This is a genomic window from Palleronia salina, from assembly GCF_900141995.1.
Classification (GTDB): Bacteria; Pseudomonadota; Alphaproteobacteria; order Rhodobacterales; family Rhodobacteraceae; genus Palleronia; species Palleronia salina.
Genome location: NZ_FQZA01000004.1, coordinates 112,594 through 167,677, shown reverse-complemented (window position 1 = coordinate 167,677; position 55,084 = coordinate 112,594). Strand labels below are relative to the sequence as shown.

Below are 55,084 nucleotides of genomic sequence, written 5' to 3'. Positions count from 1 at the left end.
ATCCAGCAGCCGCGCCACCGTCGGCGCGTCGAAGCGCATCCGCACCACCCGCGCCGGGTTGCCGGTGGCCACGGCATAGGCCGGGATCTCGCCCCGCACCACGCTGCCCGCGCCGATGATCGCGCCGCTGCCGATCCGCGCGCCGGGCGCAATTAGGCTGCCGTAACCGGTCCAGACATCGTGGCCCAGCACGATATCCCGGCGGTCGGGGCTGTAGCCGGTCAGCGTCGCGGGATCGAAGACCGGGAAGGGGTAGGTGCTGATCCCCCGCGTGGCGTGGTTGGCCGAGGCGGTGATGAAGCGCGTGCCCTCGGCGATCTGGCAGAATCGCCCGATCACCAGCCGGTCGGGCGCCCCGGGGTAGAGATACGGGGCGAGGGAGGCGGCCCAGTCCTCGGGCGGCGGCGTGGCCGAGGCATAGGGGTAATCCCCCACCGCGATATTCGGATGGTCGAGGACGCGCGACAGGTGCACGGTGCCCCGGTGGGCCGTGCCGTCGGGCAGGGTGATCGGATGGGTTGCGGTCGCGTCCGGAAGGGACGCGCGGGAAGGCGTGTCTTGCATGGCTCTGTCCTTGCTGAGGTCGTTTTGATCGGTCTCAGGCGGTCAGGTCCATGGCTCCCTCCATCAATTGCCAGATCAGCCTAGTCGTCCGGGCGCATCAATTCAAACGCTTCCCGCACGACGGTGTAATCACGGTAGCCCATCCGCGACAGCGGGTTGAACGACAGCACGTCGAAGCGGCCATCCTTCACGCAGTCGTCGCGCAGGTGGATGCCGGTCACCTCGCCCAGGACAAGGAAGTTGTGCGCCCCTTCAAGCTTCACGATCTGGGTCAGCTTGCATTCCAGCGCCGCCGGCGCAGCGGCGACGCGGGCGCAATCGATCGTCTCGCATTCCTCTTTCTCCAGACCCGCGTGGGCGAATTCGTCGGTGCCGGCGGGCAGGGCGCTGGACGACGCGTTCATCGCGTCGCGCAGGTCGTAAGGCACGATGTTGACGCAGAAGACACGGGTCTCGCGGATATTGGCGACGCTGTCCTTGGTGTCGCCGCGATCCTCCTTGGCCGAGGTCGAGGCGAACATCACCTGCGGCGGTGTGTAGGCGACCGCGTTGAAGAAGGAATAGGGGGCGAGGTTGTCCGTCCCGTCATCGTCCCGCGACGAGATCCAGCCGATGGGCCGTGGCGTGACGATCGCGCCGAACGGGTTGTGGGGCAATGGATGGCCATCGGCGGGGCGGTAGAACATCGGGATCCTCTCAAGCTGTTTCCCCGAACTTAGCACCGTGCTACGCGCTGCCCACGGGGAAGATGGGGCGAAACCACTGCACGGTCTGAGCGAGGAAAAACCAACGGATGTGTGGGAGGTCGAGGCGCTGTTCGACCTGAGCTTCGCGCCCGGGCGCACGGCCCTGTCGTCCTATCGGCTGCGCGACGGCGTCCCGCCGGTGGCGCCCCTGTGCCTGGTGATCCGCGACGAGGGCGGGATCCTCGGCGGCGCCATCCGCGTCTGGCCGGTCCGCGTGGGCGACGCGCATGACGCGCTGCTTCTGGGCCCCGTGGCGGTGCACCCCACCCGGCAGGGCGAGGGCCTCGGCGCGCAGCTGATCCGCGAGGTCATCGCGCGGGCCCGCGCCATGGGGGCCTCTCGCCTGATGCTGGTGGGCGACGCGCCCTATTACGGCCGGTTCGGCTTCGACCGGCTGGACGGGGTCGAGATGCCGCCCCCCACCAACCCCGACCGGGTGCTCGGCTGCGACCTGGTGCCGGGCGGCTGGGAAGGCGTCACCGGTCCGGTCACCCGCCCGGTCTGAGCCATCTTGTCGCGGGCGCGTTCTGCCCCCATCTTTCAGCGATGGACCAGACCGACCGCAAGCCGCCCGCCCAGACCGACACCCTGTCGCCCGAGACCGAGGCCGCGCTCGCCGTGCTGGCGCGCCGCTTCAAGGCGGCCGACAACGTGGGCATGCAGGTGCTGAGCCTCGTGGGCGGCCAGGCCGAGGACCTGATCGAGAAGCTGCCGCAATCGGTGCGCGGTCAGCTGGACCGGGCCACCAAGCGCGCGCTGGAAACCGCGTTCGACGCGGCCAGCGTGTCGCGCACGCGGCTATCCGACAGGCCCGACTGGCTGAATACCGCGACCACCACGGCCATGGGCGCGGCCGGGGGCGCGGGCGGGCTGCCCACCGCGCTGGCCGAACTGCCGGTGACGACCACGGTGCTGTTGCGCGCGATCCAGGGTATCGCGGCCGATCTGGGCTTCGATACCGACGATCCCACCGTGCGGGCGCATTGCCTGCAGATCTTCTCGGCCGCGGGGCCGCTGTCGCGCGACGACGGCACCGACATGGCGTTCCTCTCGGCGCGCGTGACGCTGACCGGCGCGGCGATCCACGGCATCATCGCCCGCGTCGCGCCGCGGTTGGCGCTGGTGCTGGGCCAGAAACTGGCGGCGCAGACCGTCCCGGTGATCGGCGCGGTGGCGGGCGCCGCCACGAACTATGCCTTCACCAGCTATTACCAGGACATGGCGCGGGTCTATTTCGGGCTGCGGGCGCTGGCGCGCGATGCCGATGTCCCGGTCGATGTGCTGCTGCGCGAATTCCGCCTGCTGGTCGATCCGCCGCGAATGATCGTCTGACGGCCGTCGGGCGGCCTTGCCCGGGAACCGGCTTCATCTTTCCATAAATACCTGTTGCCCGGCGTTGGCCATTTGCCCCGTCGCCACGACACATGCGCTCAGCCCTGGGCCAGCGCCTTGCTCAGCCACTCGGTCACGGCAGGGCGGACCGACTGCGCGCCGCTCTCCCGGGCGTCGTCGATCACGGCCCGCGCCTCGTTCAGGTCCACGCGGCGCAGCAGGTGCTTGACCGGTCCGATCGAGGCCGGTCGCATCGACAGCGACCGCAGGCCCATGGCCGCGAAACACAGCGCCTCGACCGGGCGGCCCGCATCCTCGCCACAGAAGCTGACGGGTGTGTCGGCCTCGGCGCAACGGTTCGCGACGGTTTCGATGAGTGTCAGGAAGCTGACATTCAGCGTGTCATAGCGGCGGCGCACGCGTTCGTTCTCGCGGTCGGCCGCGAAGAAGAACTGCTTCAGGTCGTTGCCGCCGATCGAGATGAAATCGGCCATCTCGAAGAACTGGCGCGGTGCGAAGGCCAGGCTGGGGGTTTCCAGCATGGCGCCGATCTCGAGCTGTTCGGGCAGGACGTGGCCCAGCTTCCGTTCGCGCTCGATCTCGTCGAGCAAGTGCTGTCGCGCTTCGCGGAATTCGTCGAACTGGGCGATAAATGGGAACATCACGCGTAGCGGGCGGCCGTTCGCGGCGCGGATCAGCGCCTGAAGCTGCATCCGCATGATGCCCTTCTTGTCCAGCCCCACCCGGATCGCCCGCCATCCCAGCGCCGGGTTCGGCTCTTCGGGGCGCTTCATGTAGGGCAGAACCTTGTCCGACCCGATATCGAGCGTTCGGAACGTCACCGGCTTGCCGTGCGCCGCGTCCAGCACGCGGGAATAGAGCGCGGCGAGATCGCCCCGGCGCGGCACGTTGGAGCGGGCGAGGAACTGCAACTCGGTCCGGAACAGGCCCACCCCCTCGGCGCCCGAGTTCTCGAGGCTGGGAAGGTCGGCCATCAGCCCCGCGTTCATCGTCAGGCCAATCGTGGCGCCGCACAGCGTCGTCGCGGGCTTGTCGCGCAGGTCGGCATAGCGTTCCTGCGCCTTGGCCTGCATCGCCATCTTGTCGCGGAAAGCGGCCATGATGTTGTCTTCGGGGCGCAGGTGCACGATGCCCTGCTCGCCATCCAAAAGGATCGGGTCGCCGTTCAGCGCCTCGGTCGTGATGTGATCGGCGCGGATGATCAGCGGGATCGCCAGCGCGCGGGCCACCACGGCGGCGTGGCTGCCGACCGATCCCTGCTCCAGCACGATGCCGCGCAGGCTGCGCCCGTAATCCAGAAGCTCGCCCGGGCCGATGTTCCGCGCCACAAGGATGGGCTTCGGCGGCATCTCGGCCCCGGTCTCGCGCCCCTGGCCCGTCAGGATCCGCAGCAGCCGACGCGACAGGTCGTCGAGGTCGGACATGCGTTCGCGCATGTAGGCGTCGGGCGCGTTCTGCAGCCGGGCGCGGGCGGCGGATTGTTCCTTCTCGACCGCGGCTTCGGCCGACAGGCCCAGCTTGATGTCCTCGCACATGCGCTGCATCCAGCCGCGCGAATGGGCGAACATGCGATAGGTTTCCAGCACGGCGCGCTGTTCCTTGTCGCTCATGGCGGACGCGGTCAGCATCTCGTCGACCTTGGCGCGCAGCTCTTCCACGGCGGTGGTCAGGCGCTCGGTCTCGCGGTCGGGGTCCTCGGCGATGGGGTTGGTGACGACCACGCGCGGCTCGTGCAGCCAGACGTTGCCCTCGGCCGTGCCTTCCTGCCCGACGCCGCCACGGATCATGACGGGGTGCTGGTGGCGGGCCGAAAGCGCGGCACCCTCGCCGGTGAAGGCGCCCAGCTCGGTCATCTCGGCCAGGACCATGGCCACGACTTCCAGCGCGTAGACCTCGTCGTCGGAATATTGCCGCGCCTCGCGCGACTGAACGACCAGCACGCCCAGCGTTTCGCCCAGCCGCTGGATCGGGATGCCGAGGAAGGACGAATACGCCTCTTCCCCCGTTTCGGGCATGTAGCGGAACCCCTTGGTGGCGGGGGCGTCGGCGGTGTTGATCGCCTTGGCTTGCCGCGCGACACGGCCCACTAGCCCCTCGCCCAGCCGCATCCGGGTCTGGTGAACCGCCTCGGGCTTCAGGCCCTCGGTCGCGCACAATTCCAGCGTGTCGGCATCGCGGAACAGGTAGATCGAGCAGACCTCGGTCTCCATCGAGGCGGCGATCAACTGAACGATGCGGTCAAGCCGCGCCTGGCCCGCGCTGTCCTCGGCCAGGGCATCGCGAAGGCGGCCCAGCAGCTTGCGGCTTTCGCTTTCGGTCGTTTGTGCCATCGGAGCCGCATCTCTTCTGAAATTGCCGCGTATCTATAGCGGCTCTGCCACCCCTTGGGGAGGGGGGGCTTGGTAATTCGTGCCGTGGCGGTCAATGCTGTTGCAACGGAAGGGGTGGTCCGATGATGAAACGCGCAATTGCGTTGCTGGTGCTGCTGCAACTGGCGGCCGTCTTCGGCGTACTGGGGCTGAGCTATGTCACGGGGCAGGGGATCATCCTGACCTATGCCGACCGGCTGACGCAGCGGATCGCCCGTGACACCACGGCGTTCACCACCGAGTTCCTGACCCCGGCCGCCGACGCGGCGCTGCTGACGCGCAGGCTCGCGCGCTCGCAAGTGCTGGCGACCGCGGACCGGGACCGGCTGGCGCGGTATTTCTTCGAGATCCTGCAAACGCGCAGCGACTTCTCGGGGCTTTACCTGGGGCGGCCCGATGGCAGCTTCACCTTCGTGTCACGCGACGAGGATCCCGCCACGGCGCCCTTCAGCGTGAAACAGGTCATGACACGGCCCGGCCGCGAGGTGACGCTGGTCGGCGTGGACGCGCGCTTCGTGCCCCGCAACCCCCGGACGGACCCCGACGACGACTACGATCCGCGAACACGGCCCTGGTACGTGGCAGCTGCGCGGCAGGACGGCGTGGCCTGGACCGCGCCCTATGTCTTCTTCACCTCGCGCCGGCCCGGCATCACCGTCTCGGCGCCGGTGACGGGGGGCATCAACGGCGAGTTTCGGGGCGTGGTCGGCGTGGATATCGAGATCGACGCGCTGTCGGCCTTCCTCGAGACGCTGGACATCAGCGCCCGGGGCGCGGCGGCGATCGTGGCGCAGGATGGCACGATCATCGCCCATCGCGATCCGGAACTGCTTGTCCCGGCCGAGGGCGATAGCCTGCGCCTGGCGACCCTCGCGGACGGGGATGACCCCATCCTCGCGCGGGCCGCGGACAGCATCGAGGGGGGCATCGACGACCTTTTCCCGGGCGAAATCCGCCTGGCGCGGTTCCAGGCGGGCGGCGAGACCTGGCGCGGCGCCGTTCAGCGCCTGCCGCTCGAGCGGACGCCCTGGACGGTGATGATCTATCTGCCCGAGGCCGATATCCTCGGGCCGCTTTCGGGGCTCGTGCGCCGCGCGGCCGCGCTCGGCCTGATCGCCGCCGCGCTGACGGTGTTCGTGCTGGTCGTGTTCGGGCGGCGGATGCTGCGCGGCTAGGGGCGCGTCAGCCCGCCTTTTCCAGCTCGAACGTGTCGTGCAGCGCCTGCACGGCCAGCTCCATGTATTTCCGGTCGATCAGGACGCTGATCTTGATCTCGGACGTGGTGATGACCTTGATGTTCACGTTCTCGTCGCGCAGCGACTTGAACATGCGGGCGGCGACACCGGCGTGGCTGCGCATGCCGATGCCCACCACCGAGACCTTCGCGACCTCGGTGTCGGCCACCAGGTCGTGGTAGGCGATCTCGCCCCGTTCCTTGGCCTGGGCCATGGCCTGCTCGGCCCGCTTCACCTGGTCGACGGGGCACGAGAAGGTCATGTCGGTGCGGCCTTCCTCGCTGATGTTCTGCACGATCATGTCGACGTTCACGCCGGCCTCGGCCAGCGGTCCGAAGATCGCGGCGGCGATGCCGGGGCGGTCGGCCACGCTGATCAGCGTCATCTTCGCCTCGTCGCGGGAATAGGCGACACCGGCAACCACGTTGTTTTCCATGACTTCGTCCTCTTCGCAGACCAGCGTTCCGGCGGTTTCATCGTATTCGTCGAACGAGCTCAGCACCCTGAGCTTGACCTTGTAGCGCATCGCCAGCTCGACCGAGCGGGTTTGCAGTACCTTGGCACCCAGGCTCGCCAGTTCCAGCATCTCCTCGAAGGCGATGCGGTCGAGCTTGCGGGCCTTCGACGTGATCCGCGGGTCGGTGGTATAGACCCCGTCCACGTCGGTGTAGATGTCGCAGCGCACCGCGTCGAAGGCGGCGGCGAAGGCCACGGCGGTGGTGTCCGAGCCGCCGCGCCCCAGCGTGGTGATGCGGCCCTCGGGGCTGATCCCCTGGAAGCCCGCGACCACCGCCACGCGCATGCCCTGGCCGAACTTGGCGTTCAGGTTGTCGGTCGGGATCTCCTCGATCCGGGCCGCGCCATGGGCGCCGTTGGTCTTGAGCGGCACCTGCCAGCCCTGCCAGCTGCGCGCGGGGATATCCATTTCCTGCAGGGTCAGCGCCATGAGGCCCGCGGTCACGTTCTCGCCCGAGCTGACCACGGCGTCGTATTCGCGCGCGTCGAACAGCGGCGAGGTCTCGCCGACCCAGCCCACCAGCTCGTTCGTCTTGCCCGACATGGCCGAGACGATGACGATCACGTCGTGGCCGTTCGCCACCTCGCGCCCCACGCGCTTGGCCGCGCGCTTGATCCGATCCAGCGTCGCGACCGACGTGCCGCCGAATTTCATCACCAGCACCGACATGGCGCCCCCTTCCTGACATTCCGCGCGTGTGTATGTTTTGGGCAGGGCGGGCGCAAGCGTCGGCTCGCCCCGGGGCCATCGCGCCCTAGGTGTCCTGCCAAGGGGAGAGCGACACCTCCATGGCCGACAACGACGCCGATGAAAGCAGAAGTCCCGTCCTCCGGGCGTACGGCTGGTTCGAGAGACTGGTCTCGGGCGTCATCCTGGTCGGCATGATGATGGTCGTCCTGCTGGCGGTGTATTCGTTCCTGCGCACGGTCATCGGCGTCACGCTGGCCGAGAATGCCGAGCTGGATTACGTGCAATTCCAGACCTTGTTCGACCGGGTCCTGGCCGCGGTCATCGCGGTGGAGCTCGCGCATTCGATCCGGCAGATGGTGTCGGGCGACCACGGTTTCGGGCAGCTTCGCACCGTCATCACGATCGGCATGCTGGCGGTGGTGCGAAAGCTCATCGTGCTCGAGGTCGACAACGCGACCGGCAGCTTCCTCCTGGGCATCGCGGCGGCCGTGCTGGCGCTGGCGCTGGGCCTCGTCGCGATCCGCTGGATCGAGGACCGGCGCGGCGTCACCAGCGATTCGGGCTAGGGCAAAGCGCCCCGCTTGCCCCAAGGGACGTTAGAGCACGATCGCGCAGGACCGGATTTCGCCGTGACGACCGCCCATCGCCTCGGTCAATGCCAGCATAGGGCCGTTATCCGAAGCCGTCGCCCACCAGACGAAGTTCCGCCGACGGGCGCGCGCGTGGTCGATCACATGCTGCAGCAGTCGCTGGCCCAGCCCGTGCCGCCGGGCTTCGGGTCGCACGTAGATGTCGCACAGATGGGTGCCGGGCAGGAAAGACGCCGGGTCGAACGTGTCCTGGAACAAGACGTAGCCGGTGGACCCGGGATTGATGACGGCACAGAACAGGCGCGGCGCGTCATCGCCGTGCAGCCGGTCCCGCAACGCGCCGGCGGTCAGGGCGGGGGCCGGCTCGCCCCGCTCGGCCCGCATGGCGAACGCCATCTCGACGACCAGCGGAAGCTGGTCGTCGGACGGTTCGGATATGGTCGACAAGCTGTCGGTCAAGGCCGCGTCACTTGGTGATCGTGATGATGAAAGTGGACGCGACCGTCTCGTCGACGAACTTGTGGCCGTCGGTCAGGTCCATGTTCAGCCCGAGGTCCTTCAGTTCCGCCTCGCTGTCCACGTCGACGCCCTGTTCGCGCATGGTCGACAGAATGCTGTTCATGAAAGTGATGCGGGCCGCCGGGCTTTCGGTCAGGCGGGTTCTCAATTTGTCACGTGCCGTGGGCATGGTGAGTCTCCTCTTGGGTGCTGCACAAATGTGATAATTCCTGGAAGACCGCGGCAGCTTTACGGTCGCCCAGGATTCTCTCGAGATGATCGAGAGATTCGAGAATGCTTTTGGTTTCAAAGTCGTTGAAAAAATCGTTCACCCGTTTCGCCATGTCGCGTTTCGCGAAGATGGCGTTGCAGGCACTGCACGCGCCCGGATAATCCCGAAATTGCGGGATGGCGGCATTCAATTCCGGGGCATGCTTTTCCAGAATGCCGTGAAATTCCTCGAACCCTTTGCGCTTGAGGGTCCTGATGAGGAAAGACGCCTCGATCCGGTCGCGAATGTCGCGCAGCGGTTCCTCGAAGGCGTTGCCGACGCAGATCCCCTGGGTCGCCCGGTTGAAGGTCGAGCAGCAGGGATACGTCTTGCCATCCCAGAAGACGACGATGTCGTGGTGGATGCGCCGATAGCACGTCGCGACCTTGCGCAGGTGCTCGGGCCCGTAGTCGACCTCGGCCTTCTTGCCACGACCGACCTTGGCGATGACCTTCGAAAACATCCGCACATTCGGCACGTCGCACAGTTCGGGCAGGAACGTTTCCAGCTTGCGATCCGGGTGGGCGAAGGTGCCGACCAGGTAGACCGGCACGCCATGCCGGGCCACGGCCTTGGCCCCGTTGATGATCGCCTCGCGCGGGATAAAGACGGCATGGGCGTCATCATAACTGAAGTTGATCCGCCTGAGACCTGCATCGACCATCGCGTCGGCGGTTTGCGTCGCGGCCTCGGGGTCGGCCGCCCAGTGGCCGGCCGTGGCGACGGTGAAAGGCAGACCGTGCACCTTCAGCCGCGCGATCATGGCGTCGAAATCGTCGCGAAACATCAACGGTTCGCCGCCGGTGAAGCCCACCGACGAAATCGACGGGATCCGTGCTGCCTGGTCGATCAGGTCGAGCGCGCGGTCCAGCGGCATTCGTTCCTTGCGGTTGGGATTGCAGCCGTAGCAGCAGAAATCGCAGGAGAGGGGGCAGGCCATGGTTGTATTGAGGACGAGAACATCTTGTTCTTCCACGTCCTCGACATGATCGAGGTCACGCATAATGTATCACCTTTTCGAGGCTGCCTGAAAATTGGCAACGCAGGTATCTGGTCTAAAATCGGTATCAACAGGATACACGCTTAGCGTGATTCGCGCAACTGGTGAATGTGCGTGCGGGGAATTTCGGGAAGAATTCATTTCAGGGTAGAAAAAGATAAGCCCGGGCAAACGCTTGCCCGGGCTTTTTCGTGTCGCGCCGAACGGCGGTTTACTGGATCGTCGCCTCGCGCTGGGCTTCGATCTCGGCCTCGACCTCTTCCACGGTGGCGGTCATGGCGTTGTAGACCGCTTCGCCGCCGTCCACGTTCTGCTGGAACCACTCGTAGACCGGCTGGGCGGCCTCGGCGAACATGGCCTTCTGGTCCGGGGTCGGCACGTAGAGATCACCGCCGCCATCCTGGAAGGCCTGGTAGGCTTCGATGGACTTGCGCTTGGGCGAGGCGAAGGTCGCCTGTTGCAGCTGGTAGAAGCCGTCGACGATGACGCGCTTCTGCTCGTCGGTCATGCCGTTGAACCGCTCGCCGTTCATGAACCACAGGGCGCCCATGTAGGCGTGGCCGTCCAGCGTCAGGTATTGCAGGCCGGCATCGGGGAACTTCATGCCCATGATGTCGGTGATGCCGTTCTTCGAGCCTTCGACAACGCCCGTCTGGAACGAGGTGAACAGCTCGGGCCACGGGATCGGGGTGGGCGAGGCCCCCAGCGCGCGGACCAGCTCCTGCGGCAGGTCGGCCACGACGGTCCGGATCTTCAGCCCTTCCAGGTCGGCGGGCGTCTCGACCCGGCGCTGGGTGTTGGCGAAGTTGCGCCAGCCGCCGGTGTTACCGATGGTCATCAGCTTGATCGCGCCGCCCGAGGTTTCCTCGACCATGTCCTGCATGGTGGTCACGAACTCGGTGCCGGATTCCAGCACGCCCTCGGCCACGCGGTCGTTCGCCATCAGGTAGGGCAGGTCCAGCACCTGCACGAAGGGGAAGATGCCCGAGGTGCCGCCCGACGTGGACACGTAGATGTCGATGGAGCCGTCTGCGACGCCCTGCATGCACTCCGCCCCGTTCGAGCAGAGCTGCGTGCCGATGAACATCTCGACCTCGATGGCGCCGTTGCTGGCCTGCTCGACGAAGTTCTTGAAGACGACCAGGCCGTCATAGTCCTCGTCGTTCTCGTTCGAGTTCGCGGTGGCGCGCAGGGTGATGGTGTCCTGCGCGTAGGCGGCGATGGCCGTGCCGCCCAGCAGGGCCGCGGAGATCGCGGCGGTGGTCAGGTGTTTCAACATTCTTTCTCTCCCTTGTTGAGTTCAGTTCGCGAAGCCCGTCAGGCGCGGGATCGTCATGGAAATGCCGGGGATGTAGGTGATGAGGAAAATCACCAGGATCTCGACGGCCAGGAACGGCAGGATCGCCTTGGAAATCGCCTCGACCCGTTCGCCCGAGACCGACGAGGCGACAAACAGCACCAGCCCCATGGGCGGCGTGGCGAGGCCCACGGTCAGGTTCACCGACATGATGATGGCGAAGTGGATGGGATCGACGCCCAGGTCGACGAAGATCGGTCCCAGGATCGGCCCGAGGATGATGATGGCCGGTCCGGCGTCCAGAAACATGCCCACCGCGAACAGCAGCAGGTTGATCAGGAACAGCAGCATCAGCGGGTTTTCCGACAGCGACAGGATATAGTCCGCCATGATCTCCGGCGCGTGTGACAGGGACACGACGGTCTTGAACGCCATGGCCGCGCCCACCAGCAGCAGCACCACCGCCGAGGTCGCCGCCGCGCGGCTCAGCACCTCGGGGATCTCGCTGAATTTCAGCGTCCGCAGCACGAACAGCCCGATGAACAGCGCGTAGGCCACGGCGATGGCGGCGGCCTCGGTCGGGGTGAACACGCCCGCGAGGATGCCGCCCATGATGATGACCGGCGTCATCAGCGGGAAGAACGCCTTGAGGCTGGCTTGCCCGCGCTCGCCCCAGGTCGTCTTGCGGCCCGCGACGGGGAAGTCGTACTTGTCTGCCATCACCTTGATGACCAGCATCAGCCCGATGCCCACAAGTGCGCCCGGCACGATCCCCGCCAGGAACAGCGCGGCCACGGATTCGCCCATCACGTACGCATAGATGATCATGATGCCCGAGGGTGGGATGATCGGCCCGATGACCGAGCTTGCGGCCGTGATGGCTGCGGCGAACTTGCGGGTATAGCCCTGCTTCTCCATCGCCGGGATCAGCATCGAGCCCAGTGCCGAGGTGTCGGCGACGGCCGAGCCAGACAGTCCGGCGAACAGCATCGACGACAGCACGTTCACATGCGCCAGGCCACCCCGCAGGTGGCCCATCAGCGCCTGGCTGAATTCGACCAGCCGCTCGGTGATGCCGCCCTTGTTCATCAGCTCGCCCGCCAGCATGAAGAACGGGATCGCCATCAGCGGGAAGCTGTCCATCCCGTTATAGACATTGCGGTAAAGCAGCGTGATGTCGCGTTCCTGCCCGTTGAGCCAAAGCAGGATCCCGGGCGCGGCCAGCAGCCCGAAGAAAACCGGCAGGCCGATGACCAGGAAGATCAGGAAGACGGGCAGGAACCAGATCAGCATGTCATTCCGCCATGATCTCTTCTTCGGCGGGGGCGAGATCCTTCAGGTCCCGCGCCCCCATCAGCCGCAGGATGCTGCGCAGGATCAGCTCGATATTCACGATCAGCAGCAGCACGACACCCACCAGCAGGCTTGCCATCATCCAGCTGCGCGGGATGCGGAACCAGCCGTCGGGCAGGGGCAGGTACAGCGACGCGGTGGCGAACCGGCCGCCGAAGCCCGTGACCTCGGACCAGCCGATGCGCACCGCCACCGCCAGCACGACGCCCGCGATCAGCAGCAGCACGATGGACAGAGCGGCGGCCGCCGCCCGCGGCAGCATCATCGGCAGCGTGTCGATGGCCACGAACCCGCCCCGGCGATAGGCCATGGGTGCCATCAGGCCGGTCATCCACAGCATCATGAAGCGCGCGGCCTCGTCCGGCCAGGGCAGGGCGTTGTTCAGGACGTAGCGGAAAAAGACCTGCACCAGGATCGCCACCACCATCAGGGCGATCGCAATGATGGCGACGATGCGCCCGACGGGCAGCACCAGGTCGTTCCATGTCTGGAAAGGCCACAAAAGGCCCTTCAGGACGCGCATGCGCCGATCCTCCCCTATTGGACGCCCCGGTTGATCCGGGGTCGTCCCTTGCCTCAGTCTGGCGTCAATCCAGACCTCTGAACAGCCCGAATTGGCCGCCCGCGAACACCAGCGGTGCGCCGTCGCGATAGGTCGCGCCCTCGACCCGACCGATGACGATGGCGTGGTCGCCCGCGTCGTGGATCGCGTGCATCCGGCAGTAGAAGCGTGCCAGGCAGCCCTCGATCAAGGGCGTGCCGTCCTCGGCGCGCGACCAGTCGAGACGGTCGAAGATGTTGCCCTCGGTGACGAAGGTCTTGGCCACGTCGGACTGGTCATCCCCGAGGACATGGATCGCGAAGGCATCGCACTCGGTGAACGGGGCGAAGCGGCGCGACGCCTTGGCGGGCGACCATAGCACCAGCGGCGGATCCAGCGACACCGACGAGAAGCTGTTGGCGGTGATGCCCAGCGGCCCGCTTTCGGTTTCGGTGGTGATCACGGTGACGCCCGTGGCGAACCGGCCCAGGGCCTGGCGCAAGGCGCGCGCGTCGCCCAGGTCGGCGCGCTGAAAGGGTTGCGGGGGCGCCACGGTCACGCCACCTCGCGGCCCAGGGCGCAGGTATAAAGGTCGAACCAGTCCTCGCGGCTGAGGCTCACGTCGGCGGCCTTGGCCAGCGTCTTGATGCGCTTGATGTTGTTGGTGCCCATCACCGGAAGGATGCCCGCCGGGTGCGCCATCAGCCAGGCCACGGCCACGGCCGCCATGTCGCAGCCTTCGCGCTGGGAATACTCGCTCAGCCGGGTGCGCAGCTTGGTGTGGCCGCCCTTGCCGGTCATCAGCTCGCCGCCGCCAAGGGGTGACCACGCCATGGGCGCGGCACCGAATTCCTGGATGAAGGCCAGGTCGCCATTGGTGAAGGGAGCGATCTCGGCCAGCGACATCTCGATCTGGTTGGCGACCAGCTTGGTCTTCATGGCCGATTGCAGCAGCGTCCAGTCATGGCGCCTGAAGTTCGAAACGCCCACGGCGCGGACCTTGCCCGAGGTCACCAGCTCGTCCAGAACCGCGCCGGTTTCGTGGTGGTCCATGAAGGGGTCGGGGCGGTGGATCAGCAGCAGGTCGATCTCGTCGATACCCATCAGCTTCAACGACTGTTCGACCGACGCCTCGATATGGGCGCGGCTGGTGTCATAGTGCTTCACACGCGCCTTGGCGTGGCGCCCGGCCGGGGCGACGATGTCGCACTTGGTGACGATTTCGATGCGCTTGCGCAGCTCGGGCGTCAGCGCGGCCCCCAGCGCCTCTTCCGCCATGTAGCCGCCGTAGATGTCGGCCTGGTCCATGGTGGTGATGCCCTGGTCCAGGCAGGCCTCGATCTTGTCGCGGATATGCTCCGGCGCGGTGTCGTCGTCGGTCAGCCGCCACATCCCGTACAGGATGCGGCTGAGGCTGACATCATTTCCAAGCTCGACACGTTGCATCAGCTGCGTTCTCCCGCCCCGAGAGGGGTCTGCGGCATCCCCTGCGGCACGCGGCCATAGGCCTCCGGCAGGGAACAGGTTTCCAGGTTCGGCAGGAGACGCTGGCCCGCCGACTTGCACTCGTCAAGATGCGGGTAGCCCGAGAAGATGAAAGCCCGGATTCCCATTTTTTTGTAAGCTTCGATTTCCGACAGCACCTGGTCCGTGCTGCCGACCAGCGCCGCGCCGCAGCCCGAGCGGGCCCGCCCGATGCCCGTCCACAGGTGCGGCTCGACATAGCCGAACTGGTCGGCCAGCTCGCGCGCGCGGGCCTGGTGGCTGACACCCAGCGACGTGCTGTCATGGGCGCGGTCGCGGATCAGCGTGCCGTACTCGTCGTCGAGCTGGCTGACCAGGTGTTCGGCGTATTCCTTCGCCTCGGCCTCGGTGTCGCGCACGATGACGTGGACACGCAGGCCGTAATCCAGCGTTCTGTCATATTTTTCAGCGACTTCGTTGACGGCTTTCATGCGCTCGGCGATCTGCTCCTTGGGCTCGGGCCACATGAGGTAGACATCGCAGTGCTCGCCGCACAGGTCCAGCGCTGGGGGCGAGTAGCCGCCGAAATAAAGCAGCGGTCCGCCGGTCTGGTAGGGCTTGGCGGGATCTGATGAAATGCTCTTGAAGTCATAGACTTCGCCGCTGAAGTTGATTTCGTCCCGGGTCCAGGCCTGCTTGAGGATCTCGACCACCTCGCGCGAGCGTTGGTAGCGATAGGCGCTTTCGGCCTTCTCGCCCGGGAAGTCCGACGAGATCACGTTCAGCGTCAGCCGTCCTTCCAGCATGTGGTCCAGCGTGGCCACCGTGCGCGCCAGCATGATCGGCTGCATCTCGCCGCAGCGGATGGCGGCCAGCATGTTGATCCGGTCCGTGATGGCCGCGCCGCCGGCAACGAAGCTCAGCGTATCCTGCCCGACCTGGTACGAGGACGGGCACAGGATGTTGCGGAAGCCCTGGGCTTCGGCCTCTTTCAGGATCGACGAGCAATGCGCCCAGCTCGACCGCAGCGCACCGTCGGGCACGCCCAGGAACTGGTAGTCGTCCGAGCAGAGCGCCGAGAACCACGAGACCTCGACGGCGTCCAGGTCGGCGGACGTGATGGGGACGACGGTCATGGGGGCCTCTCTTTCCGCTTGGATTTCCGCTTGCCTAGCACGGTCATTGATGTGCATCAATACTGCATCAATTTTCTCCGGATGCCGATGCAAGACCTGCCGCCGACACCTCTCTATCGCCAGATCGCGGACCTCGTGACCCGCGATATCGCGGCGGGGCGGCTGCTCGAAGGCGAGCGTCTTCCGCCCGAGCGCGCCATGGCCGCGACCCACGGTATCGCCGTCGGAACCCTGCGCAAGGCGCTGCAGGAACTGGTCGACCAGGGCCTGATCGAACGGCGCCAGGGGTCGGGCAACTACGTGCGCGGCGTGCGCAGCGTCGGCGGGCTTTACGGGTTTTTCCGGCTCGAGACGCCATCCGGTCCCGGCCTGCCCGGCGCGCAGCTGATCTCGGTGGACCGGCTGGAGAAGCCGTCCGATGCGCCCGACTTCGGCGCCGCGCCCGACGCCCATCGCATCCGCCGCCTGCGCCTGCTGGACGACGGGCCGGCCGCCGTCGAGGAGATCTGGCTGGATGCCGGGCGCGCGCCGGGCTTCGGCGCGGACCGGATCGGCCCGTCGCTCTACCGCAGCTATCTCACCGAGTTCGGCCTGCGCATCCTGCGCGTCGAGGACCGGGTCGGCATCGGCCGCCTGCCGGGCTGGGGCGCGGCGCTGGGTCTTGCCGCCGGCGCGTCGGTCGGCCATGTGCACCGCCTGTCCTGGGCCCAGGACGGCACCCCGGTCGAGTATTCGCGGACATGGTTCGATCCGGACAAGGTATCTTACGTAAATCGACTGAAATAGGGACAGGAATGTCAGGAATCATCAATTATGGCGTGATCGGCTGCGGCATGATGGGGCAGGAGCACCTGCGCAATATCGCCCTTCTGCCCGAGGCGCGGGTCGCGGCCATCTTCGAGCCGGACCCGGACATGGCGCACGCTGCCGCCGCCTTGGCCCCCAGTGCCCAGATGTGCCCGGACATGGACGCGCTGCTGGCGGTCGAGCCGCTGGACGCGCTGGTGGTGGTGTCGCCCAACCACCTGCACGTCGCCCAGATGGAACAGATCGCGGCCCGCCGCCCGCTGCCCCTGCTGATGGAAAAGCCTCTTTACACCGACGCGGCGCAGGCCGCCCGCCTGGCGGCGCTGGATTACCCGGCCCCCGTGTGGGTGGCCATGGAATACCGCTATATGCCGCCCATCGCCGCCCTGATCGAGCAGGTGGACGCGGCCACCGGCGGGCCCGTCATGCTGTCGATCCGCGAGCACCGCTTTCCCTTCCTGCACAAGGTCGGACACTGGAACCGCTTCAACGACTGGTCCGGCGGCACGCTGGTCGAGAAGTGCTGCCATTTCTTCGACTTGATGCGGGTGATCCTGCGGGCCGAGCCGGTGCGCGTCATGGCCAGCGCGGGGCAGTCCGTGAACCACAAGGACGAAAGCTACGAGGGCCGCGCGCCCGATGTCTGGGACAACGGCTATGTCATCGTGGATTTCGACAATGGCAGCCGTGCCATGCTGGAGCTGTGCATGTTCGCCGAAGGCTCGCGCTACCAGGAAGAGATCAGCGTCACTGGCCCCACCGGCAAGATCGAGGCGCTGGTCCCCGGGCCGGGCCGCTTCTGGCCCGCGCATCTGGGCGCGCCGCCGGTTCCGCAGGTGATCGTCAGCCCACGCAGCCCGCGCGGCCCGCAGGTGGTCGAGATCCCGGTCGATCCAACGCTGCTGGACGCGGGCGATCACAACGGCTCGACCTTCTACCAGCACAGCCGCTTTCGCGACGTGGTGCTGGGGCAGAGGCCGGTCGAGGTGACGCTCAGCGACGGGGCGCGCGCGGTCGAGATGGGGCTGGCCGCGCAGGAATCGGCGCGGACGGGTCAATCGGTGGCGCTCGGGCTGCAAAAGTGACCGGATTGCGCCTTCAACTCTCGGCGCACATGGCTTAGATGGAATGACGCAAGAGGCGGCACGCAGGTCCGCCGCAGGGAGAGATCCAATGCTCAACAATATCGGCCTTCCGGGCCTTCTTCTGATCGCCGTGGTGGTGCTGGTTCTGTTCGGCCGTGGCAAGATCTCGTCGCTGATGGGCGAGGTCGGCAAGGGCATCACCGCCTTCAAGAAGGGCGTTTCCGACAGCGACGAGGAGGCCAAGAAGGCCGACAACGCGCGCGAGATCTCGGCGCCCGGGGAAGACGACAAGCCGGCCGCCCCGGCGGTGCACACCGACGACAAGTCCGAGACCCGCACCTGATCCCACAGCTTCGTTAAGGGGCGCCGCCCATGTTCGATATCGGGATGACCGAGCTTCTGGTCATCGGCATCGTCGCGCTGATCGTGGTGGGGCCGAAGGACCTTCCGGGCATGTTCCGGACGCTTGGCCGCTTCACCGGCAAGGTGAAGGGCATGGCGCGCGAGTTCCAGAAGGCCATGGACGACGCGGCCGACGATGCCGGCGTCAAGGATATCGGGCGCGACCTGAAGGGGATGAGCAATCCCAAGAAGTACGGGCTCGACAAGCTGAACGAGGCCGCCGACAGCTTCGAGAAGTGGGACCCGAAGAAATCGGCCAAGGCCGCCAAGCCCAGGACCCCGGTGGACGCCGAGAAGCGTGATGCCGCGTTGCAGGCGCAGCCCGAACCGAAGAAGGACACGGGCACCGCCGCGGATACGCCGCTGACCAGCGCGAAGGACGATCAAGCGTGAGCCAATCGGACGACCTGGACGACACGGCCGCCCCGCTGATCGAGCACCTGGCCGAGCTGCGCACGCGGCTGATCCGCTCGGTCGTCGCCTTCATCATCGGCATGGTAATCTGCTTCACAGTGGCGACCCCGATCTTCAACTTCCTGACCGACCCGCTGTGCGAGGTCCTGGCGACCCGGGGGCAGGATTGCGACCTGATCTTCATCTCGCCGCAGGAAGGCTTCTTCGTGGCGATCAAGGTGTCGCTGCTGGGCGGCCTGTTCCTGGCCTTCCCGGTGATCGCGGGACAGATGTGGCGGTTTGTGGCGCCCGGTCTCTACAAGTCCGAGCGGGGGGCCTTCCTGCCGTTCCTGATCGCCTCGCCCTTCATGTTCGTGATGGGCGCGGCCTTCGCCTTCTACGTGGTCACGCCGCTGGCCTACGACTTCTTCCTGGGGTTCCAGCAATTCGGGGACAGCGGCCAGGCCGTCGTGCCCGACGCCGGCGCGCCGCTTTCCGTGGTCTTCCAGGGCTCGGCGCAGGAATACCTGAACCTGACGATCAAGTTCATCGTGGCCTTCGGCCTGTGCTTCCAGCTGCCGGTGTTGCTGACGCTCATGGGCAAGGCCGGCCTGGTCACCGCCCGCGGGCTGGGCGAGGTGCGCAAATACGCCGTGGTCGGCATCCTCGTGCTGGCCGCGCTGGTGACGCCGCCGGATGTCATCACCCAGGTGATCCTGTTCGTGGTGGTCTACGGGCTCTACGAGATCTCGATCCTTCTCGTGGCGCGGGTCGAGCGCAAGCGCACCGAGGAGCTGCGCGCCGAGGGGGTGCTGGGCCCGAACGAAACGCTCTACGACGATTTCGACGACGCCGAGCTGGACGACGACGAGCCCGAGGACGAAAGCAAGCGCCCGTGAGCGACCCGCTGATCCGCATCGCCGACGCGCTGGAGCGGATGTCCCCGGCGCCGTTGCAGGCCCCCGATTTCGACGCGGCCGATGCCTTCGTGTGGCACGTCTCGCCGGACCGGGTGCAGCCGGTCCCGGCCGTCAACCGCGTGGACGTGTCGCTGCTGGTGGGGATCGACCGCTCGCGCGACACGCTGCTGCAGAACACCCGGCAATTCGCCCGCGGGCAGGCGGCCAACAACGCCCTGCTCTGGGGCGCGCGCGGCATGGGCAAATCCAGCCTGGTGAAGGCGATCCACGCCCAGGTCGCGCAGGAACATCCGCTGAAGATCGTCGAGGTCCAGCGCGAGGACCTGCCCTCCATCGGGCGGCTGCTGGGCCACCTGCGGGCCAGCGCGCATCGCTTCGTGCTGTTCTGCGACGACCTGTCCTTCAGCCATGACGACCAGCACTACAAGTCGCTGAAGGCGGTGCTGGACGGCGGGATCGAGGGTCGGCCGGACAACGTCGTGTTCTACGCCACGTCCAACCGCCGCCACCTGATGCCCCGCGACATGATCGAGAACGAGCGCGCGAGCTCCATCTCGCCCACCGAGGCGACCGAGGAAAAGGTATCGCTCAGCGACCGGTTCGGGTTGTGGCTGGGCTTCCATCCCTGCACGCAGGACGAATACCTCGCCATGATCCGCGGCTATTGCGACGCCCACGGCGTCGAGATCGACGACGACACCCTGCGCGCCGAGGCGATCGAGTGGCAGGCCACCCGCGGCGCCCGGTCGGGCCGCGTCGCGTGGCAGTATTTCACCGACCTCGCCGGCCGCCGCGGCATCGCGCTGGGCTGAGACCGCCGGGCCCTTCCACCACTCGCGGGACGGCACCCGTCAAGGCGCCGCCCCCATCTTCATCTTTCCCCAAATACCTCGGGGGTGCGGGGGCTGGCCCCCGCTGTCCTGTCAGGCCGCGCCCGCGCCCTGCGTTGCCGTGTAGACGGCATAAAGCGACTGGCTGCCGGCCATGAACAGCCGGTTGCGCTTCGGGCCGCCGAAACAGAGATTTCCACAGACCTCGGGCAGGCGGACCCGACCCAGGAGCCTGCCGTCGGGCGACCAGCAGGTCACGCCGTTATAGCCCACGTTGCGCCCGGCATTCGACGATGACCAGACATTGCCGAACACGTCGATGGCCAGGCCGTCCGGGCCGCACTTGACGCCACCGACGACGCAATCGGTGAAGATTCGGCCGTTCACGGCCTCGCCTTCCGGCGTCACGTCGAAGGCGAAGATGTTGCCCTCGCCGCCCACGCCCCCGTCGCCCGGTCCGGGGCCGGTCGACGCGATGTAAAGCGTGGTCTCGTCGGGGCTCAGCGCCAGCCCGTTGGGATCGGGAACCAGGTCCTGCCCCACCACGCGGGCGATGGTGCCGTCCGGCGCGATCCGGTAGGTCGCCGTCTCCATCTCGCGCATGGCGTCGCCGATCTCGGGCGGCTGGCCCAGCCGCTGGTTGATCAGCCCGTCGGGGTTGGTTGGGCCACCGGGCGCGCCCACCGCGCCCTCGTACAGCTGGCCGCCATAGGGCGGATCGGTGAACCAGTAGCTGCCATCCTTCGCCGCCACGATGTCGTTGGGCGAGTTGAAGCGCATCCCCTCGTAGCGGTCGGCGAGAATCGTCACCGAGCCGTCCAGCTCGTAGCGCACCACGCGGCGGGTCAGGTGCTCGCAGCTCAGCTGCCGTCCCTGCCAGTCGAAGCTGTTGCCGTTCGAGTTGTTGGACGGGTAGCGCATGACGCTCACGTGGCCGTCATCCTCGAGCCAGCGGATCTGCCGGTTGTTGGGGATGTCGGAGAAGACAAGGTACTTGCCGACGCTCGACCAGGCCGGCCCCTCGGCCCAGAGCGCGCCGGTCCACAGCCGCTGGACCGGCGCGTTCGGCTGGGCCAGCCCGTTGAAGGCGGGATCCACGGCGATCACGTCGGCGTCCCAGAAATAGACGTTGGGCGCGCCGTCCGGACCGAAGTCGCGGGGCGGGTCGCTGACCGTCGATGGCGGCGCGACCGGTCCCATTTCCTGCGCGCCCGCGGCGGTCATGGCAAGCCCCGCGGAGCCCGCGCCGATGGCGCCCAACGCGGCGCGTCTCGAAATACCCTTGGTCATCTGTGCCTCCCTTGAAATGCAGTACGGAAGGCAAGGCTAGGTCCGGCCATTCGATGCTGTCGCGCAGCGATCCCGCCGCGCCGCGGAAATGAGCGGATTTCCGCGCGAACAGGGTTCGGCTCTCGCAACGGCAGGTGGTGTCGGTCCGACGAGACGGACCCCGACGCCGCGGGCTATTGCAGGTAGCTGACCGGATCGACCGACTCGAACCCTTCGCGCACCTCGAAATGCAGGAAGCTCGGGTCGGTATCGCGCACGCGCGCCACGACCTGGCCCCGGCTGATGCTGTCGCCCTTTTCGACGTTGATGCCCTCGACCCCGGCATAGACCGTCAGGACGTTGCCGGGATGGCGCAGCACGAGGATCGGCACCTGGTCGGTGTCGCGGGTGATGGCGGCGACGGTGCCGGCGTCTGCGGCCTTTACCGGGGTTCCCGGGGTGGCCGCGATGTCGATCCCGTCGTTGCGGCCCTTGCGGTAGGGCCGGATGATCGAGCCGGTCACCGGGTAGAGGAAGCGGCCACCGGACTGCGCGGTGGTCGTCGTCTGGCCGACATCGGGCGCGTCGGGCACGTCCTCTTCCGCCGTTTCGGGGCTTTCGTCTTGGGGCAGGGGCGCCGCGGCCGAGGGGGGCGTGGGCGCGACCGATCCGTCGCCGGGGCGGCTTTCGCCGGGCGACTCGACCCGCGTGACCACCGGGATGATCAGGAACTGGCCCTCGCGGACGGTCAGATCGGAGCCGAGGCCGTTCCATTCGCCGAGGGCCGAGACCGGAACGCCGTATTGCCGCGCGATGCCATAGGCGGTTTCGCCCCGCGCGACGCGGTGGCGCTGCGGCTCGGCGCCCTGTGCCGGCGCGGACGCAGCGGGGGCGGTGGGGCGGGCGCTGCTCTCGCCGCGGTTGATGGCCGCGTTGGCGCGGTCCTCCAGGCTCTGGGTCGTCACGCCGCCGGTGGATGGCAGGGCCGCGGTAGTGACGCCGCCGGTCTGGGACGCGGGCGCGGGGGCGCCGGTGGCCGCCGACGGTTCTGCCACGCGGCGGGGCAGGGCGACGATCTCGCCCCGGCGCAGCGTCACGTCCATGGGCAGGCCGTTATAGCTGGCCAGCTCGCCCGCCGGCAGGCCCACGCGGGCCGCCACGTCCTGCACGGTGTCGCCGCGCCGGGCGACCGCCACCTGGTACGACGGGTAGGAGATCACGCCGCGATTGTCGGGCCGGGGCCGGTCGGCCACCGCCATCCGCACCGCCGGGCTGGTGTCGAACGCGTCCCCGAGATTGTCGCGAAGGTCGAAATCCAGCTGCCCGCTGCTGTCGCAACCGACCAGCGCCAGCGCCAGTCCCGCGCAAAGGGTCAACCGCGTGGCGCCATGGCCGCGTCCGAGCCGAAATGTGGTGTTCACTGCCTCATGTCCTCGTGCTTGCGGCCGGGCCTTCATCCGGACCTCGTGTGCCGCCGTTCCGCCTGCATGCCGGCCGCCGGGGTCGTTCAGCGTGTGCCCCGATCCTGTGCCGATCCCGTGAAATACTCGTCCCGTCACTTCCGGCGCGCAACCGCCCGGTCAATCCCGGCTCAGCCCTTCCAGAAGCGGCACGAACCGCACCGGGCGCAGCTCCTCGTAGTCGAAGCCGCTTTCGTGGCGCGTCACCTTGATCAGCGTCTGCACCGCGTCGCTCTGGCCTACCGGCACGACCATGATACCGCCCACGCGCAATTCCGCCAAGAGGGGGCCGGGCGGGTCCTCGGCCGCCGCCGTCACCAGGATGCGGTCGAAGGGCGCCTGGTCGGCCAGCCCGTGGCTTCCGTCGGCGGTGAAGGCCGTGACATTGGCCAGCTCCAGCGCCTCGAACACGGCGCGGGCCTCGGCCACCAGGCGACGGTGACGGTCCACGGTATAGACCCGCCGCGCCAGCCGCGACAGGATCGCCGCCTGGTAGCCCGAACCGGTCCCGATCTCGAGCACCTTGTCGCGCGGGCTGATCTCGAGCGCCTGGGTCATCAGCCCCACGACCGAGGGCTGGCTGATGGTCTGGCCGCAAGCGATGGGCAGCGGCATGTCCTCGTAGGCGCGTTCGGCGAAGATGCCGCGCACGAACTTGCCGCGGTCGATCTTCTCCATCGCCGCCAAGACGCGCTTGTCCGTCACCCCCTGCGAGCGCAGGGCGAAGAGGAACTGCATGCGTGACTCGGCGTCGAAGCTCATGACAGGCGGTCCGCCAATTCGCCCAGCGTGTCGCGGTCGGTCAGGTCGGCGACAAGCGGTGTGACCGAGATCCAGCCGTCGAGGTTCACGGCCGCGTCCGTGCCGGGTTGCGTCGGCCGCTGCTGGTCGGCGCCGCGGGTCCACTGGAACCGCCGGCCCGAGGGCGAGATCACCGGCTCGACCTTGAAGCCGTCGCCGTGACGGAAGCCCTGGGCGGCTGCCTTCATGCCTTTCACCGCGTCGCCGGGGACTGGCGGGAAGTTGACGTTGTAGAAGGTGCGATAGCCATCGGCATCGCCCCACAGATCGGCATCGAGCAGCGCGCGCACCACCCGTTCGCCCCAGACCCGCGCGGCGTCGAACCCGTCGCCGCCGTCGCGGTTGCCGGGACCGTAGAACTGGCTCAGCGCGATGGCGCGGCGGCCTTGCAGCGCGCCTTCCATCGCGGCGCCGATGGTCCCGGAGTACAGGACATTCTCGGCGGCGTTGTTGCCGCGATTGACGCCCGACAGCACCAGGTCTGGGGGGGCGGGCAGAATGTCGTGCATCGCCGCCAGCACGCAATCGGCGGGCGAGCCCTCGGCGGCCCAGCGGCGCGTCTCCAGCTCGCTGACCAGGGTGGGGTGGGTGTAGCTGATGCAGTGGCCGACGCCCGACTGCTCGAACGCCGGGGCGACGGTCCAGACCTCGCCACCGTCGCCCGCGATGGCGGCGGCGATGGCGTGCAGCGCCTTCAGCCCCGGCGCGTTGATGCCGTCGTCATTGGTGATGAGAATACGCATGTTGCCCCCGGCTGCGTCCGCTCGCTTTACCCGGGTCTAGGCGAGCGGCGGGCGCGCGGCAAGGATGCGCAAGGGATGTCAGAGCATCGTCAAAAGGCGTGTGGCCTCGTCCGCGCAGGTTGCCAGTTGCGACCGGTCCTCGCCCGGAAAGAACCGTCCGCGCGTGGCGGTGGCCATGGGTGCGGGCGTCAGGATGTCGACCCAGGGGCCGGTGTTCCGCGTCTCGGCCTGCCAGCTGCGGGCCAGCGCGATCTGCGTGGCCTTGGTCGCCCCGTAGGAGCCGAAGAACTTCTGCCCCGCGCGGTCGTCGTCGAAGAAGACGGCGCGGCCTGCGGGCGCGGCGCGCAGCAGAGGCTCGACCATGGGGATCAGCGTGGCGGTGGCGTTGGCGTTCACCTCGACGCTTTTCTTCCAGTCGCGCGCGTCGATCTGGCCTGCCGGGGTCAGCGGCGCGGCGTGGATCGCGCAGTGCAGCCACAGGTCCACGTGCCCCCAGCGGTCGAAGATGCTGCGGCACATATGCGCCATGGCGCCCGCGTCGGTCACATCCATGGGCGCGAGCGTCGCGTCGCCGCCGCGGGCCTTGATGCGGTCGTCGAGCTCTTCCAGCGCGCCGGTGGTGCGAGCGACGGCCATGACATGGTGGCCGGGCGCCAGGGCCTCGGCCAGGGCGGCGCCGAGCCCGCGGGACGCGCCGGTGATGAGGGCAAGCTTGGTCATGGGCGCGATGTGCTTCGTCGGACGTGCGGCGTCAAGCGATTGCGCACCCTGCGTCATGTCGCGCGGGCGCCCCGGCGCAGGATTCAGGTATTTGGGGAAAGATGAAGCCCCGGGCGGCGCGCGGGCGCAACCGCGGTGCTATTCGGCGGCTTCCTTCATCTTGAACCCCTTCTCGATCCCGTCGGCGGGGCGCACGGGATAGTCGCCCGAGAAGCAGGCATCGCAGTATTGCGGACGTTCGGGGTCGCGCCCGGCGGTTTCGCCCACGGCGCGGTAAAGCCCGTCGAGCGAGATGAAATTCAGCGAATCCATGCCCAGGTGGGCGCACATCTCGTCCTCGGACATGGTGGCCGCCAGCAGCTTCTCGCGTTCGGGCGTGTCGACGCCGTAGAAGCAGGGCCAGGCGGTGGGGGGCGACGCGATGCGGAAATGAACTTCTTTCGCGCCGGCATCGAGGATCATCTCGCGGATCTTGATGCTCGTCGTCCCGCGCACCACGCTGTCATCGACCAGGATGACCCGCTTGCCGCGGATGAGGGCGCGGTTCACGTTCAGCTTCAGCCGCACGCCCATGTTGCGAATCTGCTCGGTCGGTTCGATGAAGGTGCGGCCCATGTACTGGTTGCGGATGATCCCCATGGCGTAGGGGATGCCGGATTCCTGGCTGTAGCCGATGGCCGCCGGCGTGCCGGAGTCGGGCACGGGGCAGACCAGGTCGGCCTCCACCGGCGCTTCGCGCGCCAGTTCGACGCCGATCTGGCGGCGCGTCTCGTAGACGGACCGGCCCCCGAGGATCGAGTCGGGCCGCGAGAAATAGACGTGCTCGAAGATGCAGAAGCGCGGACGCTCGGCCTGGAACGGGCGGTGCGAGGTGACATGCCCGTCCTCGATGACGACCATCTCGCCCGGTTCGATCTCGCGCAGGAACTCGGCCCCGCAGATGTCCAGCGCGCAGGTCTCGGACGACAGGGCATAGCCGTCGCCGAGCCGGCCCAGGACCAGGGGCCGCACGCCCAGCGGGTCGCGCACGCCGATCAGCTTGGTGCGGGTCATGGCAACGATGGAGAAGGCCCCTTCGACCCGGCGCAGCGCGTCCTGCATCCGCTCGGGCACCTTGCGTTGGAGCGAGCGGGCCATGAGGTGGATGATACATTCGCTGTCCGAGGACGACTGGAAGATCGAACCGCGGTCGATCAGCTCGCGCCGCAGCGCGTCGGCATTCACGATGTTGCCGTTATGGGCGATGGCCGCGCCGCCCATGGAGAATTCGCCGAAGAAGGGCTGCACGTCGCGGATCTGGGTGTTGCCCTTGGATCCGGCGGTGGAATAGCGCACATGCCCGATCGCCAACCCGCCAGGCAGGGTGTCCATCAGCGACTGCTTGGTGAAATTGTCGCGGACATAGCCGAAGCGGCGGGCCGAGTTGAAGCCGTGGTCGGGGTGGTAGCTGACAATGCCCCCGGCTTCCTGCCCGCGGTGCTGCAGCGCGTGCAGGCCCAGGGCGACGAAGTTGGCCGCGTCCTCGACCCCGCAGACGCCGAAGACGCCGCATTCCTCGCGCAGCTTGTCGTCGTGCCCGGCGTCGCGCAGGTGCGACGTGTCGAACGGATGGGCGGGGGGCAGGCTGCGCATGGCACGGATCCCGAATCTCTGGGTGGGTCGCGGCACACATAGTCCCTTGTCATGCAACTGTCACCCTCGGCCCGGTGCCGAGACGCGGTCAGATCAGCGCGGGGGCGAGGGACAGGATCAATCCGCCGGCCATGAGCCCATTGAACAGGCGCCGGCGAAAGGGGGACGTCAACGCGCGGGCCAGCCCCTGGCCCGCCAGCACCCAGATCGCGATGCACGGCATGGCCACCAGCATGAAGGTCCCCGCGACGATCAGCACCGACTCTGCCGCGCGGGTGGGGGCATAAAGCGTCACCGCCGCCAGTCCCATCGCCCAGGCCTTGGGATTGATCCACTGGAACGCGGCGGCCTGGAGGGCGGTGAAGGGCCGGGCGCGGGGCCCCGCGGCCCCCGGCGCCGGGGCCGTGGCGATGCGGTACGCGAGGTAGAGCAGGTAGGCCGCGCAGAGCACCTGCATCACGGTGTAGCTGGGCGGCCAGGCGTCGAACACCCGCATCACCCCCACGCCGACCAGCGCGATCATCGCCCCGAACCCGAAGGTGATTCCCAGCATGTGCGGCAGGGTCCGGCGCAGCCCGAAATTGGCGCCCGAGGCCATGACCATGACGTTGTTGGGCCCCGGCGTGACGGTGGCCACGATGGCGAAGGTCAGGAGGGCGAGGAAGGTGTCGGGGGCCATGACGATCCGGGGTGTTCGTTATCTTGCGCGCAATATCCTGCCGTTTCAGCGGTGATTGGTTGCGAATTTGCGTGGATGAGACGGCTTCCGCGCCGTAGACTGTTGGCATGGATGCGATTGACGACCGAATATTGCGCGTACTGTCGGCCGAGGCGCGGATCAGCAACCTGGCGCTGGCCGACCGGGTCGGGCTGTCGCCCTCGGCCTGCCTGCGGCGGGTCGGCGCGCTGGAACGGGCGGGGGTCATCACCGGCTATCGCGCGCGGATCGACCCGGCGCGGCGGGGCCTTGGCTTCGTGGCCTACCTGACCGTGGGGCTGAGCCTGCATACCCGCGACGCCCAGGCGGCCTTCGAGGCGGCGATGGACCGTGCGCCCGAGGTGGTCGAATGCCACAACATCACCGGCGTGGTGGAATACCTGCTGCGGGTCGAGGCGGCCGATCTCGCTGCCTTCAAGCACTTTCATACCGAGGTGCTGGGCGCCCTGCCGCAGCTGAGCTCGATCACCACCCACGTGGTGATGGGAAGCCCCAAGGACGCGCGGGCCTAGCCCTCGCAGACGCTGACCAGGCTTTCGTACTGCTCGACGATCCAGCCCGGGGCGTCATCGGGAATGGCGCTGTCCAGGTCGCTTTGCGACCGGGCGAAGATCTGCGCGGTGCGGCTGTTGTCGACCATGGGCATCGACTCGGTCGCGGCGACGCGGTCGTAGACGATGAAGGCGACGGCGACGAGCAGCACGCCGCGCGCCACCCCGAAGAGAAAGCCCGCGCCCTGGTCGACCCCGCCCAGGGCTGAGTCGCGGATCGCGCCCGACAGAAGCGGCGTGAAGATCGACGCGACCACGAGCGCGACGGCGAACACCGCCGCGAAGGCGGCGATGATCGACAATTCGCAGCTGTCGCCAAGGAAGTCGCCGATTACCGGGAGTTCGCGCACCAGCGGCTGCACCGGCGGGGCAAGGACGAAAGCCGCGATCGCGGCGGCGATCCAGCCGACGATGGCCATGGCCTCGCGCACGAAGCCACGGCTGTACGCCAGAAGGGCCGACACCACGATGACCGCGGCCACGATACCGTCGACGAGGGTGAAGCCGTCCATGAAGCCTGTCCTTATCCGGCGCCGAACATGTCGCCCACGAGCGTGGCCATGTCGGGATAACTGGTGATGCGCATGTCCTGGGAAGCCTGCGTCTTGCTCGCCTTTGGCGCGATTGCCGTCGAGAAACCAAGTTTCGCGGCTTCTTTCAACCTGTTTTCGGTCTGCCCGGCGGGGCGCAGCGCACCCGAGAGGCTGATTTCGCCGAAGACGACCGATTGCGGGGGCAGGGCGGTGTCCTCGCGCGCGCTGAGAAGCGCCAGCGCGACGGCCAGGTCGGCGGCCGGTTCGCGCACGCGCAACCCGCCCGCGATGTTCAGGTAGACGTCCAGCCCCTGGAACGGCACGGCGCAGCGCGCCTCGAGCACGGCGAGGATCATCGCCAGCCGCCCGGTATCCCAGCCCACCGCCTGCCGACGCGGCTGGGCGTGGGGCGTGGGGGCGACCAGCGCCTGGATCTCGCACAGCACGGGGCGCGAGCCCTCGATCCCGGCGAACACCGCGCTGCCGGGGCTGGGCCGGTCGCGGTCCCCCAGGAACAGCGCGCTGGGATTGGCCACCTCGGCCAGGCCGCCGCCCGTCATCTCGAAGACGCCGATCTCGTCCGCGGGGCCGAAGCGGTTCTTGACCGCGCGCAGGATGCGGAACTGGTGGCCGCGCTCGCCCTCGAAATAGAGCACCGTGTCGACCATGTGCTCGACCACGCGTGGCCCGGCGATCTGGCCTTCCTTGGTGACGTGTCCCACCAGGATCACGCTCATGCCGTGGCGCTTGGCGAAGGTCGTAAGCTCGTGCGCGGCGGCGCGCACCTGGCTGACGCTGCCCGGCGCGCTTTCGACGTTGTCGGCCCACATGGTCTGGATCGAGTCGATGATGGCCAGGTCGGGTTTCTCGGCCTCCAGCGTCGTCAGGATCTCGCGCAGGTTGGTCTCGGCGGCCAGCTGGACGGGCGCCTGCCCGAGGCCCAGCCGCTGCGCGCGCATGCGGACCTGGGCGCTGGCCTCCTCGCCCGAAACGTAGACGGTCTTCAGCCCCGACGCGGCGAAGGCGGCCGCGCCCTGGAGAAGCAGGGTGGATTTGCCGATGCCGGGATCGCCGCCCACGAGGATCGCGCTGGCGGGGACAAGGCCGCCGCCCAGAACGCGGTCAAGCTCGGCCAGCCCGGATTGCGTGCGCGGTGGCGGCGTCTCCTCGGTGGCGAGATCCACCAGCGCCATGCCGCGCCCGCGCTTCTTGCCCAAGGATTTCGAGGCCGGTCCCGCGGAGAGCGGCGCCTCTTCGACGATGGTGTTCCACGCGCCGCACGCGTCGCAGCGGCCCGACCACTTGGAATAGGTCGCACCGCAGGACTGACAGATGAAATCGGGGGTTTTCGCCATGCGTCCTTCTGCCGAAACCGGCAGAGGCGTGCAAGATCACTCGGCCGCCATGCCCTTCGGTGCGGCGGGCAGGGCGATCACGTTGCCGCGCTGACGCTCGTAGCCCAGCTCGGCCAGAAGGGGTCCGAATTCCTCGTCCATCGCACGCAGGCGGCTTTCGATCATGTCCTCGTCGACGCCCACGGCCTCGCGCTGGCGGCGCAGGTCGCGACAGGCGGTCAAGGCGCGGTCGATGCGATCCTCGTAGATCGCGACCTCTTCCTGGCGGTGGGCCAGGAAATTGCGGGCGCGGGCCACGTTCTCGTCGCTGTAGGTCTCGGCCAGTTCACGGCTGGCGTAAGACATCTCGGCCGCGGTTTCGAGGATATCGGGCTCGAGATGGCCAAGGTCGGGATGGTCGCGCATGTACTTGATCCGCTCCTTCACCGCATCGAACTGTTCCGACAGCATGAACACGCCGGCCCGGTCGGCGGCGTGGCAGATGCGATAGGCCTCGGCCACGTCGGACATGGAAATCTGGAAGTCGCGGTGGCTGGTCTCAAGCGCCAATGTCCGCATCCCCGAGGGCAGGCAGGCGACGATGGCGAGCAGGAAGATCGCGAGACCCGCCTGCACCAGAAGCCCCGCCTGCGGCAACACCGTGTCGCCGAATTGCAGGGGCAGGGTCAGCACGGGGAGGTATCCCAGGGCACCGGCCAGGGTCACGCCCGCGAGGGTCAGACCCGCCACGACGATCAGGGCCGAGGCGATCCATTGGATCTGCGCGGCGGCTGACCGGCGAAAGGCTTTTGCAGAATGCGACATTTCAAAAATCCCCGACTCACACCTTAAGCGATTTCCCGCTTGCCGAGGTCAATTATTTTTGGCCGCTTCGGTTCCGTCGCAAAGACGGTTCAGGCGCAATGCCCGGAAAACCGGCGATAAAGCGACCCGGAACGCAGGGGGTTAGCCGCCGGATGCCCCGCAAAGGGCCTTTTTTCGCGGCCCCCGCGGCTCCGCATGCAATTGCGGTGCCGAATGCCGTCCCGAGTATGCTTCAACGGCGATTGTTCACGTTTCCGGAACAGTGTCGTGCCCGGGGCCCGATAGGCGCCAGGCGGCGCCCAATCAGATGTAGCTGCGGTCGTAGCGTGATCCGAGCGAGGTCAGGATCTCGTACCCGATGGTGCGCGCCGCGTCGGCCAGGTCGTCGACGCCCTGCTGGGTGCCCAGCATGACCAGGTGATCGGGCACCTCGTCCAGATGGGTGATGTCGACCGTCAGCATGTCCATCGACACGCGGCCGGCCAGGGGGCAGGGGATATCGCCCGCGAACATCACGGTGCGGTCGCCCATCAGGCGGATCAGCCCGTCGGCGTAGCCCGCCTGGACCGTGGCGATACGCGCGGGTTCGTCCGCCAGCCACGACGCGCCGTAGCCGACAGCCTCGCCCGGGGCGACGTCGCGGGTCTGGATGATCGGCACCCGCAGGTGCACCACCGGTTTCGCGTCCGCGAAGGGCAGCCCGCCATACAGGCCGACGCCCGGACGCGTCATGTCGAAGTGGTAGTCCGACCCAAGAAGGATCCCGCCCGTGGCGGCCAGCGACCGGGGCGCGTCGATGCCGTCGGTCATGTCGTGAAAGGCCTGCAACTGCCGCGCGTTCATGGGGTCGTCGGGCTCATCGGCGCAGGCAAGATGGCTCATCACCAGCTTCGGTCCCTGTCCCAGCACGATGCGGCGGGCGGCGTCCCACTCGGCCGGCTCTAGGCCCAGGCGGTTCATCCCGGTGTCGAGCTGCACGCCGAAGGGGCTGCCCGAAAGCGCTTCGAAATGGCGGGTCATCTGTTCGATCGAGTTCAGCAGCGGAACCAGGTCGAACTTGCGGATCGCGTCGGTGTCGCCGTCCATGTGGCCGGAGAAGACGAAGATCTGCGGCCCGTCGCCCAGTGCGCGGCGCAGCGCGACGCCCTCCTGCACCTCGGCCACGAAGAAGCTCCGCACGCCCGTCTCGGACAGGCTGCGCGCCACCCGCGCCAGTCCAAGGCCATAGGCGTTCGCCTTGACCACCGCGCCGGTCTCCACGCCCTCGCCCGAGGCGGCGTCGAGGCTGCGCCAGTTGTCGCTCAGCGCGCCCAGGTCGATGGTCAGCGTCGCGTTTGCCATGTCATGCGTCCCTTCCGGTTGGGGCCTCGGTCTTGCCCACGCCCTTCATCCGGGCGCTGACCTTGCGCAACCGTTCGAGGAACACGCCGATGATCCGCGGCTCGAACAGCAGTCCGGGTCCGAAGCGCAGGCCGAGGTTGTTCAGGTTCTCGATCGCCAGCGACCGCGCGGCGCGGGAAAAGCCGCCCGTTCGCGCCTCTTCGAAGGTGCCGTTGACGCCCAGCGTGTCGAACCCGAAGGAATTCGAGAACAGGAAGTTCAGCGACTCGGAATGCATGACCAGGTCGGCCTTCGCCTCGGTCGGCTCGAGCGTGCCGGCCGGCGGGTCGATGCGCCAGGATTGCCCGGTGTCGTCGGTGTGGATGACCACCGGCTGAAGCACGGCGATCGGGCTGAGCTTCTGCGCCAGCCGCATGGCCGCGCGCGAGTTGTTGGCGAAGACCCGGTCGCGCCAGCCGTCGAACGAGGCGCGGATCTTGTCGTCCTCGACGCTGTCATAGGTCATGGGATCGTCCAGCGGCCGGGCATAGACGGCGCGCCAGAACTCGGCCGCGCGGGCGTGGGCCCCGGGGTCGGGGGTGCCGTCGGTCACGTCGCCGGGCTGCATGACGCGCAGGTCGAAATCCGCGTCCCTGAAGGCGGCGATGACGTCGTCGGGCGTGTTGGCCGCGTCGTTCAGATAGGCGTTGCGCACGTGGGCGAAGGCCACGAAGGACGCGAAGGGGATCACCTGCTTCGGCTTGAAGGCGCGCGCCTGCACGCGGATGTTGTTCAGCTTCTCCTGCGCGGCGGCCACGCGCCAGTCGCGGTTCTCGCGCCCGCCCTCCCACGCGGCATAGCTGAACTGGGTCAGCAGCACGTCGCAATCGCCCACGACATCGTGGATTTCCTTGGCCCGCGCATCGTCGGCCACGGCGCAGTCGTTCAGGTTCAGCACGTGCTGCCCGCCCGCGCGGATCGAGATCAGCGAATCGTAGAATTCGTCCTTCAGGCAGATCGCCTCGAAATCCTGGCCCAGCGTGTAGGGACGGCCGAAGTCCATCTCGGTCAGGTCGAACCCCTGCGCGCGCAGGAAATCCGCCACGCGCTGATCCTCGATCCCCTGGAACAGCAGCTTGATGCCCCGCGCGCGGATCGTGTCGCCCCAGCGCTTGAAGAACCCGATCGAGAAGTGATCGGGATGTTCGTGGCTGATCCAGATATGCGTCACCCGGTCGAGCAGGTCCGCGATGGTGTCGTCGGGCGTCTCGACCAGCAGCCGCCAGCCCTTGTGGAAGGCCGGCCCCTGGTACCAGGGATCGGTCAGCAGCCGGACATCCCCGTGCGATATCAGGACCGAGGCGTGGTTGACGAATTCGATCTGCAAGGCGCGCTCCGGGGGCTTGGGCAAAACCGCCCCGGTGATAGGACAGTCAGGGAAGGTCGTAAATGCGGCGCATCCGTTCCCAGCGCTTTTCCCCCACGAGGCAATCGTACCCGGCCGGCGCGGTGGCCTGCGCCCGCCACAGGCGTTCAGGCTGGCGGCCCGCGATTTCGAGTATCAGCTTGCGCTTGATGGCCGGGGCGAATTCCTCCCATCGCAGGACGGGCAGGACGAAGGCGCCGGGTCCGCCGATGACGCAGGCGCGGTAATACTCGTCGAGATCCTCGAGATACCAGCGGCTGCCCTGTCCGTCGCGGGTCATCAGGGGCAGGCCGTTGATGATGATGCCCTCGGCCACGGCGCGGTTGCGGTCCGGGACGACCGGGCCGCCCTCGTTGTTGGGCCCGTCGCCCGAGATGTCGATGACCCGCCGAAGCCCGCGAAAGTCGTTGTCGCGCAGGGTCACCATGCCGAACCGCAGCGCCCCCGAGATCGACGTGCGCTGCATCGAGGCCAACTGGCTGGTCCCGATGCGGTCGGCGAATGCGCGGGCGTCCTCGGCCGCGCCGATCAGCGTCCAGTCCACCACCGTGCGGATGCTGTAGCTGCCCGCCCACTCAACGTAGGACAGCGCGATGCGCCCCGTCAGCCCGCCCAGGATCGCCTCGATCACGTCGTCGCTGGCCAGGGCCTCGGCATAGCCGCGCCGCTGAATCTCCTGCTCGGCCGGGCTCATGGAGCGGGAGACGTCGACCAGCAGCAGAAGCTCCAGGTCCACCTCGGTCTTGCCATCGTGATACTCGGCCCGGGCGATCGATGCCCAGAGGCCGAGAAGAAGGATCGTCAGCCAGCGCATGGGGTCAGCGAACACCGACCGCCGCCGGGCTGTCCAGTAACGTCTGCGCGGGTCAGTACTCGCCGCCGCCCTGCTGCCAGGGCTGGACGAGGTTGCCGAAGCGGGTGAACCGGCCCTCGAAGCTCAGGTCGACCGTGCCGATGGGGCCGTGGCGCTGCTTGCCGATGATGACCTCGGCGCGGCCGTGCAGGCGTTCCATCTCGGTCTGCCATGTGGCCATCTTCTCGAGCTCATGCTCGCCCGGCTTCTCGCGTTCCTTGTAGTACTCCTCGCGGAACACGAACATCACCACGTCGGCGTCCTGCTCGATCGAGCCCGACTCGCGCAGGTCCGACAGCTGCGGGCGCTTGTCCTCGCGGCTTTCGACCTGGCGGCTCAGCTGCGACAGGGCGATGACGGGGATATCCAGCTCCTTCGCGATGGCCTTCAGACCCTGCGAGATCTCGGAGATCTCGTTCACGCGGTTGGCGTCGCGGCCGGTGCCCTTGATCAGCTGAAGATAGTCGACCACCAGCACGTCCAGCCCGTGCTCGCGCTTCAGCCGCCGGGCGCGGGCGGCCAGCTGGCTGATGGGCAGGGCGGGCGTGTCGTCGATGTAGATGGGGCAGGATTCCAGCGATTTCGCCGCCTCGACGAAGCGGCGGAACTCGCCCTCGTTCATGTCGCCGCGGCGGATCTGCTCGCTGGGCACCTCGCTCGCCTCCGACAGGATGCGGGCGGCCAGCTGTTCGGCGCTCATTTCCAGGCTGTAGAACCCCACGACACCGCCATCGATGGTGCCCTCGGTCCCGTCGGGGCGCAGGCCCTTCTTGTAGGCCTTGGCCACGTTGAAGGCGATGTTGGTGGCAAGCGACGTCTTGCCCATCGAGGGGCGGCCGGCCAAGATCAGGAGGTCCGAGCGGTGCAGCCCGCCCAGCTTCTTGTCCAGATCGATAAGGCCGGTGCTGACGCCCGCCAGCCCGCCTTCACGCTGGTAGGCGGCGTTGGCGACGTTCACCGCGTCGGTGACCGCGCGCAGGAAAGATTGGAACCCCTGGTTCGACTGCCCGGCCTCGCCCAGCTTGTAAAGCTCCTGCTCGGCCTCGACGATCTGCTCGCGCGGCTCCGAGCTCACGTCGACCTTGGCCGCCCGGTCCGAGATATCGCGGCCCAGCTGGATCAGCTTCCGCCGGATCGCCAGGTCGTAGATCAGCTGGGCATAATCCTTGGCCGCGTAGCTGGAGATCGCCGCGCCCGCGAGCCGGACGAGATAGGCGGGCCCGCCCAGGTCGGCGAGACCCGGCTCGTCGGCCAGGAACGCCTTAAGCGAAACGGGGCTGGCCACCTGGTTGCGGGCGATGCGCGCGCTCGCCACCTCGTAGATGCGGGCGTGCACGGGGTCGTAGAAATGGCTTTCGTTGATGATCGCCGCGACCCGGTCGTAGATGTCGTTGTTGGTCAGGATCGCGCCCAGCAGTTGCTGCTCGGCGTCGATGTTGTGGGGCAGGAGATCGCTTTCGCCGTCGTTGCTCTCGGCGGGAATCTTCGCGATTTCGTTCATGCCACACCCCTGCGTCGTCGTTTCGAGCCCTTTGCCTAGGCCCCCGGACGCGCCCGATCAAGCGCCCTCTTGGGTAGGTGGCGGATCCGCACCATGCACCTCTGGTTGCGCATCTTAGTGGTCCGCATACCAGATGCGGGGCGGGGCGGAGACGGGCCTGCGGCTTATCCCCAGACCCGCCGGGGATAAGTGGTGGATCAACTGCGGGCGGCTTGCCAGGCGCGGGGATCCGACAGGAACGACTCGACCCCCGCCAGGGTCTCGGCGTCGAAGGCGGACCGCTCGCGGGCCACCGCAAGGACGTCCCACCAGGTGCAGAGGCTGTGCAGCGTGACGCCGTGATCGCCCAGGGTCGTCTCGGTTTCCGGGAAGATGCCGTAGCTGAAGATGACGGCGGTGTGGGAGCAGGTGGCGCCGGTTTCGCGGATGGCGTCCACGAAGCTCAGCTTGGACCCGCCGTCGGTGGTCAGATCCTCGACCAGCAGGACGCGCTGGCCTTCGTCCATCACGCCCTCGATCCGCGCGTTGCGGCCATACCCTTTCGGCTTCTTGCGCACGTAGGTCATGGGCAGGGCCATCCGCTCGGCCACCAGCGCGGCGAAGGGGATGCCCGCCGTCTCGCCGCCCGCCACGTTGTCGAACGCCTCGAACCCGGCGTCGCGCAGAACGGTGACGGTCAGGAAATCCATCAGGGTCGACCGGATGCGCGGGAACGAGATCAGCTTGCGGCAGTCGATATAGGTGGGCGACGGCAGGCCCGACGCCAGGGTGAAGGGCTCGCGCGAATTGAAATGCACCGCCCCGACCTCGAGCAGCATTCCGGCACTCAGGCGGGCGATCTCGTCGCGGGGCGGGAAGGAAGTGGGAATCATGGCGCGCTCCTTCGGCTGACGGCGGATGCCTATGTCACCGCGCCGCGCGCGCCAAGTCCCAGGGCGCCGTCGCAAGGACTCAAGGCGTCGGATATGAGTATTTGAGGACCAGTGATGCAGGGCGCGTGTCCCCATCACTGGTCCGGAAATACTCACGTGACGGACAGCCGGCAAAGGGTGCGCGGCCGGGATTTCAGTCCAGCACGCGCCAGTGCAGCGGCATGCCGGGGTCAAAGACGGTGACGGGGCCGTCGTCGGTGTCGATCGCCGCCGGGTATTCGACGGGCGCGCCCCGCTCGAGCGTGATGGTGTCCGTGTTCACGGGCAGCCGGTAGAAGGCCGGGCCGTTCAGCGACGTGAACGCCTCGAGCCGGTCCAGAGCGCCCTCGGCCTCGAACACTTGGGCCAGGACGGAGAGCGTATTCGGCGCGGTGAAACAGCCGGCGCAGCCGCAGGGCTGCAGCTTGGCGGCGTCGGTATGCGGCGCGCTGTCGGTGCCGAGGAAGAACGACGCCTCCCCCGAGGTGGCGGCGGCCACCAGCGCCCGGCGATGGGTCTCGCGCTTGGCCACGGGCAGGCAGTAGTAGTGCGGCTTGATCCCGCCCGCCAGGATGTGGTTGCGGTTGATGACCAGGTGGTGGGTCGTGATCGTGGCCGCGATGTCGTCGCCGCCCCCGCGCACGTAATCCACCGCGTCCGATGTCGTCACGTGCTCCATCACGACCCGCAGGCCCGGCACGTCCCGGCGGATCGGGTCGAGCACGCGGTCGATGAACGCGGCCTCGCGGTCGAAGATGTCGATCTCGGGATCCGTCACCTCGCCATGCACGCAGAGCGGCAGGCCGATCTGGGCCATGTTCTCCAGCACGCGGCGGACCTTGGTGAAATCCCGCACGCCCGAGGCCGAGTTCGTGGTCGCGCCCGCCGGGTAGAGCTTGACGGCGGTGATCAGGCCGATCTCGGCCGCCGCGCGCAGGTCGCGCAGCTCGGTCTCTTCGGTCAGGTAGAGGGTCATCAGCGGCTGGAATGCCGATCCGCGCGGCTTTGCGGCGAGGATGCGGTCGCGGTACTCGGCCGCGTCGCGCGCGGTGACCACGGGCGGGACGAGGTTGGGCATGATGATGGCGCGGCCGAAATGGGCGGCGCTGTGGGGCAGGACGGCGCGCATCATGGCGCCGTCGCGCAGGTGCAGGTGCCAGTCGTCGGGGCGGCGGAGGGTCAGTCGGTCCATGACACGTCGCTACAACACGGCGCGCGGCGGCGCCAGATGGGCGCGGGGGCTCAGGCGCGCGGTTCGGGGATCCGCACGCCGGCCTCGGTCAGTTCCTGCGCCAGCTTCTCGTATTCCTGGAGATAGCGGCGGCGCCCCAGCTTGGTGCCGATATGGCGCAGGGTCATGGCGCGCAGGACGGCGCGGTCGGACTGGATCAGGCGGGCGTTCAGCCGCCGCAGGTAGGGGCCGCGGGTGCGGCGGGCGCGCAGGATGCGGAAGAAGGACAGGCGGCTCAGCTGCCGGTCCATGGCATCCTCGAGCAGGGTTTCCATCACGTCGAGGCGGTTGAGATCGGTCACCACGCCGGTGCTTTCGCCGAATCGCATGGGCAGCAGGTCCGCGCCGCGTTCGGAAATGGCGCGCGCGGTCGTGGCGCTGTCGTCGTCCATGGGGTCGTAGATGACCTGCACCCGTTCGGCGGCCGCGAGGGTCGCCGCGCTGGGCGGGAAACGCTCGGTATCGGTCAGCGGGCCGCGCGGCGCGAGAATCAGCACCCGCGCCATGGGCGCGCAGACCGAGTATCCCAGCGCGACACCGGCCAGTTCGCCCGTGCCGAGGACCAGCACCCGGTCGAATTCATCAATCAGGGTGCCGTCGGCCATGGCGTCGAAGAAGCCCACGACCTCGTCCCGCGTCAACACGTCGGCCGAGGGCGATGTGACGTTCAGTACCGACCATTCGAGCTCGTCGATCACGTGGTCGAAGGGCGCGGTGTCGCCGAAGCAGATCAAAAGGTCCGCCCCCGCGCGCTGCAGCGCCACGTGGACATCGGCGCAGAGAGAGTAGGAGAAATCCTGCGCCTCGTCCGGGTCAGGGCTGTCGAAGTCGTCAAAGACGACCGGATCGGTGACCGAGTTCATGTCGAATGCCTTTCGCCGCCGCCTTGGGTGCCAAGCGCCTCGTGATAGTAGTCCTGACGGAGGAAACGTTCAACAATTTGGCCAATTTGCCGCGAGTGTCGGGCGGGGTTGGAAGATTCCGGCGCAATTGCGGCCGGCACGCGGGCCGACATCCGCTCAGCCCTTGATCTTCTCTGGGGCCTCGGTCAGCCGGCGCACGAAGCTGACGCCCGTGTGCTCGCCCAGCAGCCCGCGCGCGAACTTGTGCAGGCCAAGCTCCTTGAGGATGCCGGTCTTGCGGTAGTGGATGGTGAAGATCTCGCGGTCCTCGGGCAGCGGTTCGCCCCGGATCCGCCCGCCCAGGATGTAATGCTGCTCCTCGGGCAGGATGTTCCAGTCGAGCCCGGCGCGCCGGATCGCGGGCGGCAGGCTCATCTGGTCGAGATAGGGGCGCCTGTTCTCGAGATGGGTGAGCCGGTCGAGCCGCCGCGCGGTGTCGTACCAGACATCCGGAAATCGCTCGCCCGACGACGGATCCTCGGGAAAGCTCACCAACCCGGCCGAGAAATAGGGGATGACCGGGCCCACGGGGCGGCGCATGTACTCGATCCGCTCGTCGGGGATCGGCATGTCGAGCGCGCCGTAGATCGTGTCCCAGATGTCCTGCTCGGCCCAGACCATCGAGGCCGCGACCGAGCACGAGACATGGCCCGGCTTCAGGATGTTCTCGGGCGTGTTGTCGCGCAGGAACAGGACGTCACTGTCGACGAAGGCGGAATATTCGCTGTCGCGCGGCTGCATCGCGGCGATGATCTTGTTGCCGTGGGGGTAGGGTTCGTCCCACATGCCCTCGGTCACCATGGGCCGGATCTCGGCCCCCATGATCTCGTGCGCCTTGAAGATCGCCGGGTGCAGCTCGTCCATCCGGTGCGCGGGGCAATAGCCGATGGCCGCGACCTCGGGGCCGAAGAAGCTGCGGATCGAGGCCAGGAGCGTGCAGGCCAGCGTCTGGTACTCGGGCGGCTCGACGATATAGGCGAAGGTCAGCTTGGGGCGCGTCATGCTCAGATCCAGTCGAGGTTCAGCCGGCGTCGGGGATAGGCCTCGGCCGCGGCGTCGCGCAGCGCGCGGAATCGCGGGCGCAGGGCCTTGAACTTGTTCTCGTGCGTTTCGGCGACCAGCGTCTGCACGGGGTCGAGCGACTTGCGCGCCACGATATCCTCGAGGATGTCCAGCTCGGCGCCCTCGATATCCATCTTGCAGAACGCGATGCGTCCGTCGCCCCGTGTCAGGCGGGCGACCTCGTCGGCGAAGGACAGCAGCGGCACCTCGACCGACGCCTCGGCATCGATGGAGCGGCCGCCGCCGACGATGGTGGCCTTGACCGATGCGCCCTCGGGGTTGTCGTCGAAGTTCTCGGCCCGCATCAGCCGCACGGTGCCGCTGGTGGCGCCGACGGCGGCATTGACCAGCTCGACATTGTCGGTCCCGTCGAAGCGGTCGCGCAGCTGGCCGAAGGTCCAGGGATCGGGCTCGTAGGCCACCACATGCGCGCCGGTCTCGGCAAGCGGTGCGGTGACCTCGCCCAGGTTGGCGCCCAGGTCCATGACGATGTCGCCGGGCCGCAGCACCGCGCAGACACCCGCAAGGAAGCCCCGCGCCTCGGCCGCGCGCATGTTGCGCTCCTGCTTGCGGATCATCTTCTCGGCGCGCAACTCGGCGCGCGACTTCTCGGGCTGGGCGGCCTTCGTGTCAGACATGGGCTACCTCGACGTAGTGGCCCTGCACCGGGGGCGCGTAGGGCGGGGCGGTCAGCGGCTTGCGCGCGGCGTAAAGCAGCATCTGCGGACCTTCGAAGAACATCTCGCCCCCGCGCCGGCGCCCCGTGGGGTCGGGGATGGAGACGATCTTGCGCGGCGTGCGGCGTCCCACCACGCTGACCTCGAGCATCTCGCATCCGCGGGTGTGATGCCAATAGCGCCACGGCACGTCCGGCCCGGTCTGGAAGAAGCCATGCCCGAACCAGCCGTCGCAGGCGATGTAGGCCAGCATCAGCCCGCCGGGCTTCAGCATCGCATAGCAGTTGTCGATGGCCTGTCCGATGTTGAACACGTGCTCGGTCGTGCCGCCGTCGATGACCAGGTCGAACCGTTCCTTCAGCGCGTCAGGCAAGGGAAGGTTCAGGTCGTGGACATGCTCGGCCCCCTCGGCATCGGTGAAGTCCAGTGCCGCCAGCCGGGGATAGCCGATGGCATCCAGCAGCCGCTCGGTGAAGCCGTCTTCCTGGCGCAGGTCGTCGGGCGCGACGTCGTATCCACTGGCCTGCGCCAGTTTCACGAACCGGTCCAGCGCGCCGGGCTTCATGTGCAGCTTCTGCCGCCCCAAAATCACGCCGCTTTTCGCGTCTTTCACGTGGGCCGCATGGCGCAGCAGAAAGGCGGCCGGGATCAGGCTGATACCCATGGCCCTATTCCAGCGCCTGCTTCGGGTCGATCCCCACTTGCTGGCACATCCGCCAGGCGTAGGAATTTTCCAGCGGCGGGTTCTTGCGCCACCAGGGCTTGGTTCCGTTGGTGTAAAGATGGACCGACAACGTGTTGTCGGTGAACCAGCCTTCGACCCGTCCGTGGGGGTCGTAGAAGATGTCGTTCAGCTGGAACGGCACCGGGTAGAGCACATCGGGCGTCATCGCCTTGTCGTAGTCGCCCGTCTGCTGCGCGAAGTAGGTGAAGGCCTGCGGTCCGAACGCGGTGCGCTCGGCCTTGTAGATCTTCTCGGAATGCGGAACGTCGTCCTTCTGGCGGTCCAGCTTCTTGCGCTGGTTCTTGTTGAACCAGGGCGGGTAGTCCGGGAGGTTGTCGTAGTAGTCCAGCAGCATGTCGATCAGCTCGCCCTCGCGCGGGATCTTCACCACGCCGCAGTTCAGCGCGCCGCGCATGCCGTGCCCCGCGAAGATATTGTCCATCTCGTCGGGGAAGGGGCGGTGGCAGAAGGCGTCGCAGTCGATCCAGATCGCGTCGTCCTTCTTGATCATCTTGTAGCGGAAGACGTTGGACCAGAACGAGGCCGAGGTGCCCTGCACCAGCTCCAGGTCGATGGCCATCACGTCGTTCGCATCGCGCACCTCGACACCCTCGGGGACGTTCTCGACCTTGTGGGTGGTATAGAGAATGGTCTGGTGGCCCTGCTGCACGTGGCTCGCCAGGCAAAGCTGGTTGAGGTATTGCAGCCGTTCGCCGATCCAGAGGGATGCGACCGGGCGCCGTTGCGGGGATGACATCTGTCCTGCTCCTTGCTGCACGCGCGATTGCGCGCGGGGCTTTATGATGATCGGGTTTCGCAGACGCTTAGGACGGGAATGCGGCAAGATTGCGGAAAACGGCACGATCCCATCGGATTTGTCTCATTTGTGCCGGATCGTGACCAGTAGCCTTAAAATCGCCGCATGGCCGTGTCACGGTATCCGGCGATGAGCGTGGAAGGGGGCAATATGCCAGTCGTTGAAACGACCGATCGGGCCGTGAAGGCGGATGCCCCGGCGATGCCCGTGCCGAATACGTCGCGCCACGGGCGCGTCACCGCCGTGTCGATGATGAAGGACGAGGGGCCCTATCTTCTGGAATGGGTGGCTCATCATATCGCCGTCGGGTTCACCGACCTGGTCGTCTACACCAACGATTGCACGGACGGCACCGACACCATGCTGATCCGGCTGGACGAGCTGGGGCTGGTCCACCACCGCCGCAACGACATCCCCAAGGGGCTGAAGCCGCAGCCCTCGGCCATCAAGTACGCCCAGGACGAGCCGGTCGTGATGGAGAGCGACTGGGTGCTGGTCTTCGACGCGGACGAGTTCCTGTGCATCAAGCACGGCGACGGCAGCCTCGACGGGATGATCGACGGCATCAAGGACGCGGGCGCCAACGGCATGGTCATCACCTGGCGGATCTTCGGGTCGGGCGGGGTGCAGCACTGGTCGCGCGATTTCGTGACCGAGCAATACCTGATGGCCGCGCCGCCCATGTGGAACAAGGGCTGGGGCGTGAAGACCCTGTTCCAGTTCGAACCCGAGCACTGGAAGCTGGGCATCCACCGCCCGAAGATGAAGAACAAGACGCTCGACACCGACTATCCCCACTCGGTGAAATGGCTGAACGGCTCGGGCCGCGAGATGGAGGAGTATTTCAAGTTCCGCGGCTGGCGGTCCATCGTGCGCACCATCGGCTACGATTGGGCGCAGATGAACCACTATGCCGTGAAATCCATCGACAGCTACGCGATCCGCAAGTTCCGCGGCAACGTCAACAACAAGGCCAACAAGTACAATCACGAGTACTGGGCGCTTCAGGACCGCAACGAGGTGCGCGACGACGCCATGCTGCGCTACTCGGACCGGCGGCGGGAAATCTTCGAGGGGCTGCTGACGGACCCGATGCTGAACAGCCTGCACCACGCCGCGTTGGAGCGGGTCGAGGCGCGCCTGGCCGCGTTCAAGGGCGGCCCCGAATACGAGGCCTTCGTGGCCGAGTTGAACGCCGCCTCGCAGATTCCCATCACCCAGGTCGAGGCCAAGCCGCCGAAGGAACGCGACCCCGAGGCCATCGCCGCCAAGATGAAGGACATGGAAAGGCGCGCCGCCATCAAGCGCAGCGACGAGAAGGCGAAAGAGCCGCTGGACCGCATGATCCTGCCGGTTGACACGTACGTGCGCGACATCCCCGACATGACCGCCGATCCGCCGATGGAGTGGGTCCGCAACCACTCGGTCGAGCTGCCTTGCGATCCGCGGCTGTTCACCCCGCCGGGCCTGCTCCAGATCACCGAGGGCAAGTTCGAGCGCAACCTGGCGCGCAACGTGCCGAAAATGCTGCCCGAATTCGCCCACTACCTCGAGATCGGCGCGACCTCGGGTTTCATCGGCAGCCACCTGGCCAACGAACGCCCCGACATGCGGGTCACGCTGCAAGAGGGCAGCGCCGACCTGCGCGCCTTCATCGACCGGCTGTGGGCGCGCAACGGATTGGCCGAGAACGAACGATTGCGGCTGGTAGCGGACGACATCGCCGAAGACGGCGCGGCGCTGGCGGCGCTGATGTCCGAGACGCAGGTGGACTTTCTCGCGCTGGGCGATCCGCGCCTGACGCCCGAGCTGTTGCGCGCGGCCCTTTCGGGGCTGGAACTCACCCCGCGCTTCGTCACGCTGACCGGCCGGCTCTGGGTCGAAGCGTTCACCGCACTGAAACCGTGGGAGGCCGTGCTGAAGGCGCTGGGCTATACCCGCCGCCTGCCGGTGGATCCCGCCGTGGCCGCGGCCTACGACCGCCCCGAGCCGCTGGAGCCCGCGCCATGAGCGAACGCGTCACGGCCTTCTTCGTCATCGACGGGCCCGACATGGCGGCGCAGGGGCTCTTGCTGGCCTCGTCCCTGCGCGCGCGGGTGGTCCACGACCTCGACATCGTCGCCTACGCGCCCGAGCCCGGAAACGGCGCCATCCCCGATGATCTGCGGGCGGCCTACGACCGGCTGGGCGCCCGGGTCGAGACCATCGCCATCCCCGCCGACACCTGGAAGAAGCCCTTCCCCCACGGCAACAAGATCTTCGCCTGTCTCGCCCCGCGCGACGGTGACACGGGCGTGTTCTTCGATACCGACATGCTGATCGGCGGCGACCTGGACCTGCGCGGCCTCGCCCCCGAGGGCGGCATCGCGGCGGTGCCCGAGGGCAAGCCCACATGGGGCAAGACCAACGAGCGCTGGCCGCGCGCCTACGCCCATTTCGGCATGGAGGTCCCGACCGAGCGCGTACGCCTGACGCGCGGTCGCCGGATCGAGTTCTATCCCTATTACAACGCCGGGTTCCTGGCGTTTCGCGAAGGCGCGCCGCCCGCTTTCGCGCGCCGCTGGTTCGACACCGCCCGCGATATCGACTGGAACCTGGCCATCGCGCAGAAACGCCCGTGGCTCGACCAGATCGCGCTGCCACTCACCTGCGCGCGGTTCGGGATCCCGGTCAACGTGCTGGACGAACGCTACAACTACTCGATCTCGGACCGGGCGTTCGAGCCCAACGAGGCCGCCGTGATCCACTACCACCGCTTCGCCCACAACCACGGCTGGCCGTTCTTCGCGCCTGCCTTCGACCGGCTGGTGGCGGACCTTGGGGGCCAGTTGCCCCACGCCGCCGCCCCCCTGCGCGAAGGGTTGGAGCAGCCCGCCCATGGCTGAGGCGCCGCGCATCCTCGTCATCACCACCATGCGCGACGAGGGGCCGAACATCCTGCACTGGCTGGCCCATTGCCGCGGGGCCGGGGTGACGGATTTCCTCGTCTTCACCAACGACTGCGCCGATGGCAGCGACGCGCTGCTCGACCTTCTGCAGGCCGGCGGGGCGCTCACGCATGTCCGCAACCGTGTCCCCGAGGGCAAGCGCCCCCAATGGGCCGCGCTGCGCGCCGCGCGCGACCATCCCCTGACCGCGCAGGCCGACTGGATCGCCGTGCTGGACTGCGACGAATACCTCAACCTGCGCGCGCCGCACGACACGCTGCAGGACATGCTGGCCGGCCTCGACGCCGACGCGGTCGCGCTGCCCTGGCGGTTGTTCGGGCATAACGGCCACGCCACCCGGCCCGAGACGCCGCCGACCGAGGCCTTCAGCCGCGCCATTCCCGACGATGCGCTCTACCCGGCGCTGTCGCGCTTCATCAAGACGCTCTACCGCCGCCGCGGGCCGTTCAAGGGCCCGGGCGTGCACCGCCCGAAGCAGGAGGACGGCGCCACGCCGCGCTGGGTCGACGGATCGGGCCGGCCCCTGCCCGAGGCCGTGGCGCGCAACCAGGGCCAGATCATGCTCTGGGGGCCGCCCATCGCCCATGACCTCGTGCAGTTGAACCACTACTCGGTCCGCTCGGCCGAAGAGTTCCTGGCCAAGACGCGGCGCGGGCTGCCCAACCACACCGACAAGCCCGTGGACCTGACCTACTGGGTGGAGCGGAACTTTAACACGGTGCGCGACGACAGCATCGCCCGCATGGCCCCGCGCACGGCGGTCGAGCTTGCCGGGCTGCGCGATCTGCCCGGCGTGGCCGCGGCCGAGGACGCGGGCCGTCACTGGCACGCCGAGGCCTTCCGCCTCGCGCTGGCCGATCCCGACGCGGTCAAGCTCTACGGCCGGCTGCTTCTGGCCGCGGGCAGCCGCCCGCCGCCGCCCGCGCTGGCCCAGAAGCTCGTCGCGCTCTACCAGAACGCCCAGGCGCCGCGCGGCTGATCCGCCCGCGGGGCCGATCCATGCCACCTTAGCCTTGCTTGACCCTCCGCGCCGCGGGTGCAGTTCTAGGCGTGTCCCACAAGGAAGGTGTCCGCATGTTCGAAATTCCCGCGTCGATCGATGCCGCGCAGGACGCGCTGGCGGGGCAGGATTACGTCTGCGGCCGCGCGCTGGCCACGGTGGCGTTTCTGTCGATGAAGCTGGGCCGCCCGCTCTTCCTGGAAGGCGAGGCCGGCACCGGCAAGACCGAGATCGCCAAGGCCATCGCCGCCGCGCTGGGCCGCAAGCTCATCCGCCTGCAATGCTACGAGGGGCTCGACGCCGCCTCGGCCGTCTACGAATGGAACTTCGCCGAGCAGATGATCGCCATCCGCACCGCCGAGGCCACGGGCGGGGCCGACCGCGACGCGCTGAAGACCGAGCTTTTCACCGAGGACTACCTGATCTCGCGCCCGCTGCTCGATGCCATGCGCCCGCAACCGGGCGGCGCGCCGGTCCTGCTCATCGACGAGATCGACCGCACGGATGCCCCGTTCGAGGCCTTCCTGCTCGAAGCGCTCAGCGATTTCGCCGTCACCATCCCCGAGCTCGGCACCATCCGCGCGCCCGAGCCGCCCATCGTCATCCTCACCTCCAACCGCACGCGCGAGGTGCACGATGCGCTCAAGCGGCGCTGCCTCTACCACTGGGTCGACTACCCCGATTTCGACCGCGAGATCGAGATTCTGCACGCCCGCGCGCCCGAGGCCGCCGAGAACCTCAGCCGCGAGGTCGTCGCCTTCGTGCAGGCCCTGCGCAGCGAGGATCTGTTCAAGAAACCGGGCGTGGCCGAAACGATCGACTGGGCAAAATGCCTGCTGGCGCTCGACATGATCGAGCTCAGCCCGCAGGTCATCGCCGACACGCTGGGCGCGATCCTCAAATACCAGGACGATATCCAGAAACTGCAGGGCGCCGAGGCCACGCAGCTGCTCGACAAGGTCCGCGCCGAGTTGAACGCCGCCTGATGCCCCGACGCGCCTCCGATCCCAACAGTCTCCGCCATCGGGGTCCCGCGCCCGCATCATCACTGGTCGCGAAATACTCCGGGGGGGCCCGCAGGGCGGGGGGCGGCGCCCCCCTCGTCGCCGGTCATCCATGGTAGAGCTCGCCGAACTCGAGCTGCCCGAGAACCCCAAGCTCGCGCAGAACATTACCTGGTTTGCCCGGGCGCTCAGGAAGGCCGGGCTGCCCATCGGGCCGGGCCGCACCATGGACGCGATCCGCGCGGTCGAGGCGGCGGGCTTCACCGACCGGCGAGATTTCTACTACACGCTGCAGGCCTGCTTCGTCACCAAGCCCGACCAGCGCGAGACGTTCGACCAGATCTTCCGGCTCTACTGGCGCGACCCGCGCTACATGGAGCAGATGATGAGCTGGCTGCTGCCCTCGGTGCGCGGCACGCAGGAAGACCGCACGGCGAAGCCGGCCGAGAAACGGGCGGCCGAAGCCATCCTCGACGGGGCCGAGGCCGACGACGTGCCCCAGCCCGACGAGGACGAGCAGGAAACCCTGATCGAGATCGATGCCTCGCGCACCGTGTCCGACGAGGAACGGCTGCGCACGCTGGATTTCGAACAGATGTCCACCGCCGAAATGGCGCGGGCGAAGCGGATGATCGCGCGCCTCACCCTGCCGGTGCAGCCCTTGAAATCACGCCGCACCATCGCGGCGCCGAACGGCGCGCGCCCCGACTGGCCCGCCACCATGCGCGCGGCCATGCGCAAGGGCGGTGACATCACCCGCTTCGCCACCCGCGACCAGCGCATCCGCTGGCCCAACCTGGTGGCGATCTGCGATATCTCGGGGTCCATGTCCCACTATTCCCGCGCCGTGCTGCATTTCCTGCACGCGGTGGCGAACGAGAAGGGCGCCGGCTGGGCGCAGGTCCACGCCTTCACCTTCGGCACGCGGCTGACCAACATCACCCGCCACCTGCGCCGGCGCGACGTGGACGCCGCCCTGGCCGCCGCCGGGGCCGAAGCGCAGGACTGGGAAGGCGGCACGCGGATCGGCGAATGCCTCCGGACCTTCAACCGCGACTGGTCGCGCCGGGTGATGGGGCAGGGGGCGATCGTGCTGCTGATCACCGATGGGCTCGACCGGGGGGATCCCGCGCAGCTCGAGGCGGCGATGCGGCGGCTGCACCTGACGGCGCGCAAGGTGATCTGGCTGAACCCGCTGCTGCGCTTCGACGGCTTCGCACCGCGCGCCAGGGGCATCGCCGCGATGATGCCGCACGTGGACAGCTTCCGCGCGGGCCACGACATCGCATCGCTCGAAGGGTTGGCCGCAGCCCTGGCCCGGCGCGACGATGTGGGCGAAAAGGCGCGCATGATGGCGGCCCTGTCGGAGGCGTGATGCAACTTGTCGCACGGGGATGACGTTACTGGGGGCAACGAATGAGTTCGTACCAGGAGGATCCCATGCGTAAGACGCTCAACACCACCACGGCGCTCGTCGCGTCGCTTCACCTCGCCTTCCCGCACGCCGCGTTCGCGCAACAGGACGACGCAACCGCCGCGCAGATCCGCGAGGTCTGCGCCGAGATCGGGGCCGAGGATTGCGCCGCAACGCTGGGGATCAGCGTCGAAGAGGTCCAGGCCGTTCTGGATGCCGGCCCGCAGGGCGAGGGCGCCGCGAACGCCAATGCCGCGGCCGAGGCGCAGGCCGCCGAAGAAGCCGCTGCCGCCGCCGAAGCCGAGGCCGCTGCCGAACAGCAGGCCCAAGCCGAAGCCGCCGCCGCGGAAGAAGCGCAGGCCGCCGAGGAAGCTGCCGCCGCCGAAGCCGAGGCCGCCGCCGAACAGCAGGCCCAGGCCGAAGCCGCCGCCGCGGAAGAAGCGCAGGCCGCCGAGGAAGCCGCCGCCGCCGAAGCCGAAGCCGCCGCCGAACAGCAGGCCCAGGCCCAGGCCGATGCCGCCGCCGCGGCCGAGGCGCAGGCCGCCGAGGAAGCCGCTGCCGCCGAAGCCGAGGCCGAAGCGGAGACCGCCGAGACCGCGCCTTCCGCCGATGATGACGCCGCCCGCGTGGCCGAAGGGCTGGCCGAAGATGCCGAGACGGACGCCGGGACCGAGGCGCAGGCCGAAGCGGGCACCGAGACCGAGGCGGAGTCCGAGACCGCGGAGGTCGAGAACCCCGAGATGGCCCCTGAAAACCAGATGACCGACAGCGAGCGCGCGGCCCTCGAGGGCGGTGGCGCGGCCGAGGTCGCGGCCACCGACGATGACGCGGCGCCGGCCGAGGAAATCGCCAACCAGACCGTGACCGACGAGACCGCCCGTTCCTCCACCGAGGATTTCGACAGCGCCATCGATCGTGACGCCGCCGCCGCCGAGGGCGAAGCCGAGGTCGCGGTCGAGGACGATGACGACGGGCTCAGCACCCTGCAGAAGGCCCTGATCGCGGGCGCGGGCGTGCTGGCCGTCGGCGCACTTCTGAACAACAACCGCCAGGTCGTCGCCTCGTCGCAGGACCGCGTCGTGGTCGAGGGCCAGGACGGCGGGCTCGAACTGATCAAGGACGACACGGCGATTCTTCAGCGTCCCGGCACCGACGTGTCGACCGAGCGTTTCGACGACGGCTCGACCCGGACGACCGTCACGCGCGAGGATGGCACCCGCATCGTCACCATCCGCGATTCGGACCTGCGCGTCCTGCGCCGCACCCGGATCGATCCGGACGGCACCCGGACCGTGCTGCTGGACGACACCGCCGAGGTGCAGGCCGTGGACGTGACCCGTCTGCAGCAGCCCGCGACCGAGACCACGGGGATGACCGAGGACGACCTGCGCCGCGCGCTGGCCAACGAGGGGGCGTTCGATCGCGGCTATTCGCTCTCGCAGGTCCGCAATATCGCGGAAGTGCGCAACCAGGTGCCCGCGATCTCGCTGGACAACATCACGTTCGAGACCGGATCGGCCGCGATCCAGCCCGAGCAGGCCGACGAGCTGACCGCGCTGGGCCGCTTCATCCGCGAACGGATCGAGGAGAACCCGCGCGAGATCTTCATGGTCGAGGGGCACACCGACGCGGTGGGCAACGCCGCCTACAACCTGGCGCTGTCTGACCGCCGCGCGGAATCTGTGGCGCTGGCGCTGACCGAGTATTTCGACGTGCCGCCCGAGAACCTGGTGGTCCAGGGCTATGGCGAGCGGTTCCTGAAGGTCCCGACGCTGGAGGCCGAGCGCGCCAACCGCCGCGCCACCCTGCGCCGGATCACGCCGCTGCTGCAGGTCGCGCGGGCGAACTGAGGTCGCGCGTCGTCCTCGGGGCCGCCAAGCTTTCCCACGGGCTCCGGCGACGTCCGGGCACAGCGTAATGAGAGTGGGCGCGCACCGGCCAAGCGGTGCGCGTCCTTTTTCCTGTGGGATCGCGTCCTTCCGGAATGATGAGGGGATTGGGCGCTCCGCCCGCCGTCTCGACCGGCTGCCGCCTTGCGACCAAAGCCGTGGCCCGCGGGGCATCGCGCCGGTTTCACCCGCTGTCGCTCCCCGCTAGGATCGGCGCGATTTGCAGGAGCATCCCATGACCGCCGACCACGATGACATTCCGGCCATCGCCCTTCGCTGGGTCGACGCGGGCCGCGGCGCGGCGCTTGCCACCGTGATCGAGACCTGGGGCTCGGCGCCGCGCCCGGTGGGCAGCCAGCTGGCCATTTCGGGCGATGGCGAGATCGCGGGATCGGTCTCGGGCGGCTGCGTCGAGGGCGCCGTGGTGGTCGAGGCGATGGAGGCGGTCGAGGACGGCGGATCGCGCCTGATGGAATTCGGGGTCAGCGATGACGAGGCCTTCGCGGTGGGCCTGGCCTGCGGCGGGCGGATCCGCGTCATGGTCGAGCCGGTCCGCGACACCGACCTGCCGCGCGACCTACTGGCCGAGCTTGTCGCCGCCCGCGCGGCGCGGCAACAGGTCGCCTATGCGGTCGATACCGACAGCTGGACGCGCGGGATCGAGCACCCCCCGACGCACGCGGATCGGTTCCGGCTGGACCGCTCGGGCTTCGAGGAGGGCAGCGCGCGCTTCATCGCCATCCACAACCCGCCCCTGCGCATGGTCGTGGTGGGGGGCGTTCATATCGCCCAGCCGCTGATGCGGATGGCGCGGCTGTCCGGGTTCGACGCAGTTCTGGTCGACCCGCGCGAAAGCTTCGCCTCGGCGGCGCGGTTCCCGGGCGAGACGCTGATCCACGACTGGCCCGATGCGGCGCTGGCCGCGCACGGGCTCGACCCGCGCACGGCCGTGGTGACCCTGACGCACGACCCCAAGCTCGACGATCCCGCCATCCTTGTGGCCCTGCGCTCGCCGGTCTTCTACCTGGGCTGCCTCGGGTCGACCCGGACCCACGCCAAGCGCGTCGCGCGGCTGGAAGAGCAGGGATTCGGACCCGACGACATCGCGCGCATCCATGCGCCGGTGGGCCTCGATATCGGTGCCCGCAGCCCGGCCGAGATCGCCGTGGCCGTCATGGCCGAAATCATTCAGCGCCTGCGTCGCGGCTGATGGAGTTCGGCCCCGTTCCCCTGTCGCAGGCCGCCGGCGCGATCCTTGCGCACTCGCATCCCTTGCAGAAGGGCCGGCTGCGCAAGGGGCATCGCCTGGACGATGGCGACCTTGCGGCGTTGCGCGCGATGGGGGCGACCGAGGTGATCGTCGCGCGCCCCGGCGACGATGACATGGGCGAGGACAAGGCGGCCCGCGCGCTGGCCGCGGCGCTGGTGCCCGATCCCGAGGAGGCACACCTGCGACTGGGTCGGGCCGCGACGGGACGCGTGAACATACACGCCACGGCGGCGGGGGTGCTGGAGCTGGACCGCGCGGCGCTGGACGCGCTGAACGCGCTGGACCCCGCGGTCACCATCGCCACCCTGCCGCCCTTCGCGCGGGTCACGCCCGGCCAGATGGTGGCGACCGTAAAGATCATCACCTACGCGGTCCCCGCCGCGCTGGTCACCCGGGGGGCCGCGCTGGCCCGGGCGGCGCTGCGAGCGCGGCCGGTGACCGTCGCGGACGCCGCGCTGATCATCACCGACATGGGGCAGGGGCCGGGCAAGGGCGAGTCCGCCATCGCCATGCGCCTGCAACGGCTGGGCATCGATCTGTCGTCGGTCGAAGTGGTGGCCCATGCGCCGGATGCCATCGCCCGAGCGTTGGGCGCCTCCGCTGCCGATCTTCTGCTGCTCCTGACGGCCTCGGCCACGTCCGACGCGCGCGACGTCGGGCCGCTGGGCCTGGAAAAGGCGGGGGGACGGCTGCTGCGCTTCGGCATGCCGGTCGATCCCGGCAACCTGTTGTTCCTGGGCGACCTGTCGGGCCGCCCCGTCATTGGGCTTCCGGGCTGCGCGCGCTCGCCGGCGTTGAACGGGGCCGACTGGGTGCTCGAACGGGTGGCCTGTGGGTGTCCGCCCGACGATGCGGATTTCGCCGCGATGGGCGTGGGCGGCCTGCTGAAGGAGCCGCCGTCGCGCCCGCACCCGCGGGGCGGCTGAGCGCGGCGCGTCTCAGTTCTCGTCAGGAAAGCCCGGTTTCGGCAGGTTGGGGTCCTTCAGGTCCGCGCGATACTCGGCCGCGATGCGGTCGAACTCCTCGATCTCGTCGGGGTTCAGCGGCGCGGGCGGGTTGTTCGCCGCGCGTGCCTTGTCCTCGTCCAGGTCGATGCGCGCGATCAGCGGGAAATGGTCGGACCCGATATTGGGCCCGCGCGCGAAGCTGGCCACGGCGATGTCGGGCGTCGCGTAGAACTGGTCGATGGGGACGCGCACCAGTCGCGACTGGGCGTCGAAGCTGGCGATCAGGCCACGGCCCACGCGCGGGTCGACATAGCCGCCGACGCGCTTGAACCGCCGCGAGGTGTCGGACCACGCCGCGTCGTTGAAATCGCCCACGGCGATCAGCGGTAGCCCGGTCTTGCGGGCGAAGCGGGCCGAATAGATGATCTCGGCGTCCCGGTCGCGGGTGGTGTTGCCGGGCACCGGCGGACGCGGATGCAGGCCGACGAAGCGGAAGGTGTGGCCGTCCTGCGTTTCCAACTCGGCGAAAAGGGTCGGCGTGTCGTCGTGGCTGAGATAGACGAACCGCGCCTCGTTCACCTTCAGACGCGTGGCGAAGATCGCGCCGTAGTAGTTGTCGCGCAGCTCGGTCACGACAGTGGGGTATGCCGATAGCTTCGGCTCGAGGCTGTCGTACCAAGTCTGGTCGGTTTCCATCAGGAAGACGATATCGGCATCGACCGTTTCGATCAGCTCGGCCACCACGTCGTGGCGGTCGTTCGGCATCTCGACATTCGAGGACAGCAGGACGATCTGCGAGCCCGAGGCCACGTCGTCGACCAGCTTCATTTCCTTGGGATAAAGCGGCGTGTAGGGCACGATGCGCACCGCCTGGTAGACGCACGCGACCAGCACAACGCCCAGCACGACAAGCTTGCCGGGAAAGCTCGCCAGCAAACCGATGACAAGGATCGCGACCCCCAGGATAAGCAGCTGGACACGGGGGAAGTCCCAGCCACGCACCCACCACGCGTGCGAGGGGACCAGCGGCAGAAGCGTCCCGATGACGACCAGTGCCGCTCCCAGAATGATCACGGTGACCATGACGGTATTGAGCATCGAAGGTCCCCGGCGGGTCTTGGTCACGAATTGGGCGGCCCCGGGGCCGCCCGCGTTGGTTCAGGCTCGGCGTGGGCCGGTCACTTGGTCGGGCCGATCATCATGACCATCTGCCGGCCTTCCATCTTGGGGAAGTTCTCGACCTTGCCGATTTCCTTGGTGTCGTCGGCCACCCGTTCCAGCAGCTCGCGGCCCAGGTTCTGGTGCGCCATCTCGCGGCCGCGGAACCGCAGCGTGACCTTCACCTTGTCGCCGGCTTCCAGAAACTTGACGACGTTGCGCATCTTGACGTCATAGTCGTGCGTGTCGGTGTTGGGGCGGAATTTCACCTCCTTCACCTCGATCGTCTTCTGTTTCTTGCGGGCCTCGGACTCGCGCTTCTGCTGTTCGTACTTGAACTTGCCGAAGTCCATGATCTTGCAGACCGGCGGCTTGGCGTTGGGCGAGATTTCGACCAGGTCCAGCCCGGCCTCCTCGGCAAGCTCCATGGCACGATCAGGGCTGACCACGCCCACGTTTTCACCGTCGGCGCCGATGAGGCGGATTTCCGGCGCTCGGATGCGGCCGTTGACACGGGGGCCGGTGTCGCGTGTGGGCGGCGCGTTGTGAGGTCTGCGGGCGATGGGGGTATCCTTTCGGTCATGATTTACGGAAGTGGAAAGTAGCCGCGCCAAGACGGGCTTTCAAGGCGTGTTCGCGCCGATCCCGCGACGTCCGGGCGCTTTTCAACACCTCTGGGGGCGCTATCTATGCGACAACTGAACATGTAAGACGAATGGAGGTTGCGACGATGATGCGCACCACATCCCTCATCGCGCTTCTGGCCGCCGGCATGCTTGTCGCCGCCTGCCAGGAAGAGGACGACACCAGCACGACGGTCGAGACCGAGACCGAGCAGGCCGCCGAGGCGGTGGAAGAGGCCGGCGCCGAGACCGCGGATGCCGCCGATGCCGCCGCGGACGCGGCCGCCGACGAAGCCGAGGATGCCACGGACGCGCTGGCCGAGCAGCTGGACCAGGCGGCAGACGACGCGGCGGAGGCGGTCGACGGCGCCATGACCGCGGCGTCCGACGCCGTGGACGACGCCCTGAACTTGACCGAGCAGACGGCCGATACCGCGGCGGACGAGGTCGCGAACGAGGTCGACGAGGTGATGGAAGGCGCCGAGGCGGCGGGCGAGGTCGCCGAGGCGACGGCCGAGGACGCGGCGATCGAGGCCGCCCAGTCCGCAGACGCCGCAGGCGACATGGCGGAAGACGCTGCCGAGGCCACCGCGGATACCGTCGAGGACGGCGCGAACGCCGCGGCCGAGGCGACCGGTGAAGCGGTCGAGTCCGGCGCCGAAGCCGCTGCCGAGGCGACCGGGGAGGCCGCCGATGAAGCCGCGGCCGAGACCGCCGAGGCCGCGCAGGCAACCGAAGAGGTCGTCGAGGAGGGCGTCGA

56 protein-coding genes (2 of these 56 running past the window's edge) are annotated in these 55,084 nt (G+C 68.1%); 20 read left to right on the top strand and 36 right to left on the bottom strand.

Annotation, left to right across the window (positions count from 1 at the left end; translation table 11 throughout):
• Positions 1–564: the 5' portion of a CatB-related O-acetyltransferase gene (locus tag BUB76_RS08030; RefSeq protein WP_084140591.1), read on the bottom strand. It extends 96 nt beyond the left edge of the window; the window shows 564 of its 660 coding nt (coding positions 1–564); the start codon lies at positions 562–564; the stop codon falls past the left edge of the window.
• An 80-nt stretch (positions 565–644) separates the two neighbouring features.
• Positions 645–1,250: a flavin reductase family protein gene (locus BUB76_RS08025; RefSeq protein WP_073128245.1), complete on the bottom strand. Its 606-nt coding sequence runs from the start codon at positions 1,248–1,250 to the stop codon at positions 645–647.
• Between the two features lie 76 nt (positions 1,251–1,326).
• Between BUB76_RS08025 and BUB76_RS08020 the strand changes: the two genes are divergently transcribed.
• Positions 1,327–1,815, top strand: a complete 489-nt coding sequence (locus tag BUB76_RS08020; RefSeq protein ID WP_073128371.1) for a GNAT family N-acetyltransferase — start codon at positions 1,327–1,329, stop codon at positions 1,813–1,815.
• 41 nt (positions 1,816–1,856) lie between these two features.
• Entirely contained in the window at positions 1,857–2,642 is a 786-nt protein-coding gene (locus BUB76_RS08015; RefSeq protein ID WP_073128244.1) for an EcsC family protein, read from the top strand.
• A gap of 98 nt (positions 2,643–2,740) precedes the next feature.
• On the opposite strand, the gene ptsP is transcribed toward BUB76_RS08015, so the two are convergent.
• The gene (gene ptsP, locus BUB76_RS08010; protein WP_073128243.1) at positions 2,741–4,993 is read right to left on the bottom strand and encodes a phosphoenolpyruvate--protein phosphotransferase; all 2,253 of its coding nucleotides are present in this window, start codon (positions 4,991–4,993) and stop codon (positions 2,741–2,743) included.
• A 125-nt stretch (positions 4,994–5,118) separates the two neighbouring features.
• Between ptsP and BUB76_RS08005 the strand changes: the two genes are divergently transcribed.
• A complete protein-coding gene (locus tag BUB76_RS08005) occupies positions 5,119–6,207 on the top strand; it encodes a PDC sensor domain-containing protein (RefSeq protein ID WP_175550281.1) in 1,089 nt (362 codons plus the stop codon).
• Positions 6,208–6,214: 7 nt separating this feature from the next.
• On the opposite strand, the gene BUB76_RS08000 is transcribed toward BUB76_RS08005, so the two are convergent.
• The gene (locus BUB76_RS08000) at positions 6,215–7,453 is read right to left on the bottom strand and encodes an aspartate kinase (RefSeq protein WP_073128241.1); all 1,239 of its coding nucleotides are present in this window, start codon (positions 7,451–7,453) and stop codon (positions 6,215–6,217) included.
• A 119-nt stretch (positions 7,454–7,572) separates the two neighbouring features.
• Between BUB76_RS08000 and BUB76_RS07995 the strand changes: the two genes are divergently transcribed.
• Positions 7,573–8,040, top strand: coding sequence for a phosphate-starvation-inducible PsiE family protein (locus BUB76_RS07995; protein ID WP_073128240.1), 468 nt, complete (start codon positions 7,573–7,575; stop codon positions 8,038–8,040).
• Positions 8,041–8,070: 30 nt separating this feature from the next.
• Here the strand turns inward: BUB76_RS07995 and BUB76_RS07990 are convergent, their stop codons facing one another.
• The 9 genes from BUB76_RS07990 to BUB76_RS07950 all read right to left on the bottom strand — a co-directional run bounded on the left by BUB76_RS07990 (position 8,071) and on the right by BUB76_RS07950 (position 15,624).
• Positions 8,071–8,511, bottom strand: coding sequence for a GNAT family N-acetyltransferase (locus BUB76_RS07990; protein WP_139250815.1), 441 nt, complete (start codon positions 8,509–8,511; stop codon positions 8,071–8,073).
• Positions 8,512–8,530: 19 nt separating this feature from the next.
• The gene (locus BUB76_RS17915) at positions 8,531–8,686 is read right to left on the bottom strand and encodes a hypothetical protein (RefSeq protein WP_175550280.1); all 156 of its coding nucleotides are present in this window, start codon (positions 8,684–8,686) and stop codon (positions 8,531–8,533) included.
• A 49-nt stretch (positions 8,687–8,735) separates the two neighbouring features.
• Positions 8,736–9,836: a radical SAM/SPASM domain-containing protein gene (locus BUB76_RS07980; protein ID WP_073128237.1), complete on the bottom strand. Its 1,101-nt coding sequence runs from the start codon at positions 9,834–9,836 to the stop codon at positions 8,736–8,738.
• 208 nt (positions 9,837–10,044) lie between these two features.
• Positions 10,045–11,112 carry a TRAP transporter substrate-binding protein gene (locus BUB76_RS07975; protein WP_073128236.1) on the bottom strand — a complete coding sequence of 356 codons (1,068 nt, stop codon included), beginning with the start codon at positions 11,110–11,112 and terminating at the stop codon, positions 10,045–10,047.
• A gap of 21 nt (positions 11,113–11,133) precedes the next feature.
• Positions 11,134–12,423 (bottom strand): TRAP transporter large permease, encoded by a 1,290-nt coding sequence (locus tag BUB76_RS07970; RefSeq protein WP_073128235.1) that lies wholly within the window; start codon positions 12,421–12,423, stop codon positions 11,134–11,136.
• Between the two features lies 1 nt (position 12,424).
• The gene (locus BUB76_RS07965) at positions 12,425–13,006 is read right to left on the bottom strand and encodes a TRAP transporter small permease (protein ID WP_073128234.1); all 582 of its coding nucleotides are present in this window, start codon (positions 13,004–13,006) and stop codon (positions 12,425–12,427) included.
• Between the two features lie 64 nt (positions 13,007–13,070).
• Positions 13,071–13,583, bottom strand: coding sequence for a flavin reductase family protein (locus BUB76_RS07960; RefSeq protein ID WP_236737883.1), 513 nt, complete (start codon positions 13,581–13,583; stop codon positions 13,071–13,073).
• Positions 13,580–14,470 carry an aldo/keto reductase gene (locus BUB76_RS07955; protein ID WP_073128233.1) on the bottom strand — a complete coding sequence of 297 codons (891 nt, stop codon included), beginning with the start codon at positions 14,468–14,470 and terminating at the stop codon, positions 13,580–13,582. The genes BUB76_RS07960 and BUB76_RS07955 overlap by 4 nt, the downstream gene beginning before the upstream one ends.
• The gene (locus BUB76_RS07950) at positions 14,470–15,624 is read right to left on the bottom strand and encodes an LLM class flavin-dependent oxidoreductase (RefSeq protein ID WP_073128232.1); all 1,155 of its coding nucleotides are present in this window, start codon (positions 15,622–15,624) and stop codon (positions 14,470–14,472) included. The genes BUB76_RS07955 and BUB76_RS07950 overlap by 1 nt, the downstream gene beginning before the upstream one ends.
• Before the next feature lie 81 nt (positions 15,625–15,705).
• Between BUB76_RS07950 and BUB76_RS07945 the strand changes: the two genes are divergently transcribed.
• The 6 genes from BUB76_RS07945 (at position 15,706) to BUB76_RS07920 (ending at position 20,043) form a co-directional block, all read left to right on the top strand.
• Complete coding sequence (locus BUB76_RS07945; protein WP_073128231.1) at positions 15,706–16,410, top strand: GntR family transcriptional regulator; 705 nt, start codon at positions 15,706–15,708, stop codon at positions 16,408–16,410.
• A gap of 8 nt (positions 16,411–16,418) precedes the next feature.
• Positions 16,419–17,516 (top strand): Gfo/Idh/MocA family protein, encoded by a 1,098-nt coding sequence (locus tag BUB76_RS07940; RefSeq protein WP_073128230.1) that lies wholly within the window; start codon positions 16,419–16,421, stop codon positions 17,514–17,516.
• An 88-nt stretch (positions 17,517–17,604) separates the two neighbouring features.
• On the top strand, positions 17,605–17,859 hold the full coding sequence (locus tag BUB76_RS07935; protein ID WP_073128229.1) for a twin-arginine translocase TatA/TatE family subunit: 255 nt from the start codon (positions 17,605–17,607) through the stop codon (positions 17,857–17,859).
• Between the two features lie 29 nt (positions 17,860–17,888).
• Positions 17,889–18,311: a Sec-independent protein translocase protein TatB gene (gene tatB, locus BUB76_RS07930; RefSeq protein WP_073128228.1), complete on the top strand. Its 423-nt coding sequence runs from the start codon at positions 17,889–17,891 to the stop codon at positions 18,309–18,311.
• Complete coding sequence (gene tatC, locus BUB76_RS07925; protein ID WP_073128227.1) at positions 18,308–19,210, top strand: twin-arginine translocase subunit TatC; 903 nt, start codon at positions 18,308–18,310, stop codon at positions 19,208–19,210. Before tatB ends, tatC begins: the two co-directional genes overlap by 4 nt.
• Positions 19,207–20,043 (top strand): ATP-binding protein, encoded by an 837-nt coding sequence (locus BUB76_RS07920; protein ID WP_236737882.1) that lies wholly within the window; start codon positions 19,207–19,209, stop codon positions 20,041–20,043. The genes tatC and BUB76_RS07920 overlap by 4 nt, the downstream gene beginning before the upstream one ends.
• Before the next feature lie 111 nt (positions 20,044–20,154).
• Here the strand turns inward: BUB76_RS07920 and BUB76_RS07915 are convergent, their stop codons facing one another.
• From BUB76_RS07915 to BUB76_RS07885, 7 genes are all read right to left on the bottom strand, one after another.
• Complete coding sequence (locus BUB76_RS07915; RefSeq protein WP_139250814.1) at positions 20,155–21,351, bottom strand: SMP-30/gluconolactonase/LRE family protein; 1,197 nt, start codon at positions 21,349–21,351, stop codon at positions 20,155–20,157.
• A gap of 173 nt (positions 21,352–21,524) precedes the next feature.
• Complete coding sequence (locus BUB76_RS07910; protein WP_073128225.1) at positions 21,525–22,751, bottom strand: M23 family metallopeptidase; 1,227 nt, start codon at positions 22,749–22,751, stop codon at positions 21,525–21,527.
• A 159-nt stretch (positions 22,752–22,910) separates the two neighbouring features.
• Positions 22,911–23,552 (bottom strand): protein-L-isoaspartate(D-aspartate) O-methyltransferase, encoded by a 642-nt coding sequence (locus BUB76_RS07905; protein WP_073128224.1) that lies wholly within the window; start codon positions 23,550–23,552, stop codon positions 22,911–22,913.
• Entirely contained in the window at positions 23,549–24,334 is a 786-nt protein-coding gene (surE, locus tag BUB76_RS07900) for a 5'/3'-nucleotidase SurE (RefSeq protein WP_073128223.1), read from the bottom strand. Before surE ends, BUB76_RS07905 begins: the two co-directional genes overlap by 4 nt.
• A 78-nt stretch (positions 24,335–24,412) precedes the next feature.
• Positions 24,413–25,054: an SDR family NAD(P)-dependent oxidoreductase gene (locus BUB76_RS07895; protein ID WP_073128368.1), complete on the bottom strand. Its 642-nt coding sequence runs from the start codon at positions 25,052–25,054 to the stop codon at positions 24,413–24,415.
• Positions 25,055–25,192: 138 nt separating this feature from the next.
• Positions 25,193–26,686: an amidophosphoribosyltransferase gene (gene purF / locus BUB76_RS07890; RefSeq protein ID WP_175550279.1), complete on the bottom strand. Its 1,494-nt coding sequence runs from the start codon at positions 26,684–26,686 to the stop codon at positions 25,193–25,195.
• Between the two features lie 88 nt (positions 26,687–26,774).
• A complete protein-coding gene (locus tag BUB76_RS07885) occupies positions 26,775–27,365 on the bottom strand; it encodes a LysE family translocator (protein ID WP_073128222.1) in 591 nt (196 codons plus the stop codon).
• Between the two features lie 107 nt (positions 27,366–27,472).
• Here BUB76_RS07885 and BUB76_RS07880 point away from each other — a divergent pair, with 107 nt between their 5' ends.
• Entirely contained in the window at positions 27,473–27,916 is a 444-nt protein-coding gene (locus BUB76_RS07880) for an Lrp/AsnC family transcriptional regulator (RefSeq protein WP_073128221.1), read from the top strand.
• Here the strand turns inward: BUB76_RS07880 and BUB76_RS07875 are convergent.
• From BUB76_RS07875 to BUB76_RS07810, 14 genes are all read right to left on the bottom strand, one after another.
• Positions 27,913–28,467, bottom strand: a complete 555-nt coding sequence (locus BUB76_RS07875) for a CvpA family protein (protein ID WP_073128220.1) — start codon at positions 28,465–28,467, stop codon at positions 27,913–27,915. The two genes, BUB76_RS07880 and BUB76_RS07875, sit on opposite strands and share 4 nt — an antisense overlap.
• Positions 28,468–28,478: 11 nt before the next feature.
• Positions 28,479–29,843, bottom strand: coding sequence for a DNA repair protein RadA (gene radA / locus BUB76_RS07870; RefSeq protein WP_073128219.1), 1,365 nt, complete (start codon positions 29,841–29,843; stop codon positions 28,479–28,481).
• 36 nt (positions 29,844–29,879) lie between these two features.
• A complete protein-coding gene (locus BUB76_RS07865) occupies positions 29,880–30,647 on the bottom strand; it encodes a hypothetical protein (protein WP_073128218.1) in 768 nt (255 codons plus the stop codon).
• Positions 30,648–30,950: 303 nt separating this feature from the next.
• Positions 30,951–31,988 (bottom strand): alanine racemase, encoded by a 1,038-nt coding sequence (alr, locus tag BUB76_RS07860; RefSeq protein ID WP_073128217.1) that lies wholly within the window; start codon positions 31,986–31,988, stop codon positions 30,951–30,953.
• A gap of 1 nt (position 31,989) precedes the next feature.
• Positions 31,990–33,354, bottom strand: a complete 1,365-nt coding sequence (locus tag BUB76_RS07855) for an MBL fold metallo-hydrolase (RefSeq protein WP_073128216.1) — start codon at positions 33,352–33,354, stop codon at positions 31,990–31,992.
• A gap of 46 nt (positions 33,355–33,400) precedes the next feature.
• Entirely contained in the window at positions 33,401–34,207 is an 807-nt protein-coding gene (locus tag BUB76_RS07850; RefSeq protein ID WP_073128215.1) for a DUF1194 domain-containing protein, read from the bottom strand.
• Positions 34,208–34,259: 52 nt separating this feature from the next.
• Positions 34,260–35,747 (bottom strand): replicative DNA helicase, encoded by a 1,488-nt coding sequence (locus tag BUB76_RS07845; RefSeq protein WP_073128214.1) that lies wholly within the window; start codon positions 35,745–35,747, stop codon positions 34,260–34,262.
• Between the two features lie 197 nt (positions 35,748–35,944).
• Positions 35,945–36,619: an orotate phosphoribosyltransferase gene (locus BUB76_RS07840; RefSeq protein ID WP_073128213.1), complete on the bottom strand. Its 675-nt coding sequence runs from the start codon at positions 36,617–36,619 to the stop codon at positions 35,945–35,947.
• A gap of 193 nt (positions 36,620–36,812) precedes the next feature.
• The gene (gene pyrC, locus BUB76_RS07835) at positions 36,813–37,850 is read right to left on the bottom strand and encodes a dihydroorotase (protein ID WP_073128212.1); all 1,038 of its coding nucleotides are present in this window, start codon (positions 37,848–37,850) and stop codon (positions 36,813–36,815) included.
• A 50-nt stretch (positions 37,851–37,900) separates the two neighbouring features.
• The gene (locus BUB76_RS07830) at positions 37,901–38,752 is read right to left on the bottom strand and encodes a hypothetical protein (RefSeq protein ID WP_073128211.1); all 852 of its coding nucleotides are present in this window, start codon (positions 38,750–38,752) and stop codon (positions 37,901–37,903) included.
• A gap of 156 nt (positions 38,753–38,908) precedes the next feature.
• Positions 38,909–39,793, bottom strand: a complete 885-nt coding sequence (locus BUB76_RS07825) for a GT-B fold glycosyltransferase domain-containing protein (protein WP_073128210.1) — start codon at positions 39,791–39,793, stop codon at positions 38,909–38,911.
• A 2-nt stretch (positions 39,794–39,795) separates the two neighbouring features.
• Entirely contained in the window at positions 39,796–40,491 is a 696-nt protein-coding gene (locus BUB76_RS07820; protein WP_073128209.1) for an FkbM family methyltransferase, read from the bottom strand.
• Positions 40,484–41,194: a methyltransferase domain-containing protein gene (locus BUB76_RS07815; protein WP_073128208.1), complete on the bottom strand. Its 711-nt coding sequence runs from the start codon at positions 41,192–41,194 to the stop codon at positions 40,484–40,486. Before BUB76_RS07815 ends, BUB76_RS07820 begins: the two co-directional genes overlap by 8 nt.
• Before the next feature lie 4 nt (positions 41,195–41,198).
• Positions 41,199–42,011, bottom strand: a complete 813-nt coding sequence (locus BUB76_RS07810) for a hypothetical protein (RefSeq protein WP_073128207.1) — start codon at positions 42,009–42,011, stop codon at positions 41,199–41,201.
• A gap of 210 nt (positions 42,012–42,221) precedes the next feature.
• Between BUB76_RS07810 and BUB76_RS07805 the strand changes: the two genes are divergently transcribed.
• The 8 genes from BUB76_RS07805 (at position 42,222) to BUB76_RS07770 (ending at position 52,522) form a co-directional block, all read left to right on the top strand.
• The gene (locus BUB76_RS07805) at positions 42,222–44,081 is read left to right on the top strand and encodes a glycosyltransferase family 2 protein (protein ID WP_236737881.1); all 1,860 of its coding nucleotides are present in this window, start codon (positions 42,222–42,224) and stop codon (positions 44,079–44,081) included.
• A complete protein-coding gene (locus tag BUB76_RS07800; protein WP_073128206.1) occupies positions 44,078–44,956 on the top strand; it encodes a GT-B fold glycosyltransferase domain-containing protein in 879 nt (292 codons plus the stop codon). The genes BUB76_RS07805 and BUB76_RS07800 overlap by 4 nt, the downstream gene beginning before the upstream one ends.
• Positions 44,949–45,998 carry a glycosyltransferase family 2 protein gene (locus BUB76_RS07795; protein WP_073128205.1) on the top strand — a complete coding sequence of 350 codons (1,050 nt, stop codon included), beginning with the start codon at positions 44,949–44,951 and terminating at the stop codon, positions 45,996–45,998. The genes BUB76_RS07800 and BUB76_RS07795 overlap by 8 nt, the downstream gene beginning before the upstream one ends.
• A 95-nt stretch (positions 45,999–46,093) precedes the next feature.
• Positions 46,094–47,005, top strand: coding sequence for an AAA family ATPase (locus tag BUB76_RS07790; protein ID WP_073128204.1), 912 nt, complete (start codon positions 46,094–46,096; stop codon positions 47,003–47,005).
• Positions 47,006–47,135: 130 nt separating this feature from the next.
• The gene (locus BUB76_RS07785; protein ID WP_073128203.1) at positions 47,136–48,398 is read left to right on the top strand and encodes a vWA domain-containing protein; all 1,263 of its coding nucleotides are present in this window, start codon (positions 47,136–47,138) and stop codon (positions 48,396–48,398) included.
• A 65-nt stretch (positions 48,399–48,463) separates the two neighbouring features.
• On the top strand, positions 48,464–50,287 hold the full coding sequence (locus tag BUB76_RS07780) for an OmpA family protein (RefSeq protein WP_073128202.1): 1,824 nt from the start codon (positions 48,464–48,466) through the stop codon (positions 50,285–50,287).
• A gap of 274 nt (positions 50,288–50,561) precedes the next feature.
• Complete coding sequence (locus BUB76_RS07775) at positions 50,562–51,536, top strand: XdhC family protein (protein WP_073128201.1); 975 nt, start codon at positions 50,562–50,564, stop codon at positions 51,534–51,536.
• A complete protein-coding gene (locus BUB76_RS07770) occupies positions 51,536–52,522 on the top strand; it encodes a molybdopterin-binding protein (protein ID WP_073128200.1) in 987 nt (328 codons plus the stop codon). The genes BUB76_RS07775 and BUB76_RS07770 overlap by 1 nt, the downstream gene beginning before the upstream one ends.
• A gap of 12 nt (positions 52,523–52,534) precedes the next feature.
• On the opposite strand, the gene BUB76_RS07765 is transcribed toward BUB76_RS07770, so the two are convergent.
• Positions 52,535–53,641: an endonuclease/exonuclease/phosphatase family protein gene (locus tag BUB76_RS07765; protein ID WP_073128199.1), complete on the bottom strand. Its 1,107-nt coding sequence runs from the start codon at positions 53,639–53,641 to the stop codon at positions 52,535–52,537.
• A gap of 80 nt (positions 53,642–53,721) precedes the next feature.
• Positions 53,722–54,315 carry a translation initiation factor IF-3 gene (infC, locus tag BUB76_RS07760; protein ID WP_073128198.1) on the bottom strand — a complete coding sequence of 198 codons (594 nt, stop codon included), beginning with the start codon at positions 54,313–54,315 and terminating at the stop codon, positions 53,722–53,724.
• A 119-nt stretch (positions 54,316–54,434) separates the two neighbouring features.
• Between infC and BUB76_RS07755 the strand changes: the two genes are divergently transcribed.
• A protein-coding gene (locus BUB76_RS07755) for a hypothetical protein (RefSeq protein WP_139250812.1) crosses the window boundary here: on the top strand, positions 54,435–55,084 show its 5' portion. 508 nt of this gene lie beyond the right edge of the window; 650 of the gene's 1,158 nt are visible here — the first part of the coding sequence; it begins with the start codon at positions 54,435–54,437; its stop codon lies beyond the right edge, outside the window.

What these genes read in the sequence shown, in the direction of transcription:
- BUB76_RS07825 (WP_073128210.1), bottom strand. Translation starts at nt 39,793, where the DNA reads ATGACGCGCCCCAAGCTGACCTTCGCCTATATCGTCGAGCCGCCCGAG.
- BUB76_RS07810 (WP_073128207.1), bottom strand. Translation starts at nt 42,011, where the DNA reads ATGTCATCCCCGCAACGGCGCCCGGTCGCATCCCTCTGGATCGGCGAA.
- BUB76_RS17915 (WP_175550280.1), bottom strand. Translation starts at nt 8,686, where the DNA reads ATGAACAGCATTCTGTCGACCATGCGCGAACAGGGCGTCGACGTGGAC.
- BUB76_RS07780 (WP_073128202.1), top strand. Translation starts at nt 48,464, where the DNA reads ATGCGTAAGACGCTCAACACCACCACGGCGCTCGTCGCGTCGCTTCAC.
- alr (WP_073128217.1), bottom strand. Translation starts at nt 31,988, where the DNA reads ATGGCAAACGCGACGCTGACCATCGACCTGGGCGCGCTGAGCGACAAC.
- BUB76_RS07995 (WP_073128240.1), top strand. Translation starts at nt 7,573, where the DNA reads ATGGCCGACAACGACGCCGATGAAAGCAGAAGTCCCGTCCTCCGGGCG.
- BUB76_RS07905 (WP_073128224.1), bottom strand. Translation starts at nt 23,552, where the DNA reads ATGAGCTTCGACGCCGAGTCACGCATGCAGTTCCTCTTCGCCCTGCGC.
- BUB76_RS07955 (WP_073128233.1), bottom strand. Translation starts at nt 14,470, where the DNA reads ATGCAACGTGTCGAGCTTGGAAATGATGTCAGCCTCAGCCGCATCCTG.
- BUB76_RS07950 (WP_073128232.1), bottom strand. Translation starts at nt 15,624, where the DNA reads ATGACCGTCGTCCCCATCACGTCCGCCGACCTGGACGCCGTCGAGGTC.
- BUB76_RS07970 (WP_073128235.1), bottom strand. Translation starts at nt 12,423, where the DNA reads ATGCTGATCTGGTTCCTGCCCGTCTTCCTGATCTTCCTGGTCATCGGC.
- BUB76_RS07965 (WP_073128234.1), bottom strand. Translation starts at nt 13,006, where the DNA reads ATGCGCGTCCTGAAGGGCCTTTTGTGGCCTTTCCAGACATGGAACGAC.
- BUB76_RS07880 (WP_073128221.1), top strand. Translation starts at nt 27,473, where the DNA reads ATGGATGCGATTGACGACCGAATATTGCGCGTACTGTCGGCCGAGGCG.
- surE (WP_073128223.1), bottom strand. Translation starts at nt 24,334, where the DNA reads ATGCGTATTCTCATCACCAATGACGACGGCATCAACGCGCCGGGGCTG.
- BUB76_RS07795 (WP_073128205.1), top strand. Translation starts at nt 44,949, where the DNA reads ATGGCTGAGGCGCCGCGCATCCTCGTCATCACCACCATGCGCGACGAG.
- BUB76_RS08000 (WP_073128241.1), bottom strand. Translation starts at nt 7,453, where the DNA reads ATGTCGGTGCTGGTGATGAAATTCGGCGGCACGTCGGTCGCGACGCTG.
- ptsP (WP_073128243.1), bottom strand. Translation starts at nt 4,993, where the DNA reads ATGGCACAAACGACCGAAAGCGAAAGCCGCAAGCTGCTGGGCCGCCTT.
- radA (WP_073128219.1), bottom strand. Translation starts at nt 29,843, where the DNA reads ATGGCGAAAACCCCCGATTTCATCTGTCAGTCCTGCGGTGCGACCTAT.
- BUB76_RS07815 (WP_073128208.1), bottom strand. Translation starts at nt 41,194, where the DNA reads ATGGGTATCAGCCTGATCCCGGCCGCCTTTCTGCTGCGCCATGCGGCC.
- BUB76_RS07945 (WP_073128231.1), top strand. Translation starts at nt 15,706, where the DNA reads ATGCCGATGCAAGACCTGCCGCCGACACCTCTCTATCGCCAGATCGCG.
- BUB76_RS08015 (WP_073128244.1), top strand. Translation starts at nt 1,857, where the DNA reads ATGGACCAGACCGACCGCAAGCCGCCCGCCCAGACCGACACCCTGTCG.
- BUB76_RS07940 (WP_073128230.1), top strand. Translation starts at nt 16,419, where the DNA reads ATGTCAGGAATCATCAATTATGGCGTGATCGGCTGCGGCATGATGGGG.
- BUB76_RS07790 (WP_073128204.1), top strand. Translation starts at nt 46,094, where the DNA reads ATGTTCGAAATTCCCGCGTCGATCGATGCCGCGCAGGACGCGCTGGCG.
- BUB76_RS07775 (WP_073128201.1), top strand. Translation starts at nt 50,562, where the DNA reads ATGACCGCCGACCACGATGACATTCCGGCCATCGCCCTTCGCTGGGTC.
- BUB76_RS07765 (WP_073128199.1), bottom strand. Translation starts at nt 53,641, where the DNA reads ATGCTCAATACCGTCATGGTCACCGTGATCATTCTGGGAGCGGCACTG.
- BUB76_RS07935 (WP_073128229.1), top strand. Translation starts at nt 17,605, where the DNA reads ATGCTCAACAATATCGGCCTTCCGGGCCTTCTTCTGATCGCCGTGGTG.
- BUB76_RS08025 (WP_073128245.1), bottom strand. Translation starts at nt 1,250, where the DNA reads ATGTTCTACCGCCCCGCCGATGGCCATCCATTGCCCCACAACCCGTTC.
- pyrC (WP_073128212.1), bottom strand. Translation starts at nt 37,850, where the DNA reads ATGGACCGACTGACCCTCCGCCGCCCCGACGACTGGCACCTGCACCTG.
- BUB76_RS07845 (WP_073128214.1), bottom strand. Translation starts at nt 35,747, where the DNA reads ATGAACGAAATCGCGAAGATTCCCGCCGAGAGCAACGACGGCGAAAGC.
- BUB76_RS07975 (WP_073128236.1), bottom strand. Translation starts at nt 11,112, where the DNA reads ATGTTGAAACACCTGACCACCGCCGCGATCTCCGCGGCCCTGCTGGGC.
- BUB76_RS08005 (WP_175550281.1), top strand. Translation starts at nt 5,119, where the DNA reads ATGAAACGCGCAATTGCGTTGCTGGTGCTGCTGCAACTGGCGGCCGTC.
- purF (WP_175550279.1), bottom strand. Translation starts at nt 26,686, where the DNA reads ATGCGCAGCCTGCCCCCCGCCCATCCGTTCGACACGTCGCACCTGCGC.
- BUB76_RS07805 (WP_236737881.1), top strand. Translation starts at nt 42,222, where the DNA reads ATGCCAGTCGTTGAAACGACCGATCGGGCCGTGAAGGCGGATGCCCCG.
- BUB76_RS07865 (WP_073128218.1), bottom strand. Translation starts at nt 30,647, where the DNA reads ATGTCGCATTCTGCAAAAGCCTTTCGCCGGTCAGCCGCCGCGCAGATC.
- BUB76_RS07800 (WP_073128206.1), top strand. Translation starts at nt 44,078, where the DNA reads ATGAGCGAACGCGTCACGGCCTTCTTCGTCATCGACGGGCCCGACATG.
- BUB76_RS07850 (WP_073128215.1), bottom strand. Translation starts at nt 34,207, where the DNA reads ATGCGCTGGCTGACGATCCTTCTTCTCGGCCTCTGGGCATCGATCGCC.
- BUB76_RS07895 (WP_073128368.1), bottom strand. Translation starts at nt 25,054, where the DNA reads ATGACCAAGCTTGCCCTCATCACCGGCGCGTCCCGCGGGCTCGGCGCC.
- BUB76_RS07820 (WP_073128209.1), bottom strand. Translation starts at nt 40,491, where the DNA reads ATGTCTGACACGAAGGCCGCCCAGCCCGAGAAGTCGCGCGCCGAGTTG.
- BUB76_RS07980 (WP_073128237.1), bottom strand. Translation starts at nt 9,836, where the DNA reads ATGCGTGACCTCGATCATGTCGAGGACGTGGAAGAACAAGATGTTCTC.
- tatB (WP_073128228.1), top strand. Translation starts at nt 17,889, where the DNA reads ATGTTCGATATCGGGATGACCGAGCTTCTGGTCATCGGCATCGTCGCG.
- BUB76_RS07770 (WP_073128200.1), top strand. Translation starts at nt 51,536, where the DNA reads ATGGAGTTCGGCCCCGTTCCCCTGTCGCAGGCCGCCGGCGCGATCCTT.
- BUB76_RS07785 (WP_073128203.1), top strand. Translation starts at nt 47,136, where the DNA reads ATGGTAGAGCTCGCCGAACTCGAGCTGCCCGAGAACCCCAAGCTCGCG.
- BUB76_RS07840 (WP_073128213.1), bottom strand. Translation starts at nt 36,619, where the DNA reads ATGATTCCCACTTCCTTCCCGCCCCGCGACGAGATCGCCCGCCTGAGT.
- BUB76_RS07915 (WP_139250814.1), bottom strand. Translation starts at nt 21,351, where the DNA reads ATGACCAAGGGTATTTCGAGACGCGCCGCGTTGGGCGCCATCGGCGCG.
- BUB76_RS07885 (WP_073128222.1), bottom strand. Translation starts at nt 27,365, where the DNA reads ATGGCCCCCGACACCTTCCTCGCCCTCCTGACCTTCGCCATCGTGGCC.
- BUB76_RS07830 (WP_073128211.1), bottom strand. Translation starts at nt 38,752, where the DNA reads ATGAACTCGGTCACCGATCCGGTCGTCTTTGACGACTTCGACAGCCCT.
- BUB76_RS07875 (WP_073128220.1), bottom strand. Translation starts at nt 28,467, where the DNA reads ATGGACGGCTTCACCCTCGTCGACGGTATCGTGGCCGCGGTCATCGTG.